This is a genomic window from Arsenicicoccus sp. UBA2120, from assembly GCF_002330965.1.
Lineage (GTDB): Bacteria > Actinomycetota > Actinomycetes > Actinomycetales > Dermatophilaceae > Arsenicicoccus > Arsenicicoccus bolidensis.
Window position 1 is genome coordinate 1 of sequence record NZ_DCYC01000040.1, and the last position, 56,463, is coordinate 56,463.

At 72.2% G+C, this 56,463-nt stretch carries 51 protein-coding genes, 3 tRNA genes and 1 pseudogene (1 of these 55 only partly in view); 39 read left to right on the plus strand and 16 right to left on the minus strand.

Annotation, left to right across the window (positions count from 1 at the left end; genetic code table 11):
- Positions 1-410: 410 nt before the first annotated feature.
- Positions 411-1,160: an aminoglycoside adenylyltransferase domain-containing protein gene (locus B2P18_RS05090; RefSeq protein ID WP_286956365.1), complete on the minus strand. Its 750-nt coding sequence runs from the start codon at positions 1,158-1,160 to the stop codon at positions 411-413.
- Positions 1,161-1,267: 107 nt separating this feature from the next.
- Positions 1,268-1,837 carry an RNA 2',3'-cyclic phosphodiesterase gene (gene thpR, locus B2P18_RS05095; RefSeq protein WP_286956367.1) on the minus strand — a complete coding sequence of 190 codons (570 nt, stop codon included), beginning with the start codon at positions 1,835-1,837 and terminating at the stop codon, positions 1,268-1,270.
- Between the two features lie 87 nt (positions 1,838-1,924).
- Here thpR and fdh point away from each other — a divergent pair, with 87 nt between their 5' ends.
- The 4 genes from fdh to B2P18_RS05115 are packed head-to-tail and all read left to right on the plus strand — an operon-like array spanning position 1,925 to position 8,685.
- Positions 1,925-5,326, plus strand: coding sequence for a formate dehydrogenase (gene fdh / locus B2P18_RS05100; protein ID WP_286956370.1), 3,402 nt, complete (start codon positions 1,925-1,927; stop codon positions 5,324-5,326).
- The gene (locus B2P18_RS05105) at positions 5,326-6,279 is read left to right on the plus strand and encodes a 4Fe-4S dicluster domain-containing protein (RefSeq protein ID WP_019287835.1); all 954 of its coding nucleotides are present in this window, start codon (positions 5,326-5,328) and stop codon (positions 6,277-6,279) included. Before fdh ends, B2P18_RS05105 begins: the two co-directional genes overlap by 1 nt.
- Positions 6,276-7,364, plus strand: coding sequence for an NrfD/PsrC family molybdoenzyme membrane anchor subunit (nrfD, locus tag B2P18_RS05110; protein WP_029212211.1), 1,089 nt, complete (start codon positions 6,276-6,278; stop codon positions 7,362-7,364). The genes B2P18_RS05105 and nrfD overlap by 4 nt, the downstream gene beginning before the upstream one ends.
- Positions 7,365-7,410: 46 nt before the next feature.
- On the plus strand, positions 7,411-8,685 hold the full coding sequence (locus B2P18_RS05115; RefSeq protein ID WP_286956383.1) for an L-lactate MFS transporter: 1,275 nt from the start codon (positions 7,411-7,413) through the stop codon (positions 8,683-8,685).
- Between the two features lie 78 nt (positions 8,686-8,763).
- Here B2P18_RS05115 and B2P18_RS05120 read toward each other — a convergent pair whose 3' ends face one another.
- The 3 genes from B2P18_RS05120 to B2P18_RS05130 are packed head-to-tail and all read right to left on the minus strand — an operon-like array spanning position 8,764 to position 10,480.
- The gene (locus B2P18_RS05120; protein WP_286956386.1) at positions 8,764-9,171 is read right to left on the minus strand and encodes a rhodanese-like domain-containing protein; all 408 of its coding nucleotides are present in this window, start codon (positions 9,169-9,171) and stop codon (positions 8,764-8,766) included.
- Complete coding sequence (gene selD, locus B2P18_RS05125) at positions 9,168-10,157, minus strand: selenide, water dikinase SelD (RefSeq protein ID WP_286956388.1); 990 nt, start codon at positions 10,155-10,157, stop codon at positions 9,168-9,170. The genes B2P18_RS05120 and selD overlap by 4 nt, the downstream gene beginning before the upstream one ends.
- A gap of 35 nt (positions 10,158-10,192) precedes the next feature.
- Positions 10,193-10,480 (minus strand): DUF7218 family protein, encoded by a 288-nt coding sequence (locus B2P18_RS05130; protein ID WP_286956391.1) that lies wholly within the window; start codon positions 10,478-10,480, stop codon positions 10,193-10,195.
- Positions 10,481-10,541: 61 nt separating this feature from the next.
- Here B2P18_RS05130 and B2P18_RS05135 point away from each other — a divergent pair.
- Positions 10,542-10,637: transfer RNA gene (locus tag B2P18_RS05135), tRNA-Sec, on the plus strand.
- Positions 10,638-10,659: 22 nt separating this feature from the next.
- Here B2P18_RS05135 and B2P18_RS05140 read toward each other — a convergent pair.
- The gene (locus B2P18_RS05140) at positions 10,660-11,382 is read right to left on the minus strand and encodes a hypothetical protein (RefSeq protein ID WP_286956397.1); all 723 of its coding nucleotides are present in this window, start codon (positions 11,380-11,382) and stop codon (positions 10,660-10,662) included.
- A gap of 78 nt (positions 11,383-11,460) precedes the next feature.
- Entirely contained in the window at positions 11,461-12,384 is a 924-nt protein-coding gene (locus tag B2P18_RS05145) for a hypothetical protein (RefSeq protein ID WP_286956398.1), read from the minus strand.
- A 214-nt stretch (positions 12,385-12,598) separates the two neighbouring features.
- On the opposite strand from B2P18_RS05145, the gene selA reads away from it, so the two are divergent.
- The 13 genes from selA (at position 12,599) to B2P18_RS05210 (ending at position 27,432) form a co-directional block, all read left to right on the plus strand.
- On the plus strand, positions 12,599-13,924 hold the full coding sequence (selA, locus tag B2P18_RS05150; RefSeq protein WP_286956401.1) for an L-seryl-tRNA(Sec) selenium transferase: 1,326 nt from the start codon (positions 12,599-12,601) through the stop codon (positions 13,922-13,924).
- Entirely contained in the window at positions 13,921-15,825 is a 1,905-nt protein-coding gene (gene selB, locus B2P18_RS05155) for a selenocysteine-specific translation elongation factor (RefSeq protein WP_313534949.1), read from the plus strand. Before selA ends, selB begins: the two co-directional genes overlap by 4 nt.
- Before the next feature lie 88 nt (positions 15,826-15,913).
- Positions 15,914-16,996, plus strand: a complete 1,083-nt coding sequence (locus B2P18_RS05160; RefSeq protein WP_286956408.1) for a 3-isopropylmalate dehydrogenase — start codon at positions 15,914-15,916, stop codon at positions 16,994-16,996.
- A gap of 126 nt (positions 16,997-17,122) precedes the next feature.
- A complete protein-coding gene (locus B2P18_RS05165) occupies positions 17,123-18,226 on the plus strand; it encodes a branched-chain amino acid aminotransferase (protein WP_286956414.1) in 1,104 nt (367 codons plus the stop codon).
- A 257-nt stretch (positions 18,227-18,483) separates the two neighbouring features.
- On the plus strand, positions 18,484-20,016 hold the full coding sequence (locus B2P18_RS05170; RefSeq protein WP_286956417.1) for an amino acid permease: 1,533 nt from the start codon (positions 18,484-18,486) through the stop codon (positions 20,014-20,016).
- Positions 20,013-20,834 (plus strand): FadR/GntR family transcriptional regulator, encoded by an 822-nt coding sequence (locus B2P18_RS05175; protein WP_286956421.1) that lies wholly within the window; start codon positions 20,013-20,015, stop codon positions 20,832-20,834. The genes B2P18_RS05170 and B2P18_RS05175 overlap by 4 nt, the downstream gene beginning before the upstream one ends.
- On the plus strand, positions 20,831-22,195 hold the full coding sequence (locus B2P18_RS05180) for a glutamine synthetase family protein (protein WP_286956425.1): 1,365 nt from the start codon (positions 20,831-20,833) through the stop codon (positions 22,193-22,195). The genes B2P18_RS05175 and B2P18_RS05180 overlap by 4 nt, the downstream gene beginning before the upstream one ends.
- A 1-nt stretch (position 22,196) precedes the next feature.
- Positions 22,197-23,561 (plus strand): aldehyde dehydrogenase family protein, encoded by a 1,365-nt coding sequence (locus B2P18_RS05185; protein WP_239265013.1) that lies wholly within the window; start codon positions 22,197-22,199, stop codon positions 23,559-23,561.
- A gap of 85 nt (positions 23,562-23,646) precedes the next feature.
- Positions 23,647-24,414 (plus strand): 3-oxoacyl-ACP reductase, encoded by a 768-nt coding sequence (locus B2P18_RS05190; protein ID WP_239265011.1) that lies wholly within the window; start codon positions 23,647-23,649, stop codon positions 24,412-24,414.
- 10 nt (positions 24,415-24,424) lie between these two features.
- Positions 24,425-25,114, plus strand: a complete 690-nt coding sequence (locus B2P18_RS05195; protein WP_286956429.1) for a gamma-glutamyl-gamma-aminobutyrate hydrolase family protein — start codon at positions 24,425-24,427, stop codon at positions 25,112-25,114.
- Positions 25,115-25,187: 73 nt separating this feature from the next.
- Positions 25,188-26,774, plus strand: coding sequence for a citramalate synthase (gene cimA / locus B2P18_RS05200; protein ID WP_019287815.1), 1,587 nt, complete (start codon positions 25,188-25,190; stop codon positions 26,772-26,774).
- Between the two features lie 38 nt (positions 26,775-26,812).
- Positions 26,813-27,043 (plus strand): hypothetical protein, encoded by a 231-nt coding sequence (locus B2P18_RS05205; protein ID WP_286956432.1) that lies wholly within the window; start codon positions 26,813-26,815, stop codon positions 27,041-27,043.
- Entirely contained in the window at positions 27,040-27,432 is a 393-nt protein-coding gene (locus B2P18_RS05210) for a TA system VapC family ribonuclease toxin (protein ID WP_239265005.1), read from the plus strand. Before B2P18_RS05205 ends, B2P18_RS05210 begins: the two co-directional genes overlap by 4 nt.
- Before the next feature lie 9 nt (positions 27,433-27,441).
- Here the strand turns inward: B2P18_RS05210 and B2P18_RS05215 are convergent, their stop codons facing one another.
- Positions 27,442-28,323, minus strand: coding sequence for a 3-methyladenine DNA glycosylase (locus B2P18_RS05215; protein WP_313534943.1), 882 nt, complete (start codon positions 28,321-28,323; stop codon positions 27,442-27,444).
- Between the two features lie 44 nt (positions 28,324-28,367).
- Between B2P18_RS05215 and B2P18_RS05220 the strand changes: the two genes are divergently transcribed.
- Together B2P18_RS05220 and B2P18_RS05225 are read left to right on the plus strand one after the other, a co-directional pair.
- Complete coding sequence (locus B2P18_RS05220; RefSeq protein ID WP_286956434.1) at positions 28,368-28,883, plus strand: DUF1992 domain-containing protein; 516 nt, start codon at positions 28,368-28,370, stop codon at positions 28,881-28,883.
- A 59-nt stretch (positions 28,884-28,942) separates the two neighbouring features.
- On the plus strand, positions 28,943-29,722 hold the full coding sequence (locus tag B2P18_RS05225; RefSeq protein WP_239265001.1) for a fumarylacetoacetate hydrolase family protein: 780 nt from the start codon (positions 28,943-28,945) through the stop codon (positions 29,720-29,722).
- A gap of 207 nt (positions 29,723-29,929) precedes the next feature.
- On the opposite strand, the gene crcB is transcribed toward B2P18_RS05225, so the two are convergent.
- Together crcB and B2P18_RS05235 are read right to left on the minus strand one after the other, a co-directional pair.
- Positions 29,930-30,304, minus strand: coding sequence for a fluoride efflux transporter CrcB (crcB, locus tag B2P18_RS05230; protein ID WP_239264998.1), 375 nt, complete (start codon positions 30,302-30,304; stop codon positions 29,930-29,932).
- A complete protein-coding gene (locus B2P18_RS05235; protein ID WP_239264996.1) occupies positions 30,301-30,747 on the minus strand; it encodes a fluoride efflux transporter FluC in 447 nt (148 codons plus the stop codon). The genes crcB and B2P18_RS05235 overlap by 4 nt, the downstream gene beginning before the upstream one ends.
- Positions 30,748-30,796: 49 nt before the next feature.
- Here B2P18_RS05235 and gltX point away from each other — a divergent pair, with 49 nt between their 5' ends.
- The 13 genes and pseudogenes from gltX to B2P18_RS05295 all read left to right on the plus strand — a co-directional run bounded on the left by gltX (position 30,797) and on the right by B2P18_RS05295 (position 43,593).
- Positions 30,797-32,272 (plus strand): glutamate--tRNA ligase, encoded by a 1,476-nt coding sequence (gltX, locus tag B2P18_RS05240; RefSeq protein WP_286956439.1) that lies wholly within the window; start codon positions 30,797-30,799, stop codon positions 32,270-32,272.
- The gene (locus tag B2P18_RS05245) at positions 32,269-32,991 is read left to right on the plus strand and encodes an HAD family hydrolase (RefSeq protein WP_286956440.1); all 723 of its coding nucleotides are present in this window, start codon (positions 32,269-32,271) and stop codon (positions 32,989-32,991) included. Before gltX ends, B2P18_RS05245 begins: the two co-directional genes overlap by 4 nt.
- 111 nt (positions 32,992-33,102) lie before the next feature.
- Positions 33,103-33,177: transfer RNA gene (locus tag B2P18_RS05250), tRNA-Gln, on the plus strand.
- A gap of 108 nt (positions 33,178-33,285) precedes the next feature.
- Positions 33,286-33,358: transfer RNA gene (locus tag B2P18_RS05255), tRNA-Glu, on the plus strand.
- 129 nt (positions 33,359-33,487) lie between these two features.
- Positions 33,488-34,516 (plus strand): annotated as a pseudogene (locus B2P18_RS18865) (dihydroxyacetone kinase subunit DhaK); the annotation flags it as partial.
- A gap of 215 nt (positions 34,517-34,731) precedes the next feature.
- Positions 34,732-35,190 carry a DAK2 domain-containing protein gene (locus tag B2P18_RS18870; RefSeq protein ID WP_414630884.1) on the plus strand — a complete coding sequence of 153 codons (459 nt, stop codon included), beginning with the start codon at positions 34,732-34,734 and terminating at the stop codon, positions 35,188-35,190.
- 149 nt (positions 35,191-35,339) lie between these two features.
- Positions 35,340-35,903 carry a hypothetical protein gene (locus B2P18_RS05265; protein ID WP_019287804.1) on the plus strand — a complete coding sequence of 188 codons (564 nt, stop codon included), beginning with the start codon at positions 35,340-35,342 and terminating at the stop codon, positions 35,901-35,903.
- A 75-nt stretch (positions 35,904-35,978) separates the two neighbouring features.
- Positions 35,979-36,272 (plus strand): hypothetical protein, encoded by a 294-nt coding sequence (locus B2P18_RS05270; RefSeq protein ID WP_286956445.1) that lies wholly within the window; start codon positions 35,979-35,981, stop codon positions 36,270-36,272.
- The gene (locus B2P18_RS05275) at positions 36,197-37,018 is read left to right on the plus strand and encodes an acetyl-CoA hydrolase/transferase family protein (protein WP_286956446.1); all 822 of its coding nucleotides are present in this window, start codon (positions 36,197-36,199) and stop codon (positions 37,016-37,018) included. The genes B2P18_RS05270 and B2P18_RS05275 overlap by 76 nt, the downstream gene beginning before the upstream one ends.
- Before the next feature lie 288 nt (positions 37,019-37,306).
- Entirely contained in the window at positions 37,307-38,182 is an 876-nt protein-coding gene (locus B2P18_RS05280) for a PTS sugar transporter subunit IIA (protein WP_286956447.1), read from the plus strand.
- Positions 38,183-38,231: 49 nt separating this feature from the next.
- The gene (locus B2P18_RS05285; RefSeq protein WP_286956448.1) at positions 38,232-39,845 is read left to right on the plus strand and encodes a PTS ascorbate transporter subunit IIC; all 1,614 of its coding nucleotides are present in this window, start codon (positions 38,232-38,234) and stop codon (positions 39,843-39,845) included.
- Between the two features lie 177 nt (positions 39,846-40,022).
- A complete protein-coding gene (locus tag B2P18_RS05290) occupies positions 40,023-40,994 on the plus strand; it encodes a bile acid:sodium symporter family protein (protein ID WP_286956450.1) in 972 nt (323 codons plus the stop codon).
- 166 nt (positions 40,995-41,160) lie between these two features.
- The gene (locus tag B2P18_RS05295; RefSeq protein WP_286956452.1) at positions 41,161-43,593 is read left to right on the plus strand and encodes a GH92 family glycosyl hydrolase; all 2,433 of its coding nucleotides are present in this window, start codon (positions 41,161-41,163) and stop codon (positions 43,591-43,593) included.
- A gap of 250 nt (positions 43,594-43,843) precedes the next feature.
- Here the strand turns inward: B2P18_RS05295 and B2P18_RS05300 are convergent, their stop codons facing one another.
- The 3 genes from B2P18_RS05300 to B2P18_RS05310 form a co-directional block, all read right to left on the minus strand.
- Positions 43,844-45,283: an FAD-dependent oxidoreductase gene (locus B2P18_RS05300; RefSeq protein WP_286956454.1), complete on the minus strand. Its 1,440-nt coding sequence runs from the start codon at positions 45,281-45,283 to the stop codon at positions 43,844-43,846.
- Between the two features lie 17 nt (positions 45,284-45,300).
- Positions 45,301-47,004 carry an AMP-binding protein gene (locus B2P18_RS05305; RefSeq protein ID WP_286956456.1) on the minus strand — a complete coding sequence of 568 codons (1,704 nt, stop codon included), beginning with the start codon at positions 47,002-47,004 and terminating at the stop codon, positions 45,301-45,303.
- A 241-nt stretch (positions 47,005-47,245) separates the two neighbouring features.
- Positions 47,246-47,968 (minus strand): IclR family transcriptional regulator, encoded by a 723-nt coding sequence (locus B2P18_RS05310; protein ID WP_019287958.1) that lies wholly within the window; start codon positions 47,966-47,968, stop codon positions 47,246-47,248.
- Positions 47,969-48,108: 140 nt separating this feature from the next.
- Between B2P18_RS05310 and leuC the strand changes: the two genes are divergently transcribed.
- The 4 genes from leuC to B2P18_RS05330 all read left to right on the plus strand — a co-directional run bounded on the left by leuC (position 48,109) and on the right by B2P18_RS05330 (position 51,707).
- Complete coding sequence (leuC, locus tag B2P18_RS05315; protein WP_286956461.1) at positions 48,109-49,527, plus strand: 3-isopropylmalate dehydratase large subunit; 1,419 nt, start codon at positions 48,109-48,111, stop codon at positions 49,525-49,527.
- A gap of 10 nt (positions 49,528-49,537) precedes the next feature.
- Entirely contained in the window at positions 49,538-50,128 is a 591-nt protein-coding gene (gene leuD, locus B2P18_RS05320) for a 3-isopropylmalate dehydratase small subunit (protein ID WP_286956464.1), read from the plus strand.
- Between the two features lie 461 nt (positions 50,129-50,589).
- Positions 50,590-51,174: an HU family DNA-binding protein gene (locus tag B2P18_RS05325; RefSeq protein WP_019287955.1), complete on the plus strand. Its 585-nt coding sequence runs from the start codon at positions 50,590-50,592 to the stop codon at positions 51,172-51,174.
- 158 nt (positions 51,175-51,332) lie between these two features.
- The gene (locus B2P18_RS05330) at positions 51,333-51,707 is read left to right on the plus strand and encodes an ArsB/NhaD family transporter (RefSeq protein ID WP_286956478.1); all 375 of its coding nucleotides are present in this window, start codon (positions 51,333-51,335) and stop codon (positions 51,705-51,707) included.
- Here the strand turns inward: B2P18_RS05330 and cofC are convergent.
- Entirely contained in the window at positions 51,675-52,382 is a 708-nt protein-coding gene (gene cofC, locus B2P18_RS05335) for a 2-phospho-L-lactate guanylyltransferase (RefSeq protein ID WP_286956481.1), read from the minus strand. The two genes, B2P18_RS05330 and cofC, sit on opposite strands and share 33 nt — an antisense overlap.
- Positions 52,383-52,510: 128 nt before the next feature.
- On the opposite strand from cofC, the gene B2P18_RS05340 reads away from it, so the two are divergent.
- Positions 52,511-53,236 carry a lysophospholipid acyltransferase family protein gene (locus B2P18_RS05340; protein WP_037215760.1) on the plus strand — a complete coding sequence of 242 codons (726 nt, stop codon included), beginning with the start codon at positions 52,511-52,513 and terminating at the stop codon, positions 53,234-53,236.
- Between the two features lie 65 nt (positions 53,237-53,301).
- Positions 53,302-54,252: an NAD(P)H-dependent glycerol-3-phosphate dehydrogenase gene (locus tag B2P18_RS05345; RefSeq protein WP_239262766.1), complete on the plus strand. Its 951-nt coding sequence runs from the start codon at positions 53,302-53,304 to the stop codon at positions 54,250-54,252.
- 195 nt (positions 54,253-54,447) lie between these two features.
- Here B2P18_RS05345 and B2P18_RS05350 read toward each other — a convergent pair whose 3' ends face one another.
- Together B2P18_RS05350 and B2P18_RS05355 are read right to left on the minus strand one after the other, a co-directional pair.
- On the minus strand, positions 54,448-55,512 hold the full coding sequence (locus B2P18_RS05350; protein ID WP_286956496.1) for a trans-sulfuration enzyme family protein: 1,065 nt from the start codon (positions 55,510-55,512) through the stop codon (positions 54,448-54,450).
- Between the two features lie 64 nt (positions 55,513-55,576).
- Positions 55,577-56,463 carry the 3' portion of a GNAT family N-acetyltransferase gene (locus tag B2P18_RS05355; RefSeq protein ID WP_286956500.1) on the minus strand. It continues 91 nt past the right edge of the window, so 887 of the gene's 978 nt are visible here — the last part of the coding sequence; its start codon lies off the right edge, out of view — the gene reads right to left on this strand; its stop codon occupies positions 55,577-55,579.

The window sequence follows — 56,463 nt, forward strand, 5'->3', positions numbered from 1 at the left end:
CCTTAGGAACTCATCCGCCCGCGTTCGCACGCCAGGCCGATGTGTCGAACCTAGGCGGATCTGCGGGATCCGGAGCAGCTCAATTCCGCTCCCTCTGTTCTCCGCCTTGCCGAGGGCGCTTCACCCATCGCGGGTGGGGCGCCCTCGGTCGTATGCCGAACCGCCCGGCGTCTCGCGCGGGTGGCGCGCTGTGGCGTCGGGGCCCTGCTGCAGGCGACCACGACGGCTGGGACGTCATACGGACGTTGCACGGCGCCACCAAGGCGACCCGGGCCCGCGACCCAGGATCCCGCCAGGCCGGGGTGCATGAGCCGGGGCGGGGCACATCAGCCCGACTCGGGCACATCAGCCCGGGCCGGTCACATCGACCTGGCGTGCGAAGGCAGGCGGGTGTGACTGCCTGAGGTAGGTCAGGCCCAGAGGAGGTCGTCGAGGACGTCCTGCACGAGGGCGCGACCGGCCATGGTCGTGCCCTCGAGCCGGGTGCCCGCCCGCTGAGCGTCGAGCGCCCGCCGCACGACGACCTCGTGCTCGGGGCGCTGCTGCAGCAGCCATTCGCCGCCGTCGAGCTTGCTGACCAGCTCGCCGGTCTCGGCGAACCTCAGCGCCCGACAGGCGTTGAGGACGGCATAGGCCTCGTCGGCGTTCTCCACGCCCCAGGTCAGCTCGTCGACGAGCTGGGCCAGCACCTCGTCCGGGTCGACCTCGCCGATCAGCTCCACGGGAGCCGGGCCGTGCAGGGCGATGCCGGCGGCACGCGCCACGGCGAGGTGGAGTAGCAGGTCGGGGTCGCCGTCGCCACGGTCGAGCACGACCCGCGAGTCGCGATGCGCCCCACCGGAGACCGTCACGTGCACCGCGAACTCCCACGGACCGTGCGGTGACTCGGCCAACGAGCGGTGGATCACGCTGAGCTCCAACGGCATCCGTTCGTCACCGACGGTCGAGACGGCGGCCCCGACGGCCGTCCAGTCGCGCTCGTCGGTCGCGCCGCTCTCGACGTCGCTCACGACCGCCAGCACGTCCAGGTCGCTGTGCCCCGGGACGAACCCGCCGAGCGCCGCGGAGCCGTGGACGTAGACGCCGAGCAGGTCGTCGCCGACCTGTTCGCGCAGCGCCGACAGGACGCGGTCGGCCAGAGGCTGCCAGGAGGTCGTCATACGGCCCACTCCATCACGGTCCAGCCGACTTAACCCCATCGAGAAGCCCCCACGAGGTGTGGGGAAGTGACCACTCGGCGGGGGAGCCTCGGGAGCGGGGTCCTGCGTCAGGCGAAGGGAAAGGACCCGTGCTCGACGTAGCGAGGGCGTCCGCCGGGACCCTGCCCGAGGTGCGACTCGACCAGCGAGACGGTGTCCACGGTCCACGTCGGCCCGGCATACGTGTCGAGGACCTGCAGCCACCGGCGGACGTCACGCGCCATCCCCAGCCGGGCCAAGGTGAGGTGGGCGCGGAAGGGGCCGCCCTCGACCTGCGTCCCCGCGGCGTTGGCGGACGAGCGGCAGCGCCGCGCCAGGGGGTCCAGGCCTTCGAGGGGGTCGTCGACGCCCAGCCACAGGACCCGCGCGTCGGCGGTGCCGGGGAAGGCCCCGCCGCCGGTCAGCCGCAGGTCGAACGGCTCTGTCTGCAGGCTCAGCTCGTCCAGCCGCTCCGCGAGCCGCTCCAGCGACAGCGGGGAGACGGACGGCAGGAACGCCAGCGTCAGGTGCCACTGCTCGGGCCGCGCCCACCGCAGGTCGGGGTCGGCGTCCACGCGGGGCTCGAGGAAGGTCTCGAGGTCGACGAGCACCTCCTCGGGCGGGGTCACGGCGAGGAACATCCGGCGTCCACGGGGCAACGCCCCAGCATGCCAGCGGACCTTCCCCGAGGCATCACTGCGGGATGCCCGTTTCCGTCGTAGGGTGACCGTGTCGAAGGAGATCCCATGGACGTCAAGAAGACCTTCCTGTCGTGGCCGGTGGTGCGCCAGATCACCGGCGGTGACCCGCTCGGCCGCGGATCTGCCGCACGGTCGGCGCGGACCGCGGCGTTGCAGCCGCGCACCGTCACGGCCGACTCGGTCGCCCACAGCGTGTGTCCCTACTGCGCCGTCGGGTGCGCGCAGAAGGTCTTCGTCAAGGACGGCCGGGTCGTCCAGATCGAGGGCAACCCCGACTCGCCGGTCTCGCGGGGCAAGCTGTGCCCCAAGGGCTCGGCCAGCGAGCAGCTCGTCAACTCCCCGAACCGTCAGACGACGATGCTCTACCGTCGCCCGTACGCCACGGAGTGGGAGCCGATCGAGCGCGACAAGGCCGTCGATATGGTCGTCGACCGCATCCTCGACACGCGCCGTCGCACCTGGCAGGACCACGACGACGACGGGCGCCCGCTGCGGCGCACCATGGGCATCGCCGCCCTCGGAGGAGCGACCCTCGACAACGAGGAGAACTACCTCATCAAGAAGCTGTTCACGGCCATGGGCGCGATCCAGATCGAGAACCAGGCTCGTATTTGACACAGCGCCACGGTTCCCAGTCTGGGAGCCTCGTTCGGTCGTGGCGGCGCCACGAACTTCGTGCAGGACCTCGCCAACTCCGACTGCATCGTGATCCAGGGCTCCAACATGGCGGAGGCCCACCCGGTGGCCTTCCAGTACGTTGTGGAGGCCAAGCGTCGCGGTGCCACGGTGATCCACGTCGACCCCCGGTTCAGCCGCACCTCCGCGCTGGCGCACCGGCACGTCGGCATCCGCGCGGGCAGCGACATCGTCTTCCTCGGCGCGATCATCAACTACATCCTGTCCAACGACCTGCACTTCGAGGAGTACGTCCGCGCCTACACCAACGGGCCGGTCATCCTCCGCGACGACTTCCAGGACGTCGACGAGCTCGACGGCGTGTTCTCCGGCTACGACCCGGACACCGCGAGCTATGACAACGACACCTGGATGTATGCCGAGACCGACGACGGCACCGAGGAGTCCCAGGCGTCCAAGCAGGAGCGGGCCGCCGGTGACGAGCACGGTTCAGGCGGGCCGACGCTGCCCGGGGCCAACCGGGTGCGCCGCGACGACACCATGCAGGACCCGCGCTGCGTGTTCCAGGTGCTCAAGCGGCACTACGCCCGCTACACCCCCGAGGTGGTCGAGCAGACCTGCGGCATCTCCCGGGAGGACTTCGACTTCGTCGCCCAGGCGATGACCCGCAACTCGGGTCGCGAGCGCACGACGGCGTTCTGCTACGCGGTCGGCTGGACCCAGCACTCGGTGGGTGCGCAGTACATCCGCACCGCCTGCATCATCCAGCTGCTGCTGGGCAACGTCGGCCGTCCCGGCGGCGGCGTCATGGCGCTGCGCGGCCACGCCTCGATCCAGGGCTCGACCGACATACCGACGCTGTTCAACCTGCTGCCGGGCTATCTCCCGATGCCCAAGGCCGGGGTCCACGACTCGCTCGAGGACTATCTCGGCACCATCTCCACCGACGACCAGAAGGGCTTCTGGACCGAGGCCGACAGCTACACCGTGAGCCTGCTCAAGGCGTGGTGGGGCGACAAGGCGACGGCCGCCAACGACTGGTGCTACGACTACCTGCCACGCCTGACGGGCGACCACGGGACCTACCGCACGACCATGGACATGATCGACGGCAAGGTCGAGGGCTACTTCCTGCTCGGGCAGAACCCCGCCGTCGCCTCGGCGCACGGCCGGCTGCAGCGCGACGGCCTGGCCCACCTCAAGTGGCTCGTCGTGCGCGACCTGCGGCTGATCGAGTCGGCGACCTTCTGGCAGGACTCGCCCGAGATCGAGTCGGGGGAGCGCAGCCCCGAGACGATCGGGACCGAGGTGTTCTTCTTCCCGGCCGCCTCGCACGTCGAGAAGGCCGGCACGTTCACGCAGACCCAACGCATGCTCCAGTGGCGCGAGCAGGCGGTGCTGCCACCGGGCGATGCGCAGAGCGAGCTGGACTTCATCCATGAGGTCGGCGTGCGCATGCGCGCGCGCCTCGCGGCGTCCACCGACGAGCGCGACCGTCCGCTGCTCGACCTCACCTGGGACTACCCCCTCAACGAGCACGGCGAGGTCGACGGCGAGGCCGTGCTGATGGAGATCAACGGCCGCTACCTCACGGGGGACAAGGCAGGCCAGCCCCTGCCGCTGTTCACCGAGATGAAGGCCGACGGCTCCACCGAGGGCGGGTGCTGGATCTACACCGGCGTGTTCAAGGACGGCGTCAACCAGGCCAACCGGCGCAAGCCGCGGTTCGAGCAGGACCAGACCGCCCTCGAGTGGGGGTGGTGCTGGCCGGCCAACCGGCGCATCCTCTACAACCGTGCCTCGGCCGACCCCGAGGGCAAGCCCTGGTCGGAGCGCAAGAAGCACCTGTGGTGGGACGCGGAGGCGGGCCGCTGGGCCGGCCCCGACGTGCCGGACTTCCCGGCCGACCGCGACCCGGCCTACCGCCCGCCCGAGGGCGCCAAGGGTCCGGCCGCGATCGCCGGCGACGACCCGTTCATCATGCAGGCGGACGGCAAGGGCTGGCTGTTCGCCCCCAAGGGCCTGCTCGACGGGCCGCTGCCCTCGCACTACGAGCCGCAGGAGGGACGCGTCCGCAACCCCTTCTACAGCCAGCAGGCGAGCCCGACCCGCAAGGTCTACGAGCGGCCGGACAACCTCACCGCCCCGTCTGGCGGGCGTCCGCCCGAGGACGAGGTGGCCCGGGAGCACCCCGAGGTCTACCCGTTCATCTTCACGACCTACCGCCTGACCGAGCACCACACGGCGGGTGGCATGAGCCGCTGGCTGCCCTACCTCGCCGAGCTCCAGCCCGAGATGTTCTGCGAGGTGTCGCCCGAGCTGGCGGCCGAGCGGGGTCTCGAGCACCTGGGCTGGGCGACGCTCGTGTCGCCCCGGTCGGCCATCGAGGCGCGGGTGCTGGTGACCTCGCGCATGAAGCCCCTCGCCATCGACGGCCGCACCTTCCACCAGATCGGCCTGCCCTACCACTGGGCGACGGGTGGCACCGGTGCGATCGTCAGCGGCGACTCCACCAACGACCTGATGGGCGTCACGCTCGACCCCAACGTCCTGATCCAGGAGTCCAAGGTCGGCGCCTGCGACATCCGTCCCGGCCGGCGTCCTCGAGGCCCTGAGCTCTTGGAGCTCGTCGACTCCTACCGGCGGCGCTCCGGCGTCACCGAGGAGACCGGCAACGAGCTGCGCTCCGGGGCGGACGTGGACCACGTGGAGCAGGAGCGCGAGGCCAAGGTCAAGGAGCATGACGACAGCGGCGCCGACGTCAAGGGTGCCACCGAGGTCGGACCCGACGACAAGGACGGTGACCGCTGATGCCCAACTCCCTGTTCGGCCCCCTGGACCCGGCGCCCGACGCCGGCTGGCAGGACGCCCCGGACCGCAAGGGCTTCCTCACCGACACGTCGGTCTGCATCGGCTGCAAGGCCTGTGAGGTCGCGTGCAAGGAGTGGAACATGCTCCCCGAGGACGGTCTGGACCTGCTCGGGTCGTCCTTCGACAACTCCAAGAGCCTCGGCGCCAGCACCTGGCGCCAGGTCAAGTTCATCGAGCAGCCGGGGCGCGGTGACGACACCGTGCTGGGTCGTCAACCGGTCGACCTCGGTATGCCGGGCCTGCGGCCGGACGACGAGGCGCTTCCCGCGGCGCTCGACGCGGCACCCGCCGCCGACGGCAAGCCGGACTTCCGCTGGCTGATGAGCTCGGACGTGTGCAAGCACTGCACCCACGCGGGCTGCCTGGACGTCTGCCCGACGGGCTCGTTGTTCCGCACGGAGTTCGGGACCGTGGTCGTGCAGGACGAGATCTGCAACGGCTGCGGCTACTGCGTCGCTGCTTGCCCGTTCGGCGTGATCGAGCGTCGCCCCGGCAGCAAGGGTGAGGTCACCAACGCCGGCGTGGCTCAGAAGTGCACCCTGTGCTACGACCGGATCGGGGCCGGCCAGACGCCCGCGTGCGCACAGGCCTGCCCGACCGAGTCCATCCAGTTCGGTGACGTCGCGGAGCTGCGCGAGCGGGGCCGGGCGCGGGTGGAGACGCTGCACGAGCAGGGCTACACCTCGGCGCGGATGTACGGCGACGACCCGCACGACGGCGTCGGCGGCACCGGCGCGATGTTCCTGCTCCTCGACGAGCCCGAGGTCTACGGCCTGCCGCCGGACCCGGTCGTGACGACCAAGGACCTCGCCGACATCTTCCGCAAGGGCGGCGTCGGGGGACTGACCCTGCTCGTCGGGGTCGCCCTGTCCTTCCTCGGAGGCCGTCGATGACCAACCCCGCCCAGCAAGAGACGCGCGAGGGCCTGTGGCCCGACGAGCCCCGTCGCGGCGGAGGCCGCAAGCGACGCGGTTCAGGGTTGTTCGGCGTGCGCCGGTTCGCCGGCAACGGGCGTGGCGAGGAGTCCATGGTCCCGGAGGCGGAGTTCACCTCCTACTACGGCCGTCCCATCGTCAAGCCCGCCCCCTGGTCGGACGAGATCCCGGCCTACCTGTTCGTCGGCGGACTGGCCGCCGGGTCGTCCCTGCTCGCGGCTGGCGCCGACCTGGCGGACCTGCCCGGTCTGCGACGCCAGGCCCGGTGGACCGCCCTGGGGTCGATCGGGCTGGCGACCTACTTCCTGATCGCGGACCTCGGCCGCCCCGAGCGGTTCATCAACATGCTGCGGGTGGTCAAGTTGACCTCGCCGATGAGCGTCGGTTCGTGGATCCTCGCGGGCTACGGCCCGCTGGCCGGGGTCGCCGCCGTCGCCGAGCTCGCCCGCCCGGTCGAGGAGGCCCTGCCCCAGTCGCTCAAGCCTGTCGCCCGGCTCCTCGGGTGGGCCGGCCGTCCGGCCGGCCTGGGTGCGGCTTTCTTCTCCCCGCCCCTCGCGGCCTACACCGCGGTGCTGCTCGGCAACACCGCGACCCCGGCCTGGCACAGCGCCTACAAGGAGCTGCCGATGGTCTTCGCCGGGTCGGCGGCGGCGTCCGCTGCCGGTATGGCGATGATCGCCGCACCCCACGAGCAGGCCTGGCCCGCCGGGCGTCTCGCGGTCGGCGGTGCCCTGTGGGAGCTCGGCTCCGCCCAGGTCATGGAGCACTCGATGGGCATCAGCGCCGAGCTGCTGCACGAGGGGGAGGCGGGCCGTTGGTGGACCGCGAGCAAGGCGCTGACCCTCGGTGGTGCCGCCGTGTCCCTCGTCGCCGGGCGGCGCAGCAAGCCCGCCGCGGTCGTCGCCGGGGCCGCCCTGGTGGCGGGGTCGATCTGCACCAGGTTCGCCATCTTCCGCGCCGGGATCGCCTCGGCCAAGGACCCCAAGTACACCGTCGTCCCGCAGCGCGCCCGCCTCGACCGCGGCGAGCGCACCCTGGGGTGACCCCTCTGCACGGCATACGACACCGCTCGACCGACAGGAACCCACGATGAGCTCGACCACCCGGCAGGCGGCCTCCGCACCCACCGCCACTCCCAACCGCTGGCTCCTGCTGCTCGGCGGCGTCCTCGTGCAGATGGCCATCGGTGCCGTCTACGCGTGGAGCGTCTTCGGCAAGGCCCTGCAGTCGGACTCGTCGCTCCTGCAGCTGACCAAGACCCAGGCCGCGATCCCGTTCGAGGTCGCGATCGGCATGATCTTCGTCGGCTCCTTCATCGGTGGGCGCATCCAGGACCGCAAGGGCCCGCGCACCGTGGCCCTGACCGGCGTCGTTATCTACTCGATCGGCATCATCCTCAGCTCGTTCGCCCGCGGCGAGGGTCAGCTGTGGCTGCTCGTCCTCGGCTACGGCGTCCTGTCCGGTTTCGGCCTGGGCATGGCCTACATCGTCCCGATCGCCATGCTGCAGAAGTGGTTTCCCGACAAGGCCGGGCTGATCACGGGCCTCGCGGTCGGCGGCTTCGGCTTCGGCGCGGTCATCACCGCACCGCTCGCGACCTCCCTCATCGCCAAGGACCCGGCGCACCCGACGTCACCCTTCCTGTGGCTCGGTATCGCCTACCTGATCGCCGGCGTCCTCGGCGCCTCGGTGTTCCGCAACCCGCCGCAGGGCTACTCGGTCGGCGGGGCTCCCGCCAAGGGCTCGACCGGCCCGGCCACCGTCCAGGCGAGCCCGGGTGCCGACTTCACCCAGCAGGAGGCGCTGCGCACGCCGCAGTGGTACCTCCTCACCCTGATCCTCACCATCAGCGTCACCGCGGGCATCTCCTTGATCTCGGTCGCCGCGGGCAGCGCCACCGACATCGCGGGCTGCTCCGCGGCAGGTGCGGGCGCCCTCGTCGGCATCATGGGGCTGTTCAACGGGGCCGGCCGCATCCTGTGGGCGTCGCTGTCCGACAAGATCGGCAAGATGACGGCCTTCGTCGGCATCCTCGGCCTGCAGGGCCTGGCGCTGATCGCGCTGCCGCACGTCGGCAACGCAGCGATGTTCGCCGTGCTCGCGGCGATCATCTACACCTGCTACGGCGGTGGCTTCGGCACGATGCCGTCGACGGCCGGGCGCTTCTTCGGTGTCAAGAACGCCGGTGGCATCTACGGCCTCATGCTCCTCGGCTGGAGCATCGGCGGCGTGGCCGGTCCGCTGCTCGCGACGGCGCTCATCGGCGACGACAAGAACTACACGTTGGCCTTCACCACGCTCGGCGTCATCGCGCTCGTGGGCGCGGCGATCCCGTTGATCACCAAGGCGCCCCGCCGCCGGTAGGCCCCGCGGCCGGAGGCCGCTCGGTCACCACATGGCCCGACGACAGGGCATGCCTGACCCATCCCGGTTCCCGGTCCGTCAGCGGCGCACGTCGCCCGGCTCGGTCGTGGTGGGCAGCCCTGCGGCGACCCAGGCCTCGACGCCGCCCACGACGTCGGTCGCGTTGCGCAGCCCCAGGTCTCGCAGCGACCGGGCGGCGAGGCTCGAGCTGTAGCCCTGGCGGCACAGGAGCACGTAGGTGAGGTCCCAGCCGGTCGCCTCGGGGATCCGCCACGCGAACGTCGGGTCGAGGCGCCACTCCAGCACGGTCCGGTCGATCACGAGCGCGCCGGGGATCTCGATGGTCTCGGCCCGCTGCTCGGCGGTGCGGGTGTCCACGAGGATCGCGCCGGCCCGCTGGGCGGCATACGCCTCCTGCGGCGTCAGCCGCGTCCACCCCTCCCGGGCGCGCGCGAGCCGGGCGTCGACGCCGAGCGGCTCGGTCATCGCACGCTGATGGTGTGCTCGCCGCCCGCCACGACCTCGCCGATCACCGGGGCGCCCGGCACCTCGCCCACGACCAGCAGGCCGCCGCTGGTCTGGGCGTCGGCGAGCAGCAGCAGCTCGTCCTCGTCGACGGACGCCTCCAGGTGCGGTCGCACCCAGTCGAGGTTGCGGCGCGTCCCTCCACTGACGTAGCCGTCGCGCAGCGCCTCGCGCGCGCCCTCGAGGTAGGGGACGGCCGCGGCGTCCAGCACGGCCGACACCCCCGAGGCGCGCATCATCTTGTGCAGGTGACCGAGCAGCCCGAATCCCGTGACGTCCGTGGCAGCCTCGGCGCCGCTCTCGACGGCGGCCCGTCCCGCGTCGGCGTTGAGGGCGGTCATGGACGCGATGGCCTGGGGAAAGACCTCGCCGGTGGACTTGTGGCGGTTGTTGAGGACGCCGACACCGAGGGGCTTGGTCAGGCTGATCGGCAGCCCGGCGCGGGCCCGGTCGTTGCGCAGCAGCCGATCGGGGTCGACCAGGCCGGTGACGGCGAGGCCGTACTTGGGCTCCGGGTCGTCGATCGAGTGCCCACCACCGACGGGGCAGGCCGCCTCGCGCGCGATGTCGAGACCGCCGCGCAGGACCTCGCGCAGCAGCTCGGCGGGCAGCACCTCGCGCGGCCAGCCGACGAGGTTGACGGCCACGATCGGGCGCCCGCCCATGGCGTAGACGTCCGACAGCGCGTTGGCCGCGGCGATCCGTCCCCAGTCGTAGGCGTCGTCGACGACGGGTGTGAAGAAGTCCGTGGTCACGACGACGGCCTGGTCGGGGCCGATGCGGACGACCGCCGCGTCGTCACCGTCGTCGAGGCCGACCAGCAGGTCGGGACTGTCCACGCCCACGAGACCGCTGACGATCTCCTCGAGCTCGCCGGGCGGGATCTTGCAGGCGCAGCCGCCCCCGTGGGCGGTCTGCGTCAGCCGGATGGAGGAGGGGGTCGTCATACGGCCACCTTAGGTCGAGCGGCCACGACCCCGGCTCAGTGGTCGCGAAGCGCCTCGATCAGCTCGTCCTTGCTCATCGAGGACCGACCCTCGATGCCGATCTCCCTGGCCCGGTCCAGCAGCTCGTCCTTGGTCCAGTCGTCATAGCTGCCGTGCTCGCCGCCACGCTCGCCGACCGTGGAGCGGCCTTGCGCCGCAGCGGCGTTGGCGATGCGCGCCGACTTCTCCTTGCTGTTGCCCTCGTCTCGGAGCGCCTCGTAGAGCTCCTTGTCCTTGACGCTGGGTCCGGGGTCGTCCTTGCGGTCGTCCTTGCTCGGTGCCATGTCACGACGCTACCTCTGGGCGTGCGTCTGGGGCATCCCGATGACGGGTACGATCTGCGGCGGAGGCGTACAGGTGCCTGGTGGCCCTCCCGGTCTTCAAAACCGGTGTGCGGCGGTATCCGTCGCAGGCGGGTTCGATTCCCGTCCGCCTCCGCCAGACTGCTCTCGGGTCAGGCCCGTCAGGCCTTGACGACGATGACCGGCTTGCGGGCCGGGTCCAGCCACCGCACGGTGGCGGTGAGCTCGGTCATGCTGTCGATGCCGACGCAGCCGCCGGTGTAGGACCGCGCGTAGTGCAGGAAGATCCCGGCCCCGGAGTGGGCCCCGGACCGGTTGGGCGTCGTGTAGTTGTAGCGGATCACGACGGCCTGGCGGTAGAGCCCGCTGTCGACGTAGGACTGCAGCCGCTCGGAGGAGCGCGCCACGGAGGCGGGCACCGAGCAGGACTCGCGCCAGCGGTTGTAGTCGCGCTCGCCGGGGTGCTGGATCCACCAGCTGCAGCGCGTGACCCGGCGATAGGGCATCCGGGTGCCGGGGTTGCCGACGCCGAACGCATGCACCAGCGAGAAGGTGCCGGCGGGGGTCGTGCTGGTGCCCTGGCGGCGCTGCGCGCTGGGGACGACACCGCCGCGGCCGAAGACCGCCGCAGCGTTGGCGTTGACGCGGACCCAGCGAGAGCCGTTCCAGGAGTAGCGGGCCCAGGTGCCCTTGGTGCCGCTGGTGCGGTCGGCGACCATCACCTGCGTGGACTGGAGCTGGCTCACGGACGTGCCGGGGGCGTAGATCGGGCGGGGCGCGGCGGCGGCGGTGGTGACGGCGGGGGAGGCGGGCCCGACCGCGGCGGCGGTCACCAGGGCGGCGAGGGCGGTGAGGAGGGCACGGGGGCGGGGGCGTCTGATCACGCCGCCACTATGCCCCAAAAATCACTAAGAGTGAGTATTGGTGACGGAATGTCATGCAATGGTCTACGTGCGTTCAGGTCACAGCTGTGCCGCGTAGGTGTCGTAGTCACGTCGGTACTGCTCGTACGCCTCGCGGTAGCGGGCCCAGGCGGCGTCGTACTCGGCCTGCTCGCGACGGTGGCCCTCCCGGGCTCGCGCCTCGGCCGCGAAGGCGGCCTCGAGATCCTCGCAGCTGAGCCGGTAGCCGTAGCGCGGGTTGTCGCCGCCGTGGCAGCGAGCCCAGGCGGAGGCTCCGGCCTCGACGACGCGGGCGAAGTAGGGCCCGGAGCTCCACGCGCCTCGGCTGCCCCCGGTCGCCCGGGCCAGCGCGTCGCCGCAGGCCCAGGTGTCGCACCGCTGACGGAGCTCCTGGTGGCCGCGCTCGTGCATCGCGACGAGGTAGGTGTCGGTGCTGCTCAGGCCCCGCTGCACGTGGACGACCTGCTGCTCGTCCGTCAGGCCGACGGTCGACTCGCCGTCGCCCACGCTCTGGGCCCGCAGCGACGGGTCGCCGGCGTCGGCGCACCGGGCGGCCGTGCCGTTGACGGCGCGGACGACCTGGTCGCAGGACCATCCCGCCACGGATGCACGGGCCGGGATGGCCGGCAGCGGCGCGGGCGGCCGGGGCGGTGAGTGCAGGGGCGTCGGCCGCGGGAGGGTCGGCGGACGAGGGGCGGCGGGGGCCGTGATCGTGGCGCTCGGGGACACCCTGGTGGGCTGGCGGCCGGCGGAGGCGCGGGCCGCCTGGGCAGGTACGACGGAGGCGGAGGCGGCCGTGTCGCCGGTCGAGGTGGCCGGACCAGCGGGCGAGGAGCAGCCGGCGACCGTCGCGGCGCAGAGCAGCAGTGCCACGACGGGGGCGACGAGCCGTGCATCAGCGCGCGAGGAGAGGGGGCGGAGCGCGGCGGTGATCGGGCGGGGCGCGGCGCCGCGCTGGGACGGGGGTGACGTGCGCGTGACCATCCGTCCCTCCGGGCTGTCGGACCTGCTGACCCGGTTGATTCTGATTGCGGAGAGTAGTTGCGCGTCACCATATGGCGGACCATCACCCGTTCGGGCGGGCCGTCGCCGGCCTTCCGGCACCGAGGCGCCCGGACCGTGCTGGTCGCCACCAGCACCTCCGCCGGGGGGCGCGAGCGGCATTCCACCCGGGGCGCGGGCGGCATAGGGTCGAGCCATGCCGACCACCGACCCGCGCCGACGGGTTCCGAGGACCGATGCGGTGCTGGCCGATCCGCTCCTCGCCGACCTGCAGTTCACCGTCGGGCGGGACCGCGTCCGCGAGGCGGTCCGCGAGGGTCAGGAGCAGGTGCGACGCGGTGACCTCCCGCCGGAGCTCCTCGTGACGTCGGTCGCCGACGAGCTGCGGCGGCGCTCCCGGCATACCGAGGTCCTCAACGCGACCGGGGTCGTCCTGCACACCAACCTCGGCCGGGCCCAGCTGGCCCCCGCGGCGGTGGAGGCGCTCGTCGCCTCGGCCGGGTGCACGGACGTCGAGCTCGACCTCGCGACCGGGGTGCGGGCACGACGTGGCCGGCGCACCCTCGACGCCCTCGCCCGAGCGGTGCCCGCCGCAGGTGGTGCCCTGGTGGTCAACAACGGCGCCGCCGCCCTGAGCCTCGTGCTCACCTCCCTCGCCCAGGGCCGCGAGGTGCTCGTCAGCCGGGGCGAGATGGTCGAGATCGGCGACGGCTTCCGGCTGCCCGACCTCATCGAGTCGACCGGCGTGCGCCTGCGGGAGGTGGGGACCACCAACCGCACGCGGCTCGCGGACTACACCGACGCGGTGACGGAGCGGACGGCAGCGATCCTCAAGGTGCACCCCAGCAACTTCCGGGTCGAGGGCTTCACCAGCGAGGCGACGGTGGCCGAGCTCGCCGGGCTGTCCCGCGAGCGGGAGCTGCCGCTCGTGGTGGACATCGGCAGCGGCCTCCTGCGGCCCGACCCCGTGCTGCCCGGCGAGCCCGACGCCGCCACGACCCTCGCTGCCGGCGCCACCCTGGTGACCTGCAGCGGCGACAAGCTCCTCGGCGGCCCCCAGGCCGGGATCGTCCTCGGGGCGGCCGACGTCGTCGAACGCGTGCGTCGCCACCCGCTGCAGCGAGCGTTGCGGGCTGACAAGCTCACCCTGGCCGCGCTGGCCGCCACCCTCGGCTCGGCGACGAACCCCACCCACGAGGCCGTCCACGCGTCGTCAGACCTGCTCCGCGATCGAGCGGAGGGGCTCGGCCGTCGCCTGGGAGCTGCGGTCGTCCCCTCCGTGGGGCGGGTCGGCGGGGGATCGGCACCCGGGCTGGACCTGCCCGGATGGGCGATCGCCCTGCCCGAGCCGTATGCCGAGCGCCTGCGCCTGGGGTCGCCCGCCGTGGTCGCGCGGGTCGAGGGTGGACGCACGCTGCTCGACGTGCGCTGCCTGCCTCCGGCCCGGCTCGACGACGTGGTGGAGGCGGTGCTCGCGGTGCGGGGGCAGCTGGCCGAGCCCGAGGGGGCGAGCGGCGCATGATGCACGTCGTCGCCACCGCCGGCCACGTCGACCACGGCAAGTCCCGGCTCGTGCGGCGCCTCACGGGCATGGAGCCCGACCGCTGGGCCGAGGAGCGACGCCGGGGCATGACGATCGACCTCGGATTCGCCTGGACGGCACTCGACTCGGGGGAGCGCGTCGCGTTCGTCGACGTGCCCGGGCACGAGCGCTTCATCGGCAACATGCTCGCCGGCCTCGGACCGGCTCCCGCCGTGCTCGTCGTGGTCGCGGCCGACGAGGGCTGGCGCGAGCAGAGCGAGGAGCACCTCGAGGCCGTCGACGCGCTCGGGCTGCGCCACGGGGTCCTCGTGGTGACCCGCAGCGATCTCGCCGACCCCGCCCCGGCCCTCGCGCAGGCCCGCGAGCGCGTGGCCCGGTCCAGCCTGGGGGAGTGCGAGGCGCTGGCGGTGTCCGCCGAGACCGGCGAGGGCATCGACGAGCTCCGTTCCGCCCTGCGGCGGCTCGTGGCGCGGTTGCCCGAGCCGGACCACGGCGCCCGGGTGCGGCTGTGGATCGATCGGTCGTTCACGATCCCCGGCGCGGGGACGGTGGTCACCGGCACGCTGGGCGAGGGGTCGTTGTGCGTCGGTGACGCCCTCGAGCTCGGCCGTCGCCCCGTGCGGGTGCGCGGTCTGCAGTCGCTCGGGCAGGACTACGACGCCGTCCCGGCGCGCGCGCGGGTCGCGGTCAACCTGCGCTCCACCCCGGCCGACGAGGTGGGCCGCGGCGACGTGCTCGTGACGCCGCACGCCTGGCACTGGACCCGCGAGGTCGATGCGGCCCTGCACGGCTGCGTGGCCGCCGACCTGCCCGGCGAGCTGACCGTCCACATCGGCTCGGGCTCCTGGACCGCGCGGGTCCGGCCCCTCGGCGAGCAGTTCGTCCGGCTGCGGACCCCCGAGCCGCTCCCGCTGCAGGCGGGCGACCGGTTCATCCTGCGGGACCCGGGGCGACGGGCCGTGCTGGCCGGCGCGACCGTCCTCGACGTCGACCCGCCCGAGCTGCAGCGCCGGGGCGCCGCGGCCCGGCGCGCGGGTGCGCTCGCCGAGGTGGCGTCCTCCGACGTGCTGGACCCCGCGACGGCGTCGGCCTGTGCGGGGTCGTCGGGCGGCCAGGGCTCGCTGGGCTCACAGTGCTCCCCGGGATCACAGAGCTCCCCGGGATCACAGAGCTCCCAGAGGTCGACGAGGGTCGATGTCGCCCGGGAGGTGGAGCGTCGCGGGGCCATGCGCCCGCGCGACCTCGCCGTCCTCGGCGTCCGGCCCCAGGACCTGCTCGCGGACGTCCCGGGCGTGCGCCACGTCGGGGAGTGGCTCGTCGCCGAGTCCGCCTGGCAGCAGTGGCGGTCCGAGCTGCTCATGGCCGTGGACCTGCGCATCCAGGACGTCCCCATGGATCCCTGGCTCCGCCTCGAGGAGGCGCGCCGCATCGCCGGGATGCCCGACGTGGCCACGGTGACCCCCGTCGCCCGCGACGCCGGCCTGGAGGTCGGGCAGGGCAAGGTCTCCCGGCCCGGGGTGCGCCCCAGCCTGGGGGCCGCCGAGGCGGGGCTGCAGGCGCTCGAGCAGCAGCTCGCCGCCAACCCCTTCGCCGCCCCGGAGCGCGGCCAGCTCGACCTGTGGGGTCTCGGCGCTCGCGAGCTGGCCGCCGCGGAGGCCGCGGGTCGCCTCGTGCGGCTGGTCGACGACATCGTCCTGCTGCCCCGCGGTCCCGCCCTCGCGATGCGCGAGCTGTCGGCCCTGGAGCAGCCGTTCACCACCAGCGCCGCGCGACAGGCCCTCGGCACGACGCGGCGGGTCGTCATACCTCTGCTGGAGCACCTGGACGCGCGCGGGTGGACCCGCCGGGTCGACCCGACCCACCGCGAGGTCGCGCGCTGAGGACCGCCACGGTGGCCGCGCCCGTCGCCGGTCGTCAGATCGTGAGACGACGTTTTGCGGGTTGAGATGGATCCCTAGCCTCGGGCGTATGACGAGCCAGCCCGCGACCGCGCCAACCAGCCTCGACCTCGCCGTCGTCGGGGGTGACGGCATCGGCCCCGAGGTCGTCGCCGAGGGCCTGCGCGTGCTGCGGGCCGTGACCGAGGCCGACGGGGTCGAGGTGCGCCCGACCGACTACGACCTGGGGGCGAAGCGCTGGCACGCGACCGGCGAGACGCTCACCGACGCCGACCTGGACGCGCTGCGCGGCCACGATGCGATCCTGCTCGGCGCCATCGGTGACCCCAGCGTGCCGTCCGGCGTGCTCGAGCGAGGCGTGCTGCTGCCGCTGCGCTTCGCCCTGGACCACTGCGTCAACCTGCGACCCTCGACGCTCTATCCCGGGGCGCAGAGCCCGCTCGACCTGGCCCGCGTCGCTCCTGACGGTTTCGACTTCGTCGTGGTGCGCGAGGGGACCGAGGGGCCGTACGTCGGCAACGGCGGCGCCCTGCGCATCGGCACGCCGCACGAGATCGCCACCGAGGTCAGCGTCAACACGGCCTTCGGCGTGGAGCGGGTCGTGCGCGACGCCTTCGCCCGGGCGCAGGCCCGCCCCCGCAAGAAGCTCACGCTCGTCCACAAGCACAACGTGCTCGTCCACGCCGGTCACCTCTGGCGCCGGACCGTCGAGGCGGTGGCGCCGGAGTTCCCCGAGGTGTCGGTGGACTACCTGCACGTCGACGCGGCCACGATCTTCCTGACCACCGACCCCGCGCGTTTCGACGTCATCGTGACGGACAACCTCTTCGGCGACATCCTGACCGACCTCGCGGCGGCGGTGTCCGGCGGGATCGGGCTCGCGGCCAGCGGCAACATCGACCCCTCCCGCACCAACCCCTCGATGTTCGAGCCCGTGCACGGCTCGGCGCCCGACATCGCCGGCCAGGGCAAGGCCGACCCCACCGCCGCGATCCTCTCGGTCGCGCTGCTGCTGCGGCACGTGGGCCTGGTCCCGGCCGCCGAGCGCGTCGAGGCCGCGGTGCTGGCGGACCTCACGGAACGTGGCTCCGCCCAGCGCTCCACCCCTCGGTCCACCCAGGAGGTCGGCGAGGCCATCGCCGCCCGCCTCTGACCTACCTCAGGTCGTCACGTCCGCCCAGGTTGGCACGCCAGGCCGATGTGTCGAACCGCGGTCGATCCCGGCCCCGGAGGGCGCGGTAGCCTTCGAGGCGAAACCCCGTGCGACAAGGAGCACCCCATGACGACGCCGTCCCTGTCCTTCCCGCTGGAGCGCACCACCACCCCGGTGCCCGACGCCGAGCGCGAGCAGATCCTCGCCAACCCCGGCTTCGGCAAGACCTTCACCGACCACATGGCCGTCGCCACGTGGACCGCCGACGCCGGGTGGCACGGCGACGCGATCCGCCCCTACGGCCCCTTCCAGCTGGACCCCGCCGCCGCCGTCCTGCACTACGCGCAGGAGGTGTTCGAGGGGCTCAAGGCCTTCCGTCACGCCGACGGATCGGTCTGGTGCTTCCGCCCGGAGGCCAACGCCGCCCGGATGCAGCGCAGCGCGCGTCGGCTCGCCCTGCCCGAGCTGGCCACCGAGGACTTCCTCGAGTCGATCAAGGCCCTCGTGGCCGCCGACGACGCCTGGGTCCCCGCGGCCGGCGCCGGCGAGACCTCGCTCTACCTGCGGCCGTTCATGTTCGCCTCCGAGGCCTTCCTCGGCGTGCGGCCGGCCAAGGAGGTCACGTATGCCGTGATCGCCTCCCCGGCCGGCGCGTACTTCTCCGGCGGGCTGGAGCCCGTCACGCTGTGGATCTCCACCGACTACGCCCGCGCGGGCGCCGGCGGCACCGGCGCCGCCAAGTGCGGCGGCAACTACGCCTCCAGCCTCGCCGGCCAGCTCGAGGGCATCGAGAACGGGTGCGACCAGGCGGTGTTCCTCGACTCGGCGACGCACGAGCACATCGAGGAGCTGGGCGGCATGAACCTCTTCCTCGTCTACAAGGACGGGCGCCTCGTGACCCCCGAGCTCACCGGCTCGATCCTCGAGGGCGTCACCCGCAGCTCCATCCTGCAGATCGCCGGCGAGCTGGGCCTCACGCCCGAGGAGCGCCGCATCCCGATCCAGGAGTGGAAGGACGCCGCCGCGTCCGGCGAGCTGGCCGAGGTCTTCGCCTGTGGCACGGCCGCCGTCATCACCCCCGTCGGCGAGCTGCGCTGGGAGGGCGGCTCGGTCAACCACCGCACCGAGGCCACCGACGACAAGATCGCCCTGTCGATCCGCAACCAGCTCCTCGACATCCAGTACGGCCGGGCCGAGGACACCCACGGCTGGATGACCCGGCTCGTCTGACCTCGCCACGTCCCACCCACCAACCCGCCCACATCCCCAGATCGTGAGGGTTCTGTCCACCTTTCGTGGAGCAGCCCCTCACGATCGTGGTGGGGAGAGGGTCGAGGACGGAGCCAAGGACAGGGGCGGGGACAGCGTGGCCGGTCTGGTAACAAAGGTTTAACACCAGACCATTGACGAAGGTTTCACCCGTACGGTTCACTGGCTGGATCGTCCTCGTGCAGCCCGCGCGCGAGGCCGCACCCAGGAGGTGCCCCATGGGCCCACGCCGGTTCCTGTCCCGCGCCGACGAGCAGGACTACAGCCACGAGGACGCCGCGCAGCTCGCCGAGCTCGGCTACAAGCAAGAGCTCAACCGCACCATGTCCGGGTTCAGCAACTTCGCCGTGTCCTTCTCGATCATCTCGATCCTGTCGGGCTGCATCACGTCCTACGGCATCGCGATGAATGCCGGTGGCCCCGCGGCGATCTCGCTGGGATGGCCGCTGGTCGGCGTCTTCGTCCTGTGCGTCGCGTTGGCCATGGCCGAGGTCTGCTCGGTCTACCCGACGGCTGGCGGCCTCTACTTCTGGGCCGGTCGGCTCGCGCGCTCGCACAAGCGCGAGTGGGCCTGGGTCGTGGGCTGGTTCAACTTCCTCGGCGAGGTCGCCGTGACCGCCGCCGTCGACTTCGGCGCCGCGACCACCTGGATGGCCTTCCTGGACCTGACGATCGGCGTCGACGTCACCCCGCAGACCACCTTCGCGTGCTTCTGCGTCATCCTGCTGATGCACGGTCTGCTCAACGCCTTCGGGGTCAACCTGGTCCGGCTGCTGTCCGCCGTCTCGGCGTGGTGGCACCTCGCGGGCGCGGCCGTCATCGTCGTGGTGCTCGCGCTCGTCCCCGACCGGCACCAGTCGCCCGGCTGGACGCTGACGCACTTCGTCAACAACACCGGGTGGACGAGCTCCATCTACGTCTTCCTCATCGGTCTGCTGATGGCCCAATACACCTTCACCGGGTTCGACGCGTCGGCGCACGTGGCGGAGGAGACCCGCAACGCGTCGGTCAACGCGCCCAAGGGGATCGTCAACTCCGTGCTCGTGTCGCTCGTGGCGGGCTGGATCCTGCTGCTGGCGGTGACCTCGGCGATCCAGGACTACGACGGGGCCCTGGCCAGCGACATCGGCCTGCCACCCGCCCAGATCTTCATCGATGCGACCGGCCAGGGCCTCGGCCTGACCCTCGTGCTGATCTGCGCCGTCGCGCAGTTCTTCTGCGGTATGGCGTGCGTGACCTCCTCCTCGCGCATGTCCTTCGCCTTCAGCCGCGACAACGCCCTGCCCGGCTCTCGCTGGTGGTCCAAGGTCAACCCGCGGACCGGCACGCCGACCAACTCGATCTGGCTGGTGACCGTGCTCGCGATCGTCCTCGCCAGCCCCTCGCTCGTGTCGCAGACGGCCTACCTCGCGGTCACGTCCATCGCCGTGATCGGCCTCTACATCGCCTACGTCACGCCCGTCCTGCTGCGCCGCATCAACCCGGACTTCGTCCCCGGCCGGTGGAACCTCGGCCGCTGGAGCGCCCCCATCGGCTGGATCGCCGTGGCGTGGGTGGGGTTCATCGTCGTCCTCTTCATGCTGCCGCCGGCTGCGCCCGTCACGATCGAGACCTTCAACTACGCGCCGGTCGCCGTCGCGGTCGTCCTCGTCTTCGCCGGGGCGAGCTGGATCTTCGGCGGGCGCAAGCACTTCATGGTCGAGGACCCCGGCCACCACGACACCGTCGAGCCCGCGGACCTGTTCCGATGAGCCCGACGCCCGACCAGGTCCGCGACCCGGCCCAGACCGCGACCCGGCCCGCGCGCATGTCGGCCCAGGACCTCGTCCCCGAGGTCGTCCTGCGTCCGGTCCGCGAGGGCCAGGCCTACGAGGCCACCCTCGAGCAGCTCGCCACCGCCGTCCGCCTCGGTGTCCTGACGACCGGCTCCCAGCTGCCGCCCGAGCGGGAGCTCGCCACCCGGCTCGGCGTGTCCCGGGTGACGCTGCGGGAGGCCATCGCCACGCTGCGGGACCTCGGGATGGTCGAGACGAGGCGCGGCCGCGCCGGCGGGAGCTTCGTGACCTACGACTGGGCCGCCCGCGAGGCGGAGACGGGCGACGCCGCCGCGACGACCGAGGCCGAGCTCGAGGACGTCCTCGGGTTCCGCCGCGTGGTCGAGCCCGGCACGGCCTACCTCGCGGCGTCCCGCGCCCTGCCCGCCACCGACCGCGGCTGGCTCAAGGAGTGCCTGCGCGACGTGTCCGACGCCAGCCGCCGGGACGCCGCCGAGCACCGGCAGGCCGACTCGCGGCTGCACCTCGCGATCGCCGGCCTCTCGGGCAGCCCGTCGCTCGTGGAGGCGGTCAGCCGGTCGCAGTCCGCGCTGCACCAGCTCCTGGCCGCCATACCGGTCCTGCCACGCAACATCGAGCACTCCAACGCCGACCACGAGGCCGTCGTGGACGCGATCCTGTCCGGCGAGCCCGAGGACGCCCGAGAGCTCGCCGAGGAGCACTGCGACAAGACGGCGGCGCTCCTGCGCGGCCTGCTCGCCCACCCGACCACGCACCCCGGAGGTACCCCGTGAGAGCACCGACCCTGACCCTGGAGCAGCTGCGGCAGGAGTGCGAGGACGGCTCGATCGACACCATCGTCGTCGCCTTCCCCGACATGCAGGGCAGGCTGCTGGGCAAGCGCCTGCACCCGCAGTTCTTCCTCGACCACGTCCTCGAGGACGGGACCGAGGGGTGCAACTACCTGCTCGCCCTGGACGTCGAGATGAACACCGTCGACGGCTATGCCATCAGCTCGTGGGAGAAGGGCTACGGGGACATGAGGTTCGACCTCGACCTCGCCAGCCTGCGACGCACACCGGGCTGCCCGGGGTCGGCGACGATCCTGTGCGACCTGTCCTGGCTTGACGGCACCGGGCTGGTCCGTCAGGCACCCCGCACGGTGCTGCGCGGGCAGCAGGACGCTGCCGCCGAGCTGGGCTACCGGTCCTTCGCTGGGACCGAGCTGGAGTTCATCGTCTTCGAGGACACCTACGAGCAGGCCTGGGACGCGCGCTACCAGGGGCTGACGCCGGCCAACCGCTACAACGTGGACTACTCCATCCTCGGGGGAGCCAAGGTCGAGCCGCTGCTGCGGGACATCCGCAACGCGATGTACGCCAGCGGGGCGATCGTCGAGAGCGCCAAGGGGGAGTGCAACCTCGGGCAGCACGAGATCGTGTTCCGCTACGAGGAGGTCCACCGGACCTGCGACACGCACACCGTCTACAAGACCGCGGCCAAGGAGATCGCCGGCCGGCACGGCCAGTCGCTCACCTTCATGGCCAAGTATGACGAGCGCGAGGGCAGCTCCTGCCACATCCACATGTCCCTGCAGGACGAGGACGGACGCAACGTCTTCGCCGACGAGTCACGCGACGGCGGGCGCAGCGAGGTGTTCGAGCACTTCATGGCCGGAGTCCTCGCCACGATGGCCGACCTGACGGTGCTCTACGCACCGAACATCAACTCCTACAAGCGGTTCGCCGAGGGGTCCTTCGCGCCGACCGCGATCGCCTGGGGCACCGACAACCGCACCTGCGCCCTGCGTGTGGTGGGTCACGGCGCGGGCATCCGCGTCGAGAACCGCGTGCCGGGCGGTGACGTCAACCCCTACCTCGCCACGGCCGCCATGCTGGCCGGTGGGTTGCACGGCATCCGCGAGCAGCTCGAGCTGCCACCGGCGCTCGAGGGCAACGCCTACACCTCCGACGCGGAGCACGTGCCCTCGACGCTGCAGCAGGCCAGGGACCGGTTCGACGCGTCGCCGCACGCCCGCCGGCTGCTCGGGGACGACGTGGTCGACCACTACGTCCACGCCGCCGACGTCGAGCTGGCCGCCTTCGGCGCGGCCGTGACGGACTGGGAACGCATCCGCGGATTCGAGAGGCTGTGACGTGACGACCCACGAGATCACCAACCCCGCCACCGGCGAGCCCCTGCGCACCGTCGAGCTGGTCGACGAGGAGGCGACCGACCAGGCCGTCGCGCGGGCCGTCGTCGCCCAACGTCGTTGGGCCGCACTGGCTCCCGCCGACCGCGGACGGCTGCTGCGGAGGTTCGCCGACGTGGTGGACGAGCACGTCGAGGAGCTCGCGCGGCTCGAGGTCGCAAACGCCGGGCACACGATCGGCAACGCGCGGTGGGAGGCCGGCAACGTCCGCGACGTCCTGCACTACTACTCCGCCGCTCCGGAGCGCCTGTGCGGCAGGCAGATTCCCGTGGCCGGAGGTCTGGACGTGACCTTCAAGGAGCCGCTGGGCGTGGTCGGGGTCATCGTGCCGTGGAACTTCCCGATGCCCATCGCGGGCTGGGGGTTCGCGCCGGCCCTCGCCGCCGGCAACGCCGTCGTCCTCAAGCCCGCCGAGCTGACGCCGCTCACGGCCGTCCGGATCGGCGAGCTCGCCCTGGAGGCAGGGCTGCCCGAGCACGTGCTCACGATCCTGCCCGGCAAGGGCTCGGTGGTGGGGGAGCGGTTCGTCACCCACGACGACGTCGCCAAGGTGTGCTTCACCGGGTCCACCGCCGTGGGGCAGCGGATCATGCGCGGCGCCGCCGACCGGATCAAGCGCATCACGCTCGAGCTCGGGGGCAAGTCCGCCAACGTCGTCTTCGCCGACGCCGACCTGGACCAGGCCGCCGCCAGCGCCCCCATGGGCGTCTTCGACAACGCCGGGCAGGACTGCTGCGCCCGCAGCCGGATCCTGGTGCAGCGCAGCGTCCTCGACGCGTTCATGGAGCGCTTCGAGCCGGCGGTCAAGGACGTCGTCGTGGCCGACCCGGGCGACGAGGCCACCCAGATGGGACCGCTCGTCAGCGCCGAGCACCGCGACCGCGTCGCGGCCTACGTCGAGGGCGCGGACGTCGACGTGGCGTTCCGCGGATCGAGGCCCGACGGCGGTGGCCACTGGTACGCCCCCACCGTGGTGCTGCCCCGGTCGACCGAGGACGCCGTCTGGCAGGACGAGATCTTCGGACCCGTCGTGGCGGTGCTGCCCTTCGACGACGAGGCCGACGCGATCCGGATGGCCAACGACACGCACTACGGCCTGTCCGGCTCGATCTGGACCAGGGACGTGGGCCGGGCGCTGCGCGTGTCCCGCGCCGTCCAGGCCGGCAACCTGTCGGTCAACTCCCATGCCAGCGTGCGCTACTCGACGCCGTTCGGCGGCTTCAAGCGCTCCGGTCTCGGCCGCGAGCTCGGCCCGGACGCGCTGGACTCGTTCACCGACGTCAAGAACGTCTTCATCGCCGACGCGTGAGGCCGGCCCGCCACGGCATACGGCCTGCTCTGCTCTGCTCGCTCCCACCCGCCATCCTGCGGAACGACGAAAGGAACTGCCCACCATGGGTGCTCGACTCGAAGGAAAGGTCGCCGTGGTCACCGGTGGCTGCAGCGGCATCGGCCTGGCGACCGTGCGACGGTTCGCCGAGGAGGGGGCCCGGGTCGTGATCGGCGACCTCGACCGGACCAACGGCCCGCGCGTGGCCGAGGAGGTCGAGGGGCTCTTCGTCGAGTGCGACGTGACCGACGCCGCGCAGGTGGACGCGCTGTTCAAGGCCGCGTTCGACACCTACGGCTCGGTGGACGTGGCCTTCAACAACGCCGGGATCTCCCCGCCGGAGGACGACTCGATCCTCACGACCGACCTCGAGGCCTGGCGCAAGGTGCAGGAGGTCAACCTCACCAGCGTCTACCTGTGCTGCAAGGCGGCCCTGCCCTACATGCTCGAGCAGAAGCGCGGATCCATCATCAACACAGCGTCTTTCGTGGCCGTCATGGGCGCCGCCACCTCGCAGATCTCCTACACCGCCAGCAAGGGCGGGGTGCTGTCGATGTCGCGCGAGCTCGGCGTGCAGTTCGCCCGCGAGGGGGTGCGCGTCAACGCCCTGTGCCCCGGCCCGGTCAACACCCCGCTGCTGCAGGAGCTGTTCGCCGCGGACCCCGAGCGGGCCGCCCGCCGCCTCGTCCACGTGCCGATGGGGCGGTTCGCCGAGCCGGAGGAGCTCGCGAACGCCGTCGTGTTCCTGGCCAGCGACGAGTCGTCGTTCATCACGGCGGCGCAGTTCCTCGTCGACGGCGGCATCTCGGGCGCCTATGTCACGCCGCTCTGACCCCCCGGTCGTGGCCCTCACGACCTACGTCGAGGAGGTGTCGCGGACGCCGTGGGTCGACCAGCCCTCGGCGGTGCTGCCGCGCGACTACACCCTGGCCGTCGAGCGGGCGGGCGCCCTGCCCGTCCTGCTCGTGCCGCGGCTCGACGTGACGCCCGCCGTGGTCTCGGGCTGGCTGGACCGCGTGGACGCCCTGATCATCAGCGGCGGGGTCGACGTCGAGTCCAGCCGGTATGGCGCTCCACCGCACCCCTCGGTGCAGCAGGCCAGGCCGGACCGGGACGAGACCGAGCTGCTCCTCGTGGCCGAGGCACGGCGTCGGGGGATGCCGCTGCTCGGCATCTGCCGGGGCATGCAGGTCATGGCCGTCGAGACCGGCGGGACGCTGGAGCAGCACCTGCCCGACCAGGTCGGCCACGACGAGCACTCCCCAGCACCAGGGGTGTTCGGGACCCACGCGGTGTCGGTGCGGTCCGGGTCACGGGTGGCGGCGATCGTGGGGGAGCAGGTGGACGTGCCGACCTATCACCACCAGGCCGTGCTGACCCATCCCGGCTACGACGCGAGCGCCTGGACCGCGGACGGCACGCTCGAGGCGATGGAGGACCCGGACGCCGACTTCTGCCTCGCCGTGCAGTGGCACCCGGAGGCCGGCACCGACCCGTCGCTGTTCGAGGCCCTCGTGGCCGCGACCCGGTGAGACGACGAGACGGCGCAGCGGCATACGCCGTCATCATGGGGCGGACGACCGCCCCCGCCCGAGAGGACGAGCCATGGGAGACCGGCCCGCACTGCAGGTCTACGACACCACCCTGCGCGACGGCGCGCAGCAGGAGGGTCTGCACCTGACCGTCCAGGACAAGATCGCGATCGCGCGTCACCTGGACGAGCTGGGGGTGGGGTTCATCGAGGGCGGCTGGCCGGGCGCCAACCCCCGCGACACCGAGTTCTTCGCCGGGGCACGGGACCTGCGGCTGTCCAACGCCGTGCTCACGGCCTTCGGCGCGACGCGCAAGGCGGGTGGGCAAGCCCACAGCGACCCCCAGGTCCGGGCGCTGCTGGACTCCGGGGCGCCGGCCATCACCCTGGTCGCCAAGGCGCACACCCGGCACGTCGAGCAGGCGCTGCGCACCACGCTGCCGGAGAACCTCGCGATGATCCGCGACACGGTGACCTTCCTGGTGGGGGAGGGCCGGCGGGTGTTCCTGGACGCCGAGCACTTCTTCGACGGCTACGAGCTCGACCGTGACTACGCACTCGAGGCCGTCCGGGCGGCGGTCGAGTCGGGGGCCGAGGTTGTCGCCCTGTGCGACACCAACGGCGGCATGCTCCCCGCGCGGATCGCGGACGTCGTCGACGACGTCACGCGGTCCACCGGCGCCCCCCTCGGCATCCACTGCCACAACGACACCGGGTGCGCCGTGGCCAACTCCCTCGCCGCGGTCGACGCGGGCGTGGTGCAGGTGCAGGGCACCGTCAACGGGTACGGCGAGCGCACCGGCAACGCCGACCTGCTGACCATCATCAGCAACCTGCAGCTCAAGCTCGACCGGCCCGTGGTGGCCGACGCCCAGCTGGCCGCGGCCTCGCGGATCTCCCACTCCATCAGCGAGATCACCAACATCACGCCCTACGGCCGCCAGCCCTACGTCGGGTCCTCGGCGTTCGCGCACAAGGCCGGGCTGCACGCCTCGGCCCTCAAGGTCGACCCCGACCTCTACCAGCACGCCGACCCCTCCTCGGTGGGCAACCGGATGCGGACCCTGGTGTCCGACATGGCCGGTCGCGCCTCCATCGAGCTGCGCGCCCGCGAGCTCGGCCTGGACCTGTCCGGGCAGGGGGAGGTGCAGTCGCGGATCGTGGCCCTGGTCAAGGACCTCGAGCTGCGCGGCTGGACCTTCGACGCCGCCGACGCGTCCTTCGAGCTGCTGCTGCGCCGCGAGGTCACCGGCGAGCCGATCTCCTACTGCGACGTGGAGTCCTGGCGGGTCATCGCCGAGGCCCGCGGAGACGGGGGAGCCGTGTCGGAGGCCACGGTCAAGCTGCGTGCCGGCGGGCGCCGCCTCGTCGCCACCGGCGAGGGCAACGGTCCGGTCAACGCCCTCGACGAGGGCCTGCGCACCGCCCTCGCGGGTGTCTATCCCGAGATCGACGGCGTGGAGCTCGTGGACTACAAGGTCCGCATCCTCGACTCGGCGCACGGGTCCGACGCCGTGACGCGCGTGCTCATCGAGATGGCCGACGACAACCAGTCGTGGACGACCGTAGGCGTGGCCGCCAACATCGTCGAGGCGTCCTGGATGGCCCTGCTCGACGGGCTGACCTATGGCCTGCACAGCGCGGGGATCCCCGTCCGCTGACGGTGTGCATCAGGGGTGATGCGCTCTATGATGCAGGCATGCGTACCACCGTCAACCTGCCTCCTGCGGTCCACCGCCAGGCCCGCGAGCTGGCGGCTCAGCGCGGCGCGTCCCTGTCGAGCGTCATCGCCGACCTCGCCGCCCGAGGGCTGGCCCAGCTCGACCGCCCGGTCGCCATCGCGACCGACGAGCGGACGGGACTGCCGGTGCTCTCGGTCGGTCGTCCCGTCACGTCTCGTGAGGTGGACGAGGCGCTGAACGAGGCGTGAGCACCTACCTGTTGGACGCGAACGTCCTCATCGCCCTCGTCCTCGCCGAGCACGAGCACCACGACCGAGCGGCTCGCTGGATCTCGGACGTGGAGGCGTTCGCGCTCTGCCCGGTGGTCCAGGGGTCACTGGTCCGCTTCCTCCTGCGGCTGGGGGAGACCGCCGGCACGGCGAGGTCCATCCTGGGCGGCGTCCAGGCCCATCCCTCCTGCGCATGGTGGCCGGACGACCTCTCCTACGCAGAGGTGGATCTGGCTGGGGTGCGGGGCCATCGACAGGTGACCGACGTCTATCTCGCCGGGCTGGCTGCCCGGCACGGCGGCCTGCTGGCCACGCTCGACCAGCCGCTCAGCGCCCTGCGGCCCGAGCAGGTCGTCCTGATCCCGTGACCGCCTCGCTCACCCGATCACCCGATCACTCCTGGGCAGGAGGGCGTCGCACGCGGCCATGAGCCGCTCGCGGACGGGCGCTGCGGCCTCGCTGACGGCGCGCTGCCGCCGCACGTGCTCGGCCTTGCCCTCGGCGGTCTCGATCGCGATGTTGGGGAGCCCCAGGGGCTCGGTGTCGTAGGGCGAGCTCATCATGTCGAGCAGCCTTGCCTCGCGGGCGATCTCGAAGCAGTCCAGCACCGGGCCGCCGGGGATGCCGGGCGCGAGCTTGAACGCCCAGCGATAGAGGTCCATCGCCCCGCCGTGCAGGCAGCCGGGCTGCTCGTGGTCCTGGATCGTCTCGCGCGTGGGACGGATCTCGTTGCGCCCCACCGCCTCTGGGGTGAAGAAGCGGTAGGCGTCGAAGTGCGAGCACCGGATCTCGTGGCTCTCGACGACCGCGTCGGTGCCGTCGCGCCCGAGCCGCAGGGGCAGCGACCGGTGCCGCACCTCGTCCTCCGGCAGGCGATAGACCATGGCCCACTCGTGCAGGCCGAAGCAGCCGAACCTCGCCTCACGCCCGTGCGTCCGCGCCAGCAGGTCGCGGACGAATCTCACGGTGGCGCCGCGCTTCTCGACATACGAGCGCACGTCGAGCCGGGTGAGTCCCTCGGTGGTGAGGTATCCCGACCAGCCGGCGTGCTCGGGCGAGTCCTGCAGCGCCACACCGGGACCCGGGTGCCAGCGCGCGAGATGGCCTGGCCGGAAACCGTAGTACTCGAACAGGAAGTCCTCGACGGGGTGCTTCTCGCCCCGGGCGCGGCGGGCGAGGTGTGCCGCGGTGGCCGCCTCGGCCCGCTCCCGGTGGGCGGCCGCGAGCGGCTCCCACTGGGCCCGGGTCAGCACGATCACCCGCAGATCCTAGGCGCCGGACGCGTCGGTGGGACAATGAGGGGATGGACCCGCAGCACGTCGAGACCATCGCCGAGAAGCGCATCCGGGAGGCCCAGGAGCGTGGGGAGTTCGACAACCTCCCCGGCGCGGGCAAGCCCCTGCCCAGCCTCGACCGCCCCTATCGCGAGGACTGGTGGATCAACGGACTGATCGAGCGCGAGCAGCTCGACATGACGGGTGCCATGAACCCGACCATGGCGCTGCGCAAGGAGGCTCACGCGATGGACGAGAGCGTGCGCGACGTCGCGCGGGAGGAGTCGGTGCGGGCGATCGTGGAGGACTACAACCGGCGGGTCAAGCTCGACCGGCTGCGACCGGCGATCGGCAACCAGATGCCGCCCATCGCCAAGGTCCTGGACGTCGAGGAGATCGTGGCCGTATGGCGGGAGCACCGCCGCTACGTGGAGGCCCAGGCACGGCTGCGGTCCGAGGCCGAGCGGCGGGCGCGGGAGCAGGCCGAGGCGGAGCGTCGGGCCGGCGTCTGGTGGCGCCGCCTCCTGCGTACCTGCCGGCGGTAGGTGTATCAGCCTGGGGGACGAAGGCCGGTCGATGCCTTCGCCGGGGGTAGGTTTGGCGGGTGCGTATCGCGAGATTCACCCTTGGAGAAGACCCGGCCTACGGCGTCGTCGAGCAGGAGGGTGACGACCTGGTCGTCGCCCAGATCGGCGGCGACCCCATCTACCAGCAGATCGCCTTCACGGGCCAGCGCTACCCGCTGGACGACGTGCGCCTGCTCTCGCCCGTCATCCCCCGCAGCAAGGTGATCGGGATCGGCCGCAACTACGCCGACCACGCCAAGGAGATGGGCAACGAGCTCCCCACGGAGCCACTGATGTTCATGGTGCCCAACACCGCGGTGTCCGGCCCCGGCGACCCCGTGCCGATGCTCGCCACCAGCAGCAACATCCACTACGAGGGCGAGCTCGCGGTGGTCATCGGCAAGATGGTCCGCGCCGTCGAGCCGGAGCTCGCCCTGGCGACCGTGTTCGGCTACACCTGCGCCAACGACGTCACCGCCCGCGACCTCCAGAAGTCCGACGGGCAGTGGTCGCGCGCCAAGGGGTTCGACGGCTCCAAGCCGCTCGGCCCGTGGATCGAGACGGACCTCGACCCGAGCAACCTGCGCGTGCAGACCCGCCTGGACGGCGAGACGGTGCAGGACGGCTCCACCAAGGACCTGATCTTCGACGTCGCCACGCTGATCTCCTACGTCTCCCAGTCGTTCACGCTCCTGCCGGGCGACGTGATCCTCACCGGCACGCCCGCCGGTGTCGGTCAGGTGCAGGAGGGCCAGCGCGTCGAGGTCGAGGTGGAGGGCATCGGCACCCTGTCCAACCCCTTCGTCCGCGCCCGCTGACCCCGACGCGCCACTCCGCAGCACCCGGCCCCGCCCCGCCCTGCAGGCCCCGCCCCGCCGGCCTCGCCCCGCCCTCACATCATCGGTCACCAATGACGTGAGGGCGGCCCTTTTGAACGATCCACAACGCCATTGGTGACCAATGGCGCGGATACCGAGGGCGCGCGAGCGCGAGGGGACGTTGCGGTGTGGGATGGGGTGGGGTGGTCAGAGGGTGGCGAGCCAGAGGCCGGCGAACGCCGCGAGGACCGAGCCCACCAGCATCCCGAGCGCGTGGCCGGCCCCCGCGCCGAGCCGTCCGTCGGACACCAGCCGCACCGTCTCCACGCTCGCCGTCGAGAAGGTCGTGTAGCCGCCGCACAGGCCTGTCCCCAGCACCAGACCCCACTCGGCCCCTAGCGCGTGCCGAGCGACGAGCCCGCTGACCAGGCCGAGCAGCAGCGAGCCCGTGACGTTGATCAGCAGGGTGCCGAGCGGGTATGCCGCACCCACCCGCTCGCGGACCACCCCATCGACCACGAACCGCAGCGCGGCGCCGACACCGCCCGCGATCGCCACCGCAACGAGGACCAGCGCCGTCATGCCCCTCGCCGCCCGTGCGCCCTTGCCCCGCAACGGATCCCCGCGAGAGCCGCACCCGCGCCCAGCAGCACCGTGCCGAGGGCGTAGGCGAGCGCCATACCGGCTCGTCCCTCCTGCAGCAGGTGGGCGGTGTCCAGGGCGAGCGTCGAGTAGGTCGTGAAGCCCCCGAGCACGCCGGTCCCGACGAGCAGGCGACCGGCCCGCTGCCGGCCACGGTCCGGACCGCGCAGGGCCAGCCGCTCGAGGAGGAGGCCCAGGGCGAACGCCCCGGCCACGTTGATCGCGAGCACCGCCACGTCCACGTCGTCCACCCCCTGCGGTGGGGCGGCCAGCACCAGCCCCGCCCGCAACGCCGTCCCCACCGCTCCGCCGACGGCCACGAGCGCGACGTCATGGGGTCGCAGGCGCGGCTGAGGGACGGGGCGGGAGGGCGAGGGGGTCATCGCCGCCCATCATCGCGCACCCGGCGGCTCCCGATAGGCTGACCCCACCATGACTGACGCTGCTCTCACCCCCGCTCGCACCCGTGTCGCCCCGTCGCCCACCGGCGACCCGCACGTCGGGACCGCCTACATGGCGCTGTTCGACCTGGCCTGGGCCCGCAAGACCGGCGGCCGGTTCGTCCTGCGCATCGAGGACACCGACCAGGCCCGCTACGTCGAGGGCAGCGAGCAGCAGATCTTCGACACGCTGACCTGGCTGGGGCTGACCTACGACGAGGGCCCCGATGTCGGCGGCCCCTACGCGCCCTACCGGCAGAGCGAGCGGCTGGACACCTACAGGCCGTATGTCGAGCAGCTCGTCGCGGACGGCCACGCGTACTACTGCTGGTGCTCGACCGAGCGCCTGGCCGAGATGCGCGAGCTGCAGCAGAAGGCCAAGCTGCCCACCGGCTACGACCGGCTGTGCCACGGCAAGACCCGCGAGGAGCGCGCGGCGCTGCCGGGATTCACCGACCGGCCCGTCGTGCGCATGCTGATCCCCGAGGACGTCGAGACCCGCTTCGAGGACGTCATCCGCGGCTGGGTCAACGCGCCCACCCCGGACGACCAGGTCATCCTCAAGGCCGACGGCTTCCCGACCTATCACCTGGCCGTCGTGGTCGACGACCACCTCATGGGCATCACCACGGTCGTGCGCGGCGAGGAGTGGATCTCCTCGACCCCCAAGCACGTCCTGCTCCATCGCTGGCTCGGGTGGGAGGTGCCGCAGTTCGCGCACATGCCGCTGCTGCGCAACCCCGACAAGTCCAAGATCTCCAAGCGCAAGAACCCCGCCGCCCGCCTGACCTGGTTCCGCGAGGAGGGCTACCTGCCCGAGGCGCTGCTGAACTTCCTGCAGCTCGTGGGCTACCCGCCGGTGGCGGACGGCCAGGAGGTCAGCTCGTTCGACGAGTTCGTGGAGCCCTTCGAGTGGACCAAGGTCAACACGGTCGGCCCGATCTTCGACATGGACAAGCTCAACTGGCTCAACGGCCACTACATCCGTGCGCTGTCCCCGGAGGACCTCGCCGGCCGGATCGTCGCGCACCTCGTGCGGACGGGCGAGCTGCCGGGCGAGCCGACCCCTGCGCAGATGGACCTGGTCACCCAGGCCACCCCGCTGGTGCAGGAGCGCATGCAGCTGCTCAAGGAGGCCGGCCCCATGCTCGGCTTCCTCTTCGTCACCGACGAGGAGCTGACCTTCGACCCCGACTCGGTGGCCGCGCTCAAGGACGACGCCCCGCAGGTGCTCGACGCCTCGATCGCCGCGCTGGAGGGCCTGGAGGACTTCACCGCCGAGCCGATCCAGGCGGCCCTGCGCGCCGCGATCGTCGACGGTCTCGGCATCAAGCCCAAGTTTGCGTTTGCGCCCGCCCGCGTCGCGGTGACCGGTCGACGGGTCTCGCCGCCGTTGTTCGAGTCGATGGAGATCCTCGGTCGTAAGTCGACGCTGACGCGCCTGCGCCGGCTGCGCGCCACGCTGTGACCGCCGGTGCGCCGACGCGGATCACCGCGCTGCTGCTCGACATCGACGACACCCTGCTCGACACCCGCTCGGCCATGCGCCGGGCCGCCGCCCGCTGCATCACGCAGGTGTGGCCCGAGGCGGGGGAGCGGGCCGACGAGCTCGGCGTCCGCTACCACGCCGACCCGGGCGGCTTCTTCGGCGGCTACACGCGCGGCGAGCTGACCTTTGCCGCGATGCGGGAGTCGCGGCTCCAGGAGGTGGCGACGCACGGTGGACTTGCCTGGGAGGCAGGGTCCTTCGCGGGGTTCGAGCAGGGGTGGCCGGACGCCTTCCGCACCGGGACCCGGGCGTTCGACGACGTGGCGCGCCTGCTGGAGCGGGCGCGTGCCGACGGGCTGCTGGTCGGCGCGCTGACCAACTCCTCGACCGAGTTCACCACCCTCAAGCTCGACGTCGTCGGGCTGAGCGACGCCTTCACCGCCATCGCGACGACGGACACCCTCGGCGACGGCAAGCCCGACGCCCGCGCGTTCTGGCGGGCCTGCGAGCTGCTCGGCTCGTCGCCGGAGCAGACGATGTATGTCGGGGACGACCTCGCCGTCGACGCGCAGGCGGCGGTCGCGGCGGGGCTGCACGGCGTGTGGCTCGACCGACGCGGGGAGTGGGCCGGCCGTGATGATGGTGACGTCGGCGTGCCCGTCGTGACGCCCTTGGACGACGTGTCCTGGCGAGCATGAGGCGGCATACGGCCGATTTGGGCAGCGGCGTCGCCCTCCGGTAGAGTTCTCTCTTGGTTCGCCCGCGCGTCACCGGCCCCGCAGGGGTCCTGATGAAGGGGTGACTTCTCTTGGGGTATGGTGTAATTGGCAGCACGACTGATTCTGGTTCAGTTAGTCTAGGTTCGAGTCCTGGTACCCCAGCCAATCGCCGGTCGGCCTTCAAAGGCCCGGCCCGATTGGGAGAAACCCGAAGTTTCGGCTAGAGTTTCTCCTCGTTGCTCGCCGCCCCGCAAGGGCTCGGAGCAGCTGATTGCCCCCGTTGTGTAGTGGCCTAGCACGCCGCCCTCTCACGGCGGTAGCGCCGGTTCGAATCCGGTCGGGGGTACGTCGAGAAGGTCCCTCTCCCACTCGGGAGGGGGACCTTTCGCGTTGCCCGGTTCGTGGCTGACCTCCCCCAGCGCCTGCCCAGGGGCGGCGCTGGCGCGCCCTCGCCCGGTGTGGTGGTGTGGACCTCATGAAGAAGTTCGTCAACGACGCCGACACCTTCGTCCGCGAGAGCCTCGAGGGCCTCGTCCTGACCCAGCCCGGACTCGCGCTCCTCGAGGGGCGCACCATCGCCGTGCAGGCCGACCGGGTCGTGAGCGGACATGACGTCGGCCACGGCAGCGGCGGCGACACCCGGGGCAGCAGCGGGGCTGACCGAGAGGCCGTCCCGGTGGCGCTGATCTCCGGCGGTGGAGCGGGGCACGAGCCTGCGCACGCCGGATTCGTCGGCGAGGGCATGCTGACCGCGGCCGTCAGCGGTGGGGTCTTCGCGTCGCCGAGCGTCGACGCGGTCCTCGACGGGATCCGCGCCGTCACCGGGTCGGCCGGGGCGCTGCTGATCGTCAAGAGCTACACCGGGGACCGGCTCAACTTCGGGCTCGCCGCGCAGCTGGCCCAGGACGAGGGGTATGCCGTGGAGACCGTCGTCGTGGGTGACGACATCGCCCTGGGTGACGCCGACACGCACGCCGGGGCGCGCGGCCTCGCCGGCACGGTGCTGGTGCACAAGATCGCGGGCGCCCTCGCCGCCTCCGGGGCCGACCTCGCCGAGGTGACCGAGCGCGCCCGCTCGGTCGCCGGTCGGCTGGCTACGATGGGGGTCGCCCTGCGGCCCGGCACCATGCCGGGGTCGGGCGAGGCGACCTTCGAGATCGACGAGGACCGGATCGAGCTGGGGCTGGGGATCCACGGCGAGTCCGGCGTCGAGCGGGTCCCGCACCGCCCGGCCGACGAGCTCGCGGCCGAGCTGGTGGACCGCGTCCTGGCTGCCCGCCCGCTCGACGACGGGGCGCGAGTCGCCCTGCTGGTCAACGGGCTCGGGGGCACGCCTCCTGCCGAGCTGTCCGTCCTGACCAGGGCCGCGCACCGGCTGCTGGGGCAGCGCGGGCTGCGGGTCGAGCGGACCTACCAGGGCTCCGTCATGACCAGCCTCGAGATGGCGGGGGCCTCCGTCACGGTCCTGCCGCTCGAGGAGGGGGAGACGGAGCTGCTCGACGCGCCCACCAGCTCGCTGGCCTGGCCAGGTGGCGGCGGTCCGGTCGAGAGGCACGACGACGTCCCGGTCCCCGAGGCCACCGCCGACGCGGCCGATCCCGGCGAGCCCGACCCGCAGGTGCGCGCCGCGGTGGACGCCGCCTGCCAGGCGGTCCTCGACGACGAGTCCCGGCTCACCGAGCTGGACCAGGTCGTGGGGACGGCGACCTGGGGGAGGCGCTGGCGCGCGGGGCGCGAGCCTGGCAGGAGGACCCGGCCGACGGCTCCGCGGCATACCTCCTGCGGGTCCTGTCGGCCCGCTGCCGGCGGGCCATCGGGGGGACGAGCGGCCCGCTGTATGCCGCGGGCCTCGTGGCGGCCGCCCAGGCGCTCGAGGACGGCGCCGACTGGCCCGGCGCCCTCGCGGCGGGGGTCGACGGGATCCAGGAGCTGGGCGGTGCCGAGCCCGGCGACGGGACGATGGTCGACGCGCTGCGCCCTGCGGCCGACGCCGCCCCCGACGGCTGGGAGGCCGTCCTGGCTGCGACCAAGCAGGGGGTGCGGAGCACGGTCGAGGGCGTGTCCCGCAAGGGCCGGGCGAGCTATGTCGGTGCGCGCGGTCAGGGGCACCCCGACCCCGGCGCCGAGGCGGTCCTCACCTGGCTGCGGGCGGTCCGCGAGGCCGGTCGAGCCGGATAGCGGTGGCCCGCGGTGAGACCGCGCGGGCGGCATACGGCCCGGTGTGACCTGGAACACGCACCCCGGTGATTGAAGGATAAATCGGACAGAGCAGAGTTGAGTCATCAACCGGCCATCCGACCGGTGGAAGCACTCAGCTAGGAAGCACCATGCGTCGCAAGACCCTCGACACCCTCCTGTCCGCCACCGGCCTGCTGCTGGCCCTCGTCCTGCTCGTCGCGGGCGGGCTGCTCACCTGGGCCTCGACCTTCGCGCAGGGCCAGGTCCACGACCAGCTCGCCGCGCAGAAGATCACGATGCCGTCCGGCAAGGCCCTCGAGGACCCCCAGATCAAGCCCTACCTCGAGAAGTACGCCGGCCAGGAGATGACCACCGGCGACCAGGCCAAGGCCTTCGCCGACCACTACATCCTGGTCCACATGAACAAGTCCTCCGCCGGCAAGACCTACGAGGAGGTCTCGGGCGAGTTCATGAAGCTGTCCAAGGACCCCGCCGCCGACAAGGCCGAGGTCGCCAAGCTCGGCGAGCTGCGGCAGAGCCTGTTCATGGGCAACGCGCTGCGGAGCATGCTGCTCACCGCCTACGCCTTCGGCACCATCGGCCTCATCGCCAAGATCGCCTCGGTCGTGGCCTACGTCGGCGGCGCGCTCCTGCTGCTGCTCGGCCTCCTCGGCCTGCGGCACGCCAAGCGTGCCGGCGACGCCGTCGTCTGACCGCTGTCCGACAGATCACACCGGGCGCCGGTGCCGCACGATTGCGGCACCGGCGCCCCGGCGATTGGATGAGGTATGACCTTCGAGGACGCCTACCGGCGCAAGCTCGCCAGCCCGCACGACGCCGTCGCGATCGTCGAGGACGGCGACACGACCGTCGTCCCGACCGGCGTGGGGGAGCCGCCGACCCTGCTCGAGGCCCTCTCGGACCGGCGCACCGAGTTCACCGACGTGCGGGTCGAGCAGATCCTGCCGCTGCGGCCCTTCGGCTACCTCGACCCCGAGACCCGCAGGTGCCTTACGCCTTCGGCGACTGCCACGTGCACATCGACCAGGTCACCGCGATCGTCGAGGACGAGCGCCCGCTGACCGCCGTGGGACTGCCCGAGATCGGGCCGGTCCAGCAGGCGATCGGCACGCACGTCGCCGAGCTCATCCCCGACGGGGCGACCATCCAGATCGGGTTCGGCGCCATCCCCGACGCCGTCGTCATGCAGCTCACCGACCGCAAGGACCTCGGCGTCCACACGGAGATGATCGGTGACGGCATCCTCACGCTGGTCGAGGCGGGCGTCGTCACCAACCGGCTCAAGACGGCCTTCCCGGGCAAGAGCGTCGCGACCTTCGCCCTCGGCTCGGAGCGTCTCTATCGCTGGATGCACCGCAACCGGGGGCTCGAGATGCACCCCGTCGACGTCACCAACGACCCCTACCTCGCCGGCTCCAACGACCTGCTCCACACCATCAACGCCACCATCGAGGTCGACCTGGCCGGTCAGTGCTGCTCGGAGTCGATGGGCTACGTGCCCTACTCCGGCACCGGCGGCCAGTCCGACTTCGTGCGCGCGGCCAACCGGTCCCGCGGCGGCAAGTCCTTCATCGTCACCCCGTCCACGGCCAAGGGCGGCACCGTGTCGCGGATCGTCCCGACCCTGAAGCCCGGCGCCCACGTGTCGACCTCGCGCAACGACGTGAGCCATGTCGTGACCGAGCACGGCGTGGCGCACCTGCGCGGCAAGACCAACGCCGAGCGGGCCGAGGCGCTCATCGCGATCGCCGACCCGGCGTTCCGCGAGCAGCTGGGGGAGCAGGCCCAGGAGATGCACCTCCTCTGACCCCCCATGCCCGTCCAACCCCTTCCATCCGGCGATCGTGAGTGTTCGGTCCACCATTCGTGGACCAGACACTCACGATGTTGGTGGGGTTCGAGGCGCGGGCGGCGGGGCCGGGGAGGGTCTTGCTGGCGCGTATGACGTCCCGGCGTCACCACCCTCGACGCGCGTCACGCGGGGGCCCCGCTAGGCTCGAACGACGCGATCGATGGATCGCCCTCTGGGCCCGCCTGCTCCTCAGCACGCGGTCGCCCGCACCCTGAACCATCGAGCCCCGATGAAGGTGTCCCCGTGTCTGAACTCCGTGATCTGTTGCCCGTCAACGCGATTCGCCTCGACGTCGACGCGTCCGACTGGCGGGCGGCGATCCGTGCGGCCGGCGAGCTGCTCGGCGAGACCGGGGTCGCCGGGGACTCCTACACGGACGCCATGATCCGCGTCGTGGAGGAGCACGGTCCCTACATCGTCCTCGCGCCGGGCTTCGCCCTGGCCCATTCGAGGCCGGACGACTCCGTCACGCGGACCGGCATGAGCCTTGTGCGTCTGGCCGAGCCCGTGCGCTTCGGGCACGACACGAACGACCCGGTCACCCTCGTCATGGCCCTCGCATCGGTCGACTCGTCGGCCCACCAGGACGCCCTCGCGGCGCTGGCCGGCGTGCTCGCCGCCCCGGAGTGCCGCGAGGCGTTGGAGCGAGCGCAGACGCCGGACGAGGTGCGCGACGCCCTCGCCGCTCGTCCCGCAGCGGCTCCGGCGGCTGCTGCATCCTCGGCCCCTGCTGACGCGCCCCCGGCAGCCACCACCACGCGCTCCACCGACGAGCAGCACGACCTCCGTCCCGCGATGGCCGACACAGCCGTCACAGGCGATGCCGTGCCGTCCAAGCGGCTCATCCTCACGGTGTGCGGCAACGGCCTCGGGACGAGCCTGTTCCTCAAGAACACCACGGAGCAGGTGCTCGACCGATGGGGCTGGACGCCATACCTCTCCGTCGAGGCCACCGACACGATCTCGGCCAAGGGCCGAGCCAAGGAAGCCGACTTCCTGCTCACCTCCGGGGCGATCGCCCAGACCCTCGGTGACGTCGGGGTTCCCGTGGAGGTCATCGACAACTTCACGTCCCAGAGCGAGATCGACGCCACTCTGCGGCGTCTCTACGCCATCTGACCGGCCTTAGTCACCGGCTCACCCACCCCTGCGCGCATCGGAGCGACCCATGGACGTCCTGCTGGCCATCGCCCAGTTCCTCGTCAACGAGATCCTGAGCGTCCCGGCCTACCTCATCGGCATCATCACCGCCATCGGCCTGATCGCCATGCGGCGCAGCGCCGGCCAGGTGGCGGGAGGCGCGCTCAAGGCCGTCCTCGGCTTCCTCCTGATCGGTGCCGGCGCCGGTCTCGTGGCGGCCTCGCTCACCCCCCTGGGCAAGATGATCCAGGGCGCGCTCGGCGCGCAGGGTGTCGTCCCCACCAACGAGGCCATCGCCGGCATCGCGCAGGCGCGGTACGGCGCGCAGGTGTCGTGGCTCATGATCCTCGGCTTTGTCGTCGCGATCCTGCTCGCCCGCTTCACGCCGCTGCGCTACGTCTTCCTCACCGGGCACCACCTGCTCTTCATGGCGACGCTGATCACGATCGTCATGGCCTCAGCAGGCATGCCCCCGGTCGTGGTGGTCGTCCTGGGGGCGATCCTCCTGGGGATCCTCATGGTGTCGCTGCCCGCGCTCTCCCAACCGTGGACCCGCAAGATCACCGGCGACGACTCCATCGCGATCGGGCACTTCGGAACCGCGGGCTACGTCGCCGCGGGCACCGTCGGACGCCTCGTCGACCCGCGGGGGACCAGCCGTTCTACCGAGGACCTCAAGGTCCCCGAGTCCCTACGCTTCCTGCGGGACTCGATGGTGGCGACGGCGCTGTCCATGGTGCTGATGTATGTCGTCGTCGCCGTCCTCTACCTCGTGCGCGCAGGGGCGACGACCGCCTTCACGGCGTTCGAGGGCGGCGCGACCAACGTGGGCAACTACGTGATGCAGGCGGTCACCCAGGGTCTGCAGTTCGGGATCGCGGTCGCGGTCATCCTCTTCGGCGTCCGCACGATCCTCGGTGAGCTCGTGCCCGCCTTCCAGGGCATCGCGGCCAAGGTCGTGCCCGGGGCGATCCCGGCGCTGGACGCCCCCATCGTGTTCCCCTACGCCCAGAACGCCGTGCTCATCGGCTTCCTGTCCAGCTTCCTCGGTGGCCTGATCGGCCTGCTCCTGCTCGGCGTCGTCTTCGGTCCGATGTTCGGGCTCGCCCTCATCCTGCCGGGGCTCGTGCCCCACTTCTTCACGGGTGGCGCGGCGGGTGTCTACGGCAACGCCACGGGCGGTCGCCGGGGCGCGGTGGCCGGCGGCCTGGTCAACGGCCTGCTGGTGACCTTCCTCCCCGCCCTGCTGCTCAAGGTGCTCGGCTCCTTCGGCTCGGAGAACACCACCTTCGGCGACGCCGACTTCGGCTGGTTCGGCATCCTGATCGGCTACGGCGCCCGCGCAGGCGTGGTGGCCGGCACGGTGATCCTGTCGCTCATCGGCCTGGCGCTGCTCTCGGCGGCCATCCTCGTGCAGAAGCGCGTGGTCGACCGGAGGTGGGACCCGGCACCGGCCGCCGGTCGGGCTGCCCCGGCCACCGTCACGGGTGCTGGGGTCGGCTCAGGCTCCGGGACAGCAGGACCCAGCAGCGCGGCGATGTCCACGCACGGATCCGGTGGGGCGCCTCGCTACCCGCGCATCGCACCGCCGGAAGGCGCTCCCACGCCTCCGCCCCCGCTCGAGGATGCGTCACGCCCCTGACCCGGGCCCTACGCCCTTCGTTCCCCCGAGATCGTGAGTGTTCGGTCCAACATCCTTGGACCAAACACTCACGATCTTTGGGGAGGACGACGCGTTTCAAGCGCACGTATGACGAGACGATCGTCCCGAGATGTGGAACGGCGGGTCACAGTGTGTGGTCCGTCCTAGGAGGTCCCCATGTCCAGCCCCGCGCCCACCGAGCAGCGCGACCCGTCCACCGCAGCCGAGGACCGCTCGGCCCGGATGGCCGTCACCCTCTTCCCGATCCTGATCCTGGCGGCCGCATCGTTCGGCTATCTGGCCCCGTCGTCGGCGAAACCCCTTCTGCCCCACGTCAACACGCTGCTAGGGATCATCATGTTCGGGATGGGGCTCAGCCTGCGCGGGCAGGACTTCGCGCTCGTGGCCCGCCGGCCGCTTCCCGTCCTCATCGGTGTCGTCGCCCAGTACCTCGTGATGCCCCTGCTCGGCTGGGCGGTGGCCAAGGCGCTGGGGCTGTCCCCGGAGCTGGCAGCCGGCGTCATCCTCGTGGGTTGCGCGCCCGGCGGCACCGCCTCCAACGTGGTGAGCTATCTCGCCAAGGCGGACACCGCGCTGTCGGTGGCGATGACCTCGGTGTCGACCCTGCTGGCCCCGATCCTCACCCCGCTGCTGACGCTGTGGCTCGCGGGGACCTACCTCCCCGTCGACGCGCGCAGCATGGCCTCCAGCATCCTGTGGATCGTGCTCGTCCCCGTCGTGCTGGGCCTGCTGGTGCGCACCTTCCTCGGCCGGGTCGTCGAGCGGGTGCTTCCCGCCCTGCCCTGGGTGTCCGTCGTCGCCATCTCGCTGGTCGTGGCCGCCGTCGTCTCGGGCTCGGCGTCCAAGGTCGTCGCTGCCGGCGGGATCGTCCTGCTCGCCGTCGTCCTGCACAACGGTCTCGGCTACCTGGTGGGCTATGGCCTTGCCGCCCTCACCGGACAGCGTGAGCGGGCCCGGCGCACCGTCGCCATCGAGGTCGGGATGCAGAACTCCGGTCTGGCCGCCGGCCTTGCGTCGCAGTACTTCTCGCCGACGGCCGCCCTGCCGGGCGCCGTGTTCTCGATCTGGCACAACCTCTCCGGAGCCATGCTCGCGGCGTACTTCCGGCGCCGCCCGATCCGCGATTGACCACCAGTGCGGGTAGGGGAGACGGGTAGGCAGGGGCGACGGGAGGGCACGGCGGTGAGCCAAGTCTTGGCCTGGATGGCGGCCGGTGTTCACGGGCGCGACACCGGGTCGCCCTGGATGCAGAATCTGCTTGCGGCACCACCCTTCTCGAGCCCCAGGAGCCCCCGTGCGCAGACTCGTCCCCCTCGCTGCTGCCAGCACGCTCGTCCTCGCCGTCACGTCGTCGGCCACCTCCGCAGCAGGCGCTCCGGTCGATCCGGCCACGCCGCTGGTCTCGCGGCCCCAGGTCGCCAAGGACCTGTCGCGCTACGTCGACCCCCTCGTCGGCACGAGCAACGGTGGCAACACCTATCCCGGCGCTGTCCGACCCTTCGGCATGCTGTCGTGGAGCCCCACCAGCACCGCGGGCGACCAGACCAGCACCGCTGCCTCCAACGGCTACAGCCATGACACCACCAAGCTGCGCGGCTTCTCGCTGACGCACGTCAACGGCGCCGGCTGTCACCCGGGCGCCATGGGTGACGTCCCGATCTTTCCCCACCCGGCCGCGATGGGGATCTCGCCCTCGGCGGACACCAAGGACGAGGCCTACGCCAGCACCTTCTCTCACGCGGGCGAGCGCGCGGTGCCCGGTCGCTACACCCTGGCCCTGGACAACGGCGTCCGCATCGACGCGGCCGCCACCACCCGGGCCGCCGTCACGTCGCTGGGCTTCCCTGCGGGCAAGCCCGCCAACCTGTTGTTCCGGACCTCGAACTCGCTCAACGGGAGCGAGTCGGCCGAGATCTCCATCGACCCGGCCACCCGCACCGTGACCGGGTCGGTCCTCACGGGCGCCTTCTGCGGTCGCCGCGCGACGGGCAACGGCAGCAACAAGCGCAGCTACTACCGCCTGCACTTCGTGGCGAGCTTCGACCGGGCCTTCACCGGGACGGGTACGTGGGTGAACGACCGGATCCGTCCCGGGACGAGGAGAGCCATCGGAGGTGAGGGCTACGAGACCGGGGCGGCTCGCGCCGGGAAGGGCTCGGGCGGCTGGGTCTCGTTCGCACCGGGCACCACGGTCGGCATGAAGGTCGGCATCTCCTACACCAGCCTCGGCGCGGCCAGGGCCAACCTCGCCGCCGAGGTCGCGCCGCGCGACACGGTCGCCAGCGTGGCCAGGGCGGCCGACCAGCAGTGGGACGAGCAGCTGACCCGGGTGCAGGTCGCCGGGGGGAGCACGGAGTCCCGCACCAAGCTCTACACCGCGCTCTACCACGCCTTCCTCGAGCCCAACGTGGTCAACGACGTGGCCGGGACCTACTGGGGGGCCGACCAGCGCGTCCACCGGCTGTCTCCCGGCCAACGCGCCCAGCTCGGCAACTTCTCCGGCTGGGACGAGTACCGCGCCCACACGCAGCTGCTCGCGCTCCTCGAGCCCCGGCTCGCCGGCGACTTCGCCCAGTCGCTGCTCAACAACAGCCGGCACCACGGCGGGGTCTGGGACCGGTGGGTGCACCTGACGGCCTGGACCCACGTCATGACGGGGGACCCGAGCGCGCCGACGCTGGCGGGCTTCTACTCCCTCGGGGTCCGCAACTTCGAGACCCGGGCGGCGTTCGCGTCCCTCTACCGCCAGGCGACCGTGCCGCACGCGGACGGCCTGTCGACCTACGGGTGCCCGGGCCAGTGCGCCGGCATCCGCCCGGACCTGGCGCAGTACCTGGCGCTCGGCTACGTGCCGCAGGACGGTGGCCACAGCTGGGGCGGCGCCGCCGAGACCCTGGAGGACTCGGTGGCGGACTACGCCCTGGCGGACTGGGCTGCACGTCTCGGCCGTACGTCGGAGGCCGACGCCATGCGCCGCCGGGCGTCCAGCTGGAAGAACACCTTCAACCCCGTGGCGACGCCCGACGGCGGCTACCAGCAGGCGCGCAACGCGGACGGCTCGTGGGTGCAGCCCTTCACGCCCGCCTCCGACAAGGGCTTCGCACAGGGCAGCTCGGCGACCTACACCTGGATGGTGCCGCACGACGTCTCCGGCCTGTCGCGGGCCATGGGTGGCGACGCCAGGGCCATCAGCCGACTGGACGCCTTCTTCCGCAAGCCCGACGGGTCGTGGGTGACGGGCGGTGACCCGCTCCGCTACGACGCGACCAACGAGCCGGGCATCCACACCCCCTGGCTCTACAACGCGCTCGGTGCTCCGTGGAAGACGCAGGAGGCCGTGCGGGCGATGGAGCGTCTGGCCTACACGACCGGACCCAAGGGGCTGCCGGGCAACGACGACCTGGGGACCATGTCCTCGTGGTACGTCTTCGCGGCGCTGGGGATCTATCCCCAGAACCCCGCCCGTGCGGAGATGCTCCTGTCGAGCCCGGTCTTCCCCCGGGCCTGGATCCGGCGCGACGGCGGGGCGACGATCCGGATCGACGCGCCGGCGGCCTCCCCCGACCACGTCTACATCGACCGGGTGCGCGTCAACGGCAGGCCGTGGACCCGGTCCTGGCTGACCGAGGGGGTCGTCAACGACGGCGGCGTCGTGCGGATCGACCTGCGCCGCACCCCCAACACCCGGTGGGCCACGATGCCGGGCGATCGCCCGGTCGACCGCTGAGGCCGTATGACGCAGCGCCCCGCCTCCTGTCCGGCTGAGCTCGGGCGGCGGGGCGCCGTCATGCGCGGCCCCGATGCGCGATCGACCGCCAGCGCCCCCACCCGGGATCGTGAGTGCTTGGTCCAAGAATGTTGGACGAAACACTCACGATCCTGCGAAGCGTGGCCAGCCTGCGAGGGGGTGGCCGGCCTGCGAGGGGGTGGCCGGCCTGCGAGGGGGTGGGGAAGGGCGAGGGCCAGGGGCCCGTCTGTCAGTGGTCCGTGACGAGGCGGAGGAGCTCGTCCCAGGTCGACACCTTGACGCGCTCGCGACCCTCGCCGCGGCCGAGCTCGATCTCCGCCGCGTCGATGGCGCGCCAGTCGGCCAGGGTGCTCGGGTGGTGGCCGCGGGCGCGGAGGACAGGGCCGACACCGTCTCGAGACGCGCCGGGTCGATGACCCTCGCCGGTCCCAGGGTCCGCGACGGCGCCAGGCTCCTCGACCCGCCCACCCTGCGGGTCCCGTGGAGCGTCCTCGGCTGCCTGCAGGTCGGCGAGCACGTGCGCCACGGTCTGCGCGGCGTCGGACTTGTTGGTGCCGATGACGCCGATCGGTCCGCGCTTGACCCAGCCCGTGCAGTACTCCCGCGGCTGCCTCACGCCCGCCTCGTCGACGACGCGGCCCTCGACGTTGGGGATGATCGCGCGCGTCCGGTCGAACGGCACGTCGGCCAGCGGGCTCCCGCGGTAGCCCACCGCGCGCAGCACGAGCTGCACGTCGAGGGTCTCGAGCGAGCCCGTCCCCTCGACCGATCCGTCGGGAAGCAGCCGGGTGCGCTCGACCGTCAGACCGTCCACCCGCCCGTCACGCTCGGTCATCTCCACCGGCCGGGCGTAGAACGCGAAGTGCAGCCGTCGCCGGCCCCCGTCCGATGCGGGGGCGCCGTCGCCCTCGGTGGGCAGACCACGCAGCAGCTGGACGTTGGCGCGCGTGCGCCGGTCGAGCGCCGCCTCGTCCAGCCCGTCGAACGCCCCCTCGGAGACGGTCACGTCGATCCCCGGGGTGGCGACCAGCTCGCGCAGCTCCTTGGTCGTGTAGCTCGCGTGCTGGGGACCCCGCCGCCCGACGATCCACACGTCGCGCACCTCGCTGCGGGCGAGCTCCTCCAGGACGGGTTCGGCCATGTCGGTCACCCTGAGCGAACGGGCCTCCTTGAGCAGGATCCGGGCCAGGTCGACGGCGACGTTGCCGACGCCGACCGTCGCGACCGCCCGCACCCCGTCGAGCGGTTGAGGTCGCGCGTCGGGGTGCCCGCCATACCAGGCGACGAACTCGCGCGCGGAGCGGCTGCCGCTCAGGTCCTCCCCGGGTATGCCGAGGCGCACGTCCTCGCTCGCCCCGACCGCGTAGATCACCGCGTCGTAGGCCTCGAGCAGCTCGGCCCGGGACACGTCACGACCCACCTCCACGAGCCCCCAGAAGGTGACGCCCTCCAGGTCGAGGGTGCGGGCGAGCGCCGTCGCCACCGAGCGGATGCTCTCGTGGTCCGGGGCGACGCCGTAGCGCAGCAGGCCGAAGGGCGTCGGCATCCGGTCGAGCAGGTCCACGTGGACCGGCAGCTCGTCCTGACCGGCCAGCGCCTGGGCGGCGAAGAGCCCGGCGGGTCCGGCGCCGACCACGGCGACCCGTCGGACGCGGTGCGCGTTCGTCATACGGTCAGGGTCCACGCTCAGCCGCGCAGCTCGGGGAAGTCGTCCTCGTGGAAATCCCCGGTCGGACGCGCGTCGGCGGTGGCGTAGCCCGCGTCCTCGGCCTGCCGCAGCTCGACGCGGCGGATCTTGCCGGAGATCGTCTTGGGCAGCTCCGAGAAGGACAGGCGCCGGATCCGCTTGTAGGGCGCGAGGTTCTCGCGGGAGTGCCGGAAGATCTCCCGCGCGGTGTCGGCGGTCGGCTCGACGCCCGGGGTGAGGACCACGACGGCCTTGGGCACCGCGAGACGCAACGGGTCCGGCGACGGCACGACGGCCGCCTCGGCCACGAAGTCGTGCTCCAGCAGGACGGACTCGAGCTCGAACGGCGAGATGCGGTAGTCAGAGGCCTTGAAGACGTCGTCCGCGCGGCCGACGTAGGTCAGGTAGCCGTCCTCGTCGATGCTCGCCACGTCACCCGTGTGGTAGTAGCCGTCCCGCATGACCTCGGCGATCTTGTCCGGGTCGCCGTTGTAGCCCACCATCAGGCCGAGGGGGCGGTGAGCCAGGTCGAGGCAGATCTCGCCCTCCTGCACGCCGACCTCGCCGGTCGCGGGGTCGACGAGCCGCACGACGTAGCCGGGGGAGGGCCGTCCCATGGCGCCGGGCTTGACCGGCTGGCCGGGGGAGTTGGACACGGCGAGCGTCGTCTCGGTCTGGCCGAAGCCGTCGCGAACCGTTGCGCCCCAGCCCTTCTCGACCTGCTCGATGACCTCGGGGTTGAGCGGCTCGCCAGCCCCGACCACCTTGGTGGGAGGGTTCTGCAGACCACCCAGGTCGGACTGGATCAGCATGCGCCACACGGTCGGCGGGGCGCAGAAGCTGGTCACGCCGCACCGGTCCATGTGGTGCATGAGCGCCGCGGGGTCGAACCGCGTGTAGTTGTAGATGAACACGCACGCCTCGGCGTTCCAGGGGGCGAAGACGTTGGACCAGGCGTGCTTGGCCCACCCCGGCGAGGAGATGTTGAGGTGGATGTCGCCGGGCTCCAGGCCGACCCAGTACATCGTCGTGAGGTGCCCGATGGGGTAGGACGCCTGCGTGTGCTCCACCAGCTTGGGCTTGGAGGTCGTCCCCGACGTGAAGTAGAGCAGCATCGACTCGTCGCCGCGGGTCGGCACCTCCGGCGTGTACGTGTCGGGGGACGCGGCGGAGTCGGCATACGACGACCAACCGTCGACCGGCTCGCCCACGGCGATGCGGGTGTAGTCGCCGGAGACCCCGTCGAAGATCCCCACGTCCTGCGAGCGGGCGATCGCGTGCTGCGCGCCGCCACGCTCGATCCGGTCGCGGACGTCCGCGGGACCGAGGAGGGTGGTCGTGGGGATGATGACGGCGCCGAGCTTGATGCAGGCGAGCATCGACTCCCACAGCTCGACCTGGTTGCCGAGCATGATGATCACGCGCTCGCCGCGCCGGACGCCCTGGTCCCGCAGCCAGCTCGCGACCTGCGCCGAGCGACGTGACATCTGCGCGAACGAGACCTTGGCCTCCGACCCGTCCTGCTCGACGATCCACAGGCAGGGCTTGTCGTTGCCCTCGGCGATCTGGTCGAACCAGTCGAGCGCCCAGTTGAACTCGTCGATCTGCGGCCAGGTGAAACGCTCCTTGGCGGCGGCGTAGTCGGTGCGCAGGTCCAGGAGCAGGTCCCGGGCCTCGCGGAAGGTCTCGGTCGCAGCGGTCATCGTCTCTCCTCGTCGAGTCGGATGTATGGCGGAAGCCTGCGACCAACGTAGGACGGGAGAGCGCGAGGTGGGGCCGCCGAATCGTTGAGCGGTCGCCGTGACCCGCCGGGCGGCTCGCGTCATGGACCGACCCGAGGTCGTCACGGCGACATGGCGTGCGAACCCAGGCGGACGTGCCTACCTCAGGTCGTCACGTCCGCCCGGCGGGCTGACCCGGGCGGACGTGCTTACCTGAGGGAGGTCAGACGGAGGAGGTGCGGCGCAGGATCTCGGTGAGCTTGTTGGCGCCGGCGACGACCGTGGCGGCGTGCAGGCGGCCGGGCTGGCGCGAGATGCGCTCGATGGCCCCCGAGATGGAGACGGCCGCAACGACGCGCCCCGAGGGGCCCCGGACGGGCGCGGAGACCGAGGCGACGCCGAGCTCGCGCTCGCTGACGCTCTGGGCCCAGCCACGGCGGCGGACGCCCGACAGGGTGGTGGCGGTGAACTTGGCGCCCTGCAGGCCGCGGTGCAGCCGGTCGGGCTCCTCCCACGCGAGCAGGACCTGCGCGGCGGACCCGGCGAGCATGGATAGGGAGGCGCCGACGGGGATGGAGTCGCGCAGGCCCATCGGGCGCTCGGCGGCGGCGACGCAGATGCGGTGCTCGCCCTGACGGCGGAAGAGCTGGGCGCTCTCGGAGGTGTGGTCGCGCAGCGCCCCGAGGACCGGGCCGGCGGCGGCGAGGAGGCGGTCCTCGCCGGCGGCGCTGGACAGCTCTGCGAGGCGGGGACCGAGGACGAAGCGGCCCTGCATGTCGCGGGCGACGAGGCGGTGGTGCTCGAGGGCGACCGCGAGACGGTGGGCGGTGGGGCGGGCCAGGCCGGTGGCGGCGACCAGCTGGGCCAGCGTGGCCGGTCCGGCCTCCAGCGCTCCGAGCACGACGGCGGCCTTGTCCAGAACGCCGACTCCAGAAGAGTTGTCCATAGGGTGATACTGCCGTCTCGCAGCCTGAGACGCAAATCCGGAGCGGGTCGAGATGAGACAGCCTGCCAGGGAGAGGGGCGGTCAGCCCGTCCACGCAAGCCCATTCGCGCCGTCACAGCCAGCAAAGCCGGAGGAATCTCATGAGCGGCACCCTTGCCGAGAAAGTGTGGGACGCCCACGTCGTCCGCCGTGCTGACGGCGAGCCCGACCTGCTCTACATCGACCTGCACCTGCTGCACGAGGTGACCAGCCCGCAGGCCTTCGACGGGCTGCGGCTCGAGGGGCGCGCGGTGCGCCGCCCGGAGCTGACGCTCGCGACCGAGGACCACAACGTCCCCACCACACCGGGCCCGATCACCGATCCGGTGAGCCTGACCCAGGTCAACACTCTACGCCGCAACTGCGAGGAGTTCGGCATCCGCCTCTATCCCATGGGCGACGCCGAGCAGGGGATCGTCCACGTCGTGGGCCCGCAGCTCGGCCTGACCCAGCCCGGGATGACGGTCGTGTGCGGCGACTCGCACACCTCGACGCACGGCGCCTTCGGGGCGCTGGCCTTCGGCATCGGCACCTCCGAGGTCGAGCACGTCCTGGCCACCCAGACGCTGCCCCTCAAGCCCTTCCGGACCATGGCGATCAACATCGAGGGCGAGCTGCCCGACGGCGTCACGGCCAAGGACGTGATCCTCGCCGTCATCGCGGAGATCGGCACCGGTGGCGGTCAGGGCTACGTGCTGGAGTACCGCGGCTCCGCCATCCGCAGCCTGTCGATGGAGGCGCGGATGACCATCTGCAACATGTCGATCGAGGCGGGCGCGCGCGCCGGCATGATCGCCCCCGACGAGGTGACCTTCGACTTCCTCAAGGACAAGCCGCACGCGCCGCAGGGCGCCGACTGGGACGCCGCCGTCGAGGCGTGGACCTCGCTGCGCACCGACGACGACGCGACCTTCGACCACGAGGTCACGATCGACGCGACCCAGCTGTCGCCGTTCGTCACCTGGGGCACCAACCCCGGTCAGGGCCTGCCGCTGTCGGCGTCCGTCCCCGACCCCGAGCAGCTCGGTGACGACAACGACAAGGCCAACGCCCAGCGCGCGCTGGAGTACATGGGTCTGCGAGCGGGGCAGCCGCTCAAGGAGATCGCGGTCGACACGGTCTTCGTCGGGTCCTGCACCAACGGCCGGATCGAGGACCTGCGCGAGGTCGCCGGGGTCCTGGCCGGCCGTCAGGTCGCCGAGTCCGTGCGCATGCTCGTGGTGCCCGGCTCGGCCCGGGTGCAGCTGCAGGCCGAGGCCGAGGGCCTGGACGCGGTGTTCACCGCGGCCGGGGCCGAGTGGCGCCTGCCCGGCTGCTCGATGTGCCTGGCGATGAACCCCGACAAGCTGGCCCCGGGGGAGCGCAGCGCCTCCACCTCCAACCGCAACTTCGAGGGGCGCCAGGGCAAGGGCGGTCGCACGCACCTGGTCTCGCCGGCCGTCGCCGCCGCCACAGCCGTCCGCGGCACCCTGTCCAGCCCCGCCGACCTGGAGCCGGCCCGCGAGCCGGCCAGCCACTGAGGAGCCCGCCATGGATGCCTTCACCACGCACACCGGGGTCGGAGTCCCGTTGCGTCGCAGCAACGTCGACACCGACCAGATCATCTCGGCGGAGTACCTCAAGCGGGTCACCCGGTCGGGCTTCGAGGACGGCCTCTTCGCGGCCTGGCGCAGCGACCCCACCTTCGTCCTCAACCAGGCGCCGTATGCCGAGGGCTCGGTCCTCGTCGCCGGACCCGACTTCGGCACCGGCTCGTCGCGCGAGCACGCGGTGTGGGCGCTGATGAACTACGGCTTCCGCGTGGTGATCTCGAGCCGATTCGCCGACATCTTCCGCGGCAACTCCGGCAAGGCGGGGCTGCTCACGGCCGTCGTGTCCCAGGGCGACGTCGACCTGCTGTGGAAGGCGCTGGACAACGACCCCGGCACCGAGATCACGGTCGACCTGCGGGACAAGACCATCACCTGCGGCGACATCGTCGCGCCGTTCGAGGTCGACGACTACACGCGCTGGCGGCTGCTGGAGGGGCTCGACGACATCGGCCTGACGCTGCGGCACGAGGACGCGATCGAGGCCTACGAGGCAGACCGGCCGGCCTACAAGCCCCGCACGACGGTCTAGCCGACGGGACCGCTCACCCGGACGGCGTAACGCCACGCCCGGTGGCGGACAACGGATTTCGAGGGTCGGGAGGCGCGTCCACGACAGTGTCGACGTGCCCCCGGCAGCGCTCCTCGGGGTCTCGGATCGGGGACGTCGAGGTGCGCGTCGCCACCTCGGTATACCGCGAAGTCGTTTGTCGATCAACAACTTCCACGCTGACCGGGTCAGCGGGTCGACCCCGTCGGGAAGGCCGGTGACCGGAGGTCCTGCCCTCACCCGGCCGTCGGCGCAGGCCGGTCTGCTGGGGTCAATGTCGTTGCCCTGCAACGACGCCAAGTTTGACAAACCGTGGACGCCGCGTCCGGTTGCCCCTACCGTCGATGCCAGGTCGAACGTCGTTGCCGTGCAGGGCTGTTGCGGCGAGCTGACCTGCGACGACCGGTAACCACCGGGCGTGCACCGGGATTCGTGGAGGAATCGTGAACAAGGCAGATCTGCTCGACGCCCTCGAGGACCGTCTGGGTAGCCGCAAGGCCGCGTCCGACGCGGTCGAGGCCCTCGTCGACGTCGTCATCCGTGAGGTGGCCAAGGGCGGCAAGGTCGGGATCACCGGCTTCGGCACCTTCGAGCGCGCCGCACGTGCGGCCCGCACGGGACGCAACCCGCGCACCGGTGAGTCCGTGCGCATCAAGAAGACCAACGTCCCGAAGTTCCGTCCGGGCACGCAGTTCAAGGACGTCGTCTCCGACCCCAAGAAGCTGCCGAAGGCCGGCGTCGCCGGCGCTCGCGCCAACTCCGCCTCGGCGCTCGGCGCCACCACGACTGCCGCGCCGGCCACGAAGGCCACCGCGAAGAAGGCCACCACCAAGGCGGCACCCGCCAAGCGCGCCAGCGCGGGCACGACGAGCAAGGGCACGACGGCCAAGAAGGCCGCCAGCACGACTGCCAAGAAGGTCACCAGCACGGCTGCCAAGAGCACGGCCAAGAAGACCTCCGCCGCCAAGGTCGCGACCCCGCGCCCCGCGGCCCGCTCCGCCGCCAAGAAGGCCGCCCCGAAGAAGTAGCGACCTCCGGCACCGGACAGCCCGACGAGGGGGCGCCACGATCGGTGGCGCCCCCTCGTCGTGCGTCGGCGTCCTGCCCCCTCTGCCTGCCCCAGGCAGGCAGCCACCCACGACCGCCCCTCGGGACGGTCGCCGGGTTCGCGGTCCTCACGACGGTGGTGGCCTGGGCACACGGGGCCGGGCACCTCGACGGACTGGTGGCCCTGGCCGGCACGGGATCCAGCACCGGGGACCTGCTGCGCGTGGCCGGGGTGACGGCGGTCGCTGCCAACGTCGTCAACAACCTGCCGGCCTACCTGGCGCTCGAGCCGGCGGGGGTGGGCGAACCCACCCGCCTAATGGCGGTGCTCGTCGGTGCGAACGTCGGTCCTCTCGTCACCCCCTGGGCCTCCCTGGCGACCCTCCTGTGGCTGCAGTGCTGCCGCACGGCCGGGGTGCGCTGGCGGCTGTGGCGCCTGGCGCTGGCGGGCGCCGCCTGCGCGGTCCTCGCCGTGACGGCCTCAGCGCTGACCCTGGGCCTGCTGGGCGGCTGAGGGCTCGGGGGTCCCCAGCGAGAGGACCATGGCCGTATGCCGACCCACCCCGATCGCCGCCACGCGGGCCAGCGACGCCCGGTCGTCGACGTCCAGGCGGAAGCGCTCCGGCACCGGGCCGAGCGTCGTGAGGTCCACCGCACCGGCGCCGTGCCGGGCCGCCGAGCCGGCGCCGAAGGCCGGGTCCAGCGCGATCCCGGGCCTCGCCGTCAGCAGCACCGTCCCGGTGCCCTCGTGGTCGGGGACGTAGCCGCGGTCGACCCCCTCGGCCAGTCGCAGGGCGGCGGCCAGGTCGTCCGGGTGCATGCCGGGCACGTCCCCGAGCAGGGCGGCGACCCCGGGAGCGGGCAGGCCCGAGGCGGCGGCGCGCTCCTCGGCATACGAGGCACCGGCCCGCAGGGCCGCGTCCAGGCCGTCCCCGGGGTCCGGCACCACGGGGATCTCCCACGCTTGCGCATGGGACTCGAGCGCGGCGTCCGAGGTGACCACGACCACCGCCGCGGCACCCAGGCAGTGCCGGACGGCGTTGATCGTGTCGAGGGCCAGGCTCATGGCGAGCAGGTTGCGCGGGACGCCGTCGGGCGGCTGGAGGCGGGACTTGCCCAGGCGGGTGTCCTTGACGGGGACGACGACTCGCCAGGGGACGGCGGGCGCGGGAGAGGTGTGAGCGGACATCACCTGCAGTCTGGCAGGCGCGGCGCGCGGTGCGCTGAGGTCGACAGCACGCGGGACGCTCCGCGAAGATGTGTCGGCGGGCCACCTGGCCGGGAGCTCCCGGCCGCCCGCCTGTCGAAGGGACTGACGTGGGTCGATCGCCGAGGGTGCGGCTGCCGTGGGCCTATCGCGTGTGCGTCGCGATCGCCAAGTCCGGCGTGGTGCCGCTGACGAGGCGGGACTGGCGGGGCGCTGAGCACCTGGACCGGCCAGGTGGTGTGGTGGTCTGCTGCAACCACGTGTCCCACCTGGACTTCATCATGCTGGCGCACTTCCTCTACGACAACGGGCGCCCGCCGTTCTTCCTGGCCAAGGACGCCGCGTTCCGGGTCCCGTTCTTCGGCCGGCTGATCGGGCAGGCCGGGCAGATCCCCGTCTACCGCAACACCGGTCGCGCGATCGAGGCCTACCGGGCGGCCATCACCGCCATCCAGCAGGGCAAGACCGTGCCGATCTATCCCGAGGGCACCATCACCCGCGACCCGCGGATGTGGCCGATGACCGGCAAGACCGGCGCCGCCCGCATCGCGCTGGAGACGGGGTGCCCGGTGATCCCGGTGGCGCAGTGGGGCGTCCAGGAGCTGCTGGCGCCCTACTCCGGCAAGCTGCGGCCGTTCCCCCGCAAGACGATGCGGGTGCTCGCCGGCCCGCCGGTGGACCTCTCCGACCTGCAGGGTCGTCCCGTCACCGGCGAGGTCGTCCGCGAGGCGACCGACCGCATCATGCGTGACGTCATCGGCCTGCTGGAGCAGCTGCGCGGCGAGACCGCCCCGCCGACCCGCTATGACATGCGCCGTCACGGGGAGTCCGAGTGAGCACCACCTCTCCCGCCCGGCGGGTCGCGGTGCTCGGGACGGGCAGCTGGGGGACGGCCTTCTCGATGATCCTGGCGGACGCCGGCAACGACGTCACCATGTGGGGTCGCCGCGCCGAGGTGACCGACGAGATCCGCCGGCACCACACCAACGGCCAGTACCTCCCCGGCCTGACCCTGTCCCGCCGCATCACCGCGACGGACGACGTGGCCGCGGCGCTCGACGGTGCCCAGGTCGTGGTGCTGGCAGTGCCGTCGCAGAGCCTGCGGGCCAACCTCGACGGGTGGCGTCCGCACCTGCCGGCCGACGCCCTGCACGTGTCCCTCATGAAGGGGATCGAGCTGGGCACCGGTCGACGCATGTCCGAGGTGATCTGCGAGGTCGGTGACGTCGACCCCGACCGCGTGTCGGTCGTGACCGGCCCCAACCTGGCGCGCGAGATCGTCCGCCGGGACCCCGCCGCCAGCGTCGTGGCGTCCACCTCCAAGGCCACGGCCGAGGCGGTGGCGCACGCCTGCGCGACCCCTTACTTCCGTCCCTACACCGAGACCGACGTCGTGGGGTGCGAGCTCGGCGGCGCGACCAAGAACGTCGTCGCCCTCGCCGTCGGCATGGCCGAGGGCCTGGGCATGGGCGACAACTCCAAGGCCTCGATCATCACCCGCGGCCTCGCCGAGACCACGCGGCTCGGCGTGCGGCTCGGGGCCAAGCCGCTGACCTTCTCGGGGCTCGCGGGCGTCGGCGACCTCATCGCCACGTGCATGTCGCCCCTGTCGCGCAACCACTCCTTCGGGGTCAAGCTCGGTCAGGGCATGACCGTCGACGAGGTCGTCGCCGAGACCCGCCAGGTCGCCGAGGGCGTCAAGTCCGCCGAGTCGATCCTGGCGCTGGCGCGCAGCGTCGAGGTGGACATGCCGATCGTCGAGCAGGTCGCTGCCGTGGTCCACGACGGGCGCGACCCCAGCGAGGTCGTCACGCAGCTGATGTCGCGGGCCCGCAAGGAGGAGCGCCGCTAGGTTCGAGGGGCCGGTCTCGCGCTGGCGAGGTGGTCTCGGGTTGCAGGGTGAGACGGGTGCGGCGACCCGAGTCAGCGGCGCGGGTGCCCGGTTCGGCGTCGCGCTGGCGAGGTGGTCTCGGGTTGCAGGGTGAGACGGGTGCGGCGACCCGAGTCAGCGGCGCGGATGCCCGGCTCGACGACGCGGGGCCAGGTGTCACACGCTGCGCAGTGCCTGGTCGAGGTCGCGCCACAGGTCCTCGACGTCCTCGATCCCGACCGACAGGCGGACGAGATCCTCGGGCACGACGACGGGCTCGTTGGCGTGACGGCGACGGCGCTCGAGCAGTGACTCCACCCCGCCGAGGCTCGTCGCGTGCGTCCACAGCCGGGTGGCGCGGCACACGCGGTCGGCGGCCTCTGCGCCGGCGACGATCTCGATGGACACGATCGCGCCCAGCCCCGGGTAGCGCACCCGGCTCACCGACGGGTGCTCGCCCAGCCGCCTGGCCAGCTCGGCGGCGCTCGCCGTCGCCCGCTCGACCCGCAGCGCCAGGGTGCGCATGCCGCGCAGCGCCAGCCACGTCTCGTGCGGTCCCGGGATCGCGCCGTGCAGGGTCCGGTGCGCGTGCAGCCGTTCGCCGAGCTCACGTCGGTCCGTGACGACGGCACCGAGGACGACGTCGGAGTGTCCCGCGAGGTACTTCGTCACCGAGTGGACGACGACGTCGACCCCGAGCTCCAACGGCCGCTGCACGATCGGAGTCGCAAAGGTGTTGTCGCACACCACGATCGCACCGGCGTCGTGGGCGGCCGCGGCGATCGCGGACAGGTCGGCCACCTCGAGCAGGGGATTGGTGGGGGACTCGAGCCACACCAGGTCGGCCCCCGGCAGCGCCGCGACCACCGCGTCCGTGTCGGCCGGGTCCACGCGACGCAGCTCGCGCACGGAGCCGTCCGCAGCCAGCGACGCGAGCAGCGACAGCGTCGTGTTGTAGGCCCCGTCCGGCGCCACGACGACCCCGCCTCGGGGGACGAGGGAGAGGGCGGCGGCCACGGCCGCCATACCGCTGGCGAAGGCGAGGCACCGGCCGCCCTCCAGCCCACCCAGGGTCTGCTCCAAGGCGTCCCACGTGCGGTTGCCGACGCGTCCGTAGCCCGGATCCGCGCCCGCGACATAGGTGCTCGACAGCTCGAGCGGCGGGTTGACCGGCGCGCCGGGCTCGTGCGCCGGGCGTCCGAGGGCGACGGAGCGGGTGGCCAGGGTCCAGTCCTCGTGCATGCCCACACCGTATGCCGAGAAGACCGACCGCACCGCCGTCAGGAGCCTCGGGGGCGCCAGGGCCTCAGGAGGGGAGGGCGCGGTAGTGGTAGCGGTGGTGCCGATGCCAGCCGAGGGCGTCGTAGAGGCTGGTGGCCGCGGCGTTGGTCTGGAGCACCTGCAGGTATCCGAAGCGGGCCCCCGACTCGCGCCCCGCACGGGTCAGCTCGCCCATGGCGCGACGTCCGATCCCCCGCCCGCGCACCGACTCGTCGACGACGAGCTCGGTGATGCCGCACCAGTCCTCGGTGACGACGAGCCGCGCCCGGGCCACGAAGCCCCCGCCGGACCGCAGCGTCAGGTAGCGCGCCGGGCACGCCGTGATGACGTCGACGGCGCGCGGGTGACGACCGTGCAGCGGGCTCTCGGGGGCGAGCCACTCCTCGTCGGGGTCGTCGGCCCAGGAGGCGGTCAGGTCGCCCAGCGGTGCGGGGTCCAGCGTGCGCAGGTCGGAGACGTAGGTGTAGGTCGGCGTCACCACGGCGTAGCCGCGGCGCGCGAGCACGGCGTCGACGTCACCGGCCGGGTCCTGAGGTCCCGTGAGGGGATAGGCGAGCTGGAAGCGGGCCGAGGTCTGGCGCTCGGCGTAGAACGCCTCGACCCGCGTCACCGCCTCCTCGATCGGCAGGCCAGGATCCCCGGCGACCAGGGCGGAGTTGGCGCGCCCCGTGTAGCCCGCACCCGCCCGCAGCAGCCACCCGCCGAGGCGGTGCTGCTCGAGACCTGGCCAGCCGCGAGCGGCGAGCCGCTGGACGTCGTCGATCGAGGAGGTCGGGCGGACGACGCGGGGCGGCACCTCGCGGGCCGCCCGCACGTCCGCCACCGCCACGGTCTCGGGGCCACGGTCCTCGGGCAGCAGCGTCCACGTGCCCGCGTCCGCACCGACGAGGACACCCACCACGTCGCGGGCCG

Bases quoted from the DNA above. Each gene is read 5' to 3' on its own strand.
- B2P18_RS05090 (WP_286956365.1), bottom strand. From the start codon at position 1,160: ATGACGACCTCCTGGCAGCCTCTGGCCGACCGCGTCCTGTCGGCGCTG.
- B2P18_RS05105 (WP_019287835.1), top strand. From the start codon at position 5,326: ATGCCCAACTCCCTGTTCGGCCCCCTGGACCCGGCGCCCGACGCCGGC.
- nrfD (WP_029212211.1), top strand. From the start codon at position 6,276: ATGACCAACCCCGCCCAGCAAGAGACGCGCGAGGGCCTGTGGCCCGAC.
- B2P18_RS05115 (WP_286956383.1), top strand. From the start codon at position 7,411: ATGAGCTCGACCACCCGGCAGGCGGCCTCCGCACCCACCGCCACTCCC.
- B2P18_RS05120 (WP_286956386.1), bottom strand. From the start codon at position 9,171: ATGACCGAGCCGCTCGGCGTCGACGCCCGGCTCGCGCGCGCCCGGGAG.
- selD (WP_286956388.1), bottom strand. From the start codon at position 10,157: ATGACGACCCCCTCCTCCATCCGGCTGACGCAGACCGCCCACGGGGGC.
- B2P18_RS05130 (WP_286956391.1), bottom strand. From the start codon at position 10,480: ATGGCACCGAGCAAGGACGACCGCAAGGACGACCCCGGACCCAGCGTC.
- B2P18_RS05145 (WP_286956398.1), bottom strand. From the start codon at position 12,384: ATGGTCACGCGCACGTCACCCCCGTCCCAGCGCGGCGCCGCGCCCCGC.
- selA (WP_286956401.1), top strand. From the start codon at position 12,599: ATGCCGACCACCGACCCGCGCCGACGGGTTCCGAGGACCGATGCGGTG.
- selB (WP_313534949.1), top strand. From the start codon at position 13,921: ATGATGCACGTCGTCGCCACCGCCGGCCACGTCGACCACGGCAAGTCC.
- B2P18_RS05160 (WP_286956408.1), top strand. From the start codon at position 15,914: ATGACGAGCCAGCCCGCGACCGCGCCAACCAGCCTCGACCTCGCCGTC.
- B2P18_RS05165 (WP_286956414.1), top strand. From the start codon at position 17,123: ATGACGACGCCGTCCCTGTCCTTCCCGCTGGAGCGCACCACCACCCCG.
- B2P18_RS05170 (WP_286956417.1), top strand. From the start codon at position 18,484: ATGGGCCCACGCCGGTTCCTGTCCCGCGCCGACGAGCAGGACTACAGC.
- B2P18_RS05175 (WP_286956421.1), top strand. From the start codon at position 20,013: ATGAGCCCGACGCCCGACCAGGTCCGCGACCCGGCCCAGACCGCGACC.
- B2P18_RS05190 (WP_239265011.1), top strand. From the start codon at position 23,647: ATGGGTGCTCGACTCGAAGGAAAGGTCGCCGTGGTCACCGGTGGCTGC.
- cimA (WP_019287815.1), top strand. From the start codon at position 25,188: ATGGGAGACCGGCCCGCACTGCAGGTCTACGACACCACCCTGCGCGAC.
- B2P18_RS05205 (WP_286956432.1), top strand. From the start codon at position 26,813: ATGCGTACCACCGTCAACCTGCCTCCTGCGGTCCACCGCCAGGCCCGC.
- B2P18_RS05220 (WP_286956434.1), top strand. From the start codon at position 28,368: ATGGACCCGCAGCACGTCGAGACCATCGCCGAGAAGCGCATCCGGGAG.
- crcB (WP_239264998.1), bottom strand. From the start codon at position 30,304: ATGACGGCGCTGGTCCTCGTTGCGGTGGCGATCGCGGGCGGTGTCGGC.
- B2P18_RS05235 (WP_239264996.1), bottom strand. From the start codon at position 30,747: ATGACCCCCTCGCCCTCCCGCCCCGTCCCTCAGCCGCGCCTGCGACCC.
- gltX (WP_286956439.1), top strand. From the start codon at position 30,797: ATGACTGACGCTGCTCTCACCCCCGCTCGCACCCGTGTCGCCCCGTCG.
- B2P18_RS05265 (WP_019287804.1), top strand. From the start codon at position 35,340: ATGCGTCGCAAGACCCTCGACACCCTCCTGTCCGCCACCGGCCTGCTG.
- B2P18_RS05270 (WP_286956445.1), top strand. From the start codon at position 35,979: ATGACCTTCGAGGACGCCTACCGGCGCAAGCTCGCCAGCCCGCACGAC.
- B2P18_RS05285 (WP_286956448.1), top strand. From the start codon at position 38,232: ATGGACGTCCTGCTGGCCATCGCCCAGTTCCTCGTCAACGAGATCCTG.
- B2P18_RS05290 (WP_286956450.1), top strand. From the start codon at position 40,023: ATGTCCAGCCCCGCGCCCACCGAGCAGCGCGACCCGTCCACCGCAGCC.
- B2P18_RS05300 (WP_286956454.1), bottom strand. From the start codon at position 45,283: ATGACGAACGCGCACCGCGTCCGACGGGTCGCCGTGGTCGGCGCCGGA.
- B2P18_RS05305 (WP_286956456.1), bottom strand. From the start codon at position 47,004: ATGACCGCTGCGACCGAGACCTTCCGCGAGGCCCGGGACCTGCTCCTG.
- B2P18_RS05310 (WP_019287958.1), bottom strand. From the start codon at position 47,968: ATGGACAACTCTTCTGGAGTCGGCGTTCTGGACAAGGCCGCCGTCGTG.
- leuC (WP_286956461.1), top strand. From the start codon at position 48,109: ATGAGCGGCACCCTTGCCGAGAAAGTGTGGGACGCCCACGTCGTCCGC.
- leuD (WP_286956464.1), top strand. From the start codon at position 49,538: ATGGATGCCTTCACCACGCACACCGGGGTCGGAGTCCCGTTGCGTCGC.
- cofC (WP_286956481.1), bottom strand. From the start codon at position 52,382: ATGTCCGCTCACACCTCTCCCGCGCCCGCCGTCCCCTGGCGAGTCGTC.
- B2P18_RS05345 (WP_239262766.1), top strand. From the start codon at position 53,302: ATGATCCTGGCGGACGCCGGCAACGACGTCACCATGTGGGGTCGCCGC.
- B2P18_RS05350 (WP_286956496.1), bottom strand. From the start codon at position 55,512: ATGCACGAGGACTGGACCCTGGCCACCCGCTCCGTCGCCCTCGGACGC.